Annotated in this window: 46 protein-coding genes and 2 tRNA genes; 22 read left to right on the top strand and 26 right to left on the bottom strand. The window is 66.7% G+C overall.

Going from position 1 to position 45,076, the window contains the following annotated elements:
• Positions 1-201: 201 nt before the first annotated feature.
• The 3 genes from gshA to AC1DIX_RS23150 are packed head-to-tail and all read left to right on the top strand — an operon-like array spanning position 202 to position 3,174.
• Positions 202-1,758, top strand: a complete 1,557-nt coding sequence (gene gshA, locus AC1DIX_RS23160) for a glutamate--cysteine ligase (RefSeq protein WP_477327732.1) — start codon at positions 202-204, stop codon at positions 1,756-1,758.
• The gene (locus AC1DIX_RS23155) at positions 1,665-2,681 is read left to right on the top strand and encodes a histone deacetylase family protein (RefSeq protein ID WP_477327730.1); all 1,017 of its coding nucleotides are present in this window, start codon (positions 1,665-1,667) and stop codon (positions 2,679-2,681) included. The genes gshA and AC1DIX_RS23155 overlap by 94 nt, the downstream gene beginning before the upstream one ends.
• A 31-nt stretch (positions 2,682-2,712) precedes the next feature.
• Positions 2,713-3,174 carry a GNAT family N-acetyltransferase gene (locus AC1DIX_RS23150; protein WP_477327728.1) on the top strand — a complete coding sequence of 154 codons (462 nt, stop codon included), beginning with the start codon at positions 2,713-2,715 and terminating at the stop codon, positions 3,172-3,174.
• Between the two features lie 16 nt (positions 3,175-3,190).
• Here the strand turns inward: AC1DIX_RS23150 and AC1DIX_RS23145 are convergent, their stop codons facing one another.
• The 3 genes from AC1DIX_RS23145 to AC1DIX_RS23135 form a co-directional block, all read right to left on the bottom strand.
• A complete protein-coding gene (locus tag AC1DIX_RS23145; RefSeq protein ID WP_477327726.1) occupies positions 3,191-4,495 on the bottom strand; it encodes an MFS family transporter in 1,305 nt (434 codons plus the stop codon).
• A 141-nt stretch (positions 4,496-4,636) separates the two neighbouring features.
• Positions 4,637-5,872, bottom strand: a complete 1,236-nt coding sequence (locus AC1DIX_RS23140) for a sensor histidine kinase (protein WP_477327724.1) — start codon at positions 5,870-5,872, stop codon at positions 4,637-4,639.
• Positions 5,862-7,232 (bottom strand): sigma-54-dependent transcriptional regulator, encoded by a 1,371-nt coding sequence (locus AC1DIX_RS23135; protein ID WP_477327722.1) that lies wholly within the window; start codon positions 7,230-7,232, stop codon positions 5,862-5,864. The genes AC1DIX_RS23140 and AC1DIX_RS23135 overlap by 11 nt, the downstream gene beginning before the upstream one ends.
• A 197-nt stretch (positions 7,233-7,429) precedes the next feature.
• Between AC1DIX_RS23135 and AC1DIX_RS23130 the strand changes: the two genes are divergently transcribed.
• The 5 genes from AC1DIX_RS23130 to AC1DIX_RS23110 are packed head-to-tail and all read left to right on the top strand — an operon-like array spanning position 7,430 to position 14,275.
• Positions 7,430-8,713, top strand: a complete 1,284-nt coding sequence (locus tag AC1DIX_RS23130; RefSeq protein WP_477327720.1) for an efflux RND transporter periplasmic adaptor subunit — start codon at positions 7,430-7,432, stop codon at positions 8,711-8,713.
• 37 nt (positions 8,714-8,750) lie between these two features.
• Positions 8,751-9,431, top strand: coding sequence for an ABC transporter ATP-binding protein (locus AC1DIX_RS23125; protein WP_477327717.1), 681 nt, complete (start codon positions 8,751-8,753; stop codon positions 9,429-9,431).
• A gap of 10 nt (positions 9,432-9,441) precedes the next feature.
• On the top strand, positions 9,442-11,853 hold the full coding sequence (locus AC1DIX_RS23120) for an ABC transporter permease (protein WP_477327715.1): 2,412 nt from the start codon (positions 9,442-9,444) through the stop codon (positions 11,851-11,853).
• A 7-nt stretch (positions 11,854-11,860) separates the two neighbouring features.
• Complete coding sequence (locus tag AC1DIX_RS23115; protein WP_477327713.1) at positions 11,861-12,955, top strand: ABC transporter permease; 1,095 nt, start codon at positions 11,861-11,863, stop codon at positions 12,953-12,955.
• A 3-nt stretch (positions 12,956-12,958) separates the two neighbouring features.
• Positions 12,959-14,275 carry an FtsX-like permease family protein gene (locus AC1DIX_RS23110; protein ID WP_477327711.1) on the top strand — a complete coding sequence of 439 codons (1,317 nt, stop codon included), beginning with the start codon at positions 12,959-12,961 and terminating at the stop codon, positions 14,273-14,275.
• Between the two features lie 15 nt (positions 14,276-14,290).
• Here AC1DIX_RS23110 and AC1DIX_RS23105 read toward each other — a convergent pair whose 3' ends face one another.
• Positions 14,291-14,749, bottom strand: coding sequence for an FKBP-type peptidyl-prolyl cis-trans isomerase (locus AC1DIX_RS23105; protein ID WP_477327709.1), 459 nt, complete (start codon positions 14,747-14,749; stop codon positions 14,291-14,293).
• Positions 14,750-14,909: 160 nt separating this feature from the next.
• Entirely contained in the window at positions 14,910-16,787 is a 1,878-nt protein-coding gene (locus tag AC1DIX_RS23100; RefSeq protein WP_477253750.1) for a potassium transporter Kup, read from the bottom strand.
• Positions 16,788-16,964: 177 nt separating this feature from the next.
• Here AC1DIX_RS23100 and rarD point away from each other — a divergent pair, with 177 nt between their 5' ends.
• The 3 genes from rarD to AC1DIX_RS23085 all read left to right on the top strand — a co-directional run bounded on the left by rarD (position 16,965) and on the right by AC1DIX_RS23085 (position 20,430).
• Positions 16,965-17,846, top strand: coding sequence for an EamA family transporter RarD (gene rarD / locus AC1DIX_RS23095; RefSeq protein ID WP_477327707.1), 882 nt, complete (start codon positions 16,965-16,967; stop codon positions 17,844-17,846).
• A 159-nt stretch (positions 17,847-18,005) separates the two neighbouring features.
• Positions 18,006-19,673, top strand: a complete 1,668-nt coding sequence (ettA, locus tag AC1DIX_RS23090) for an energy-dependent translational throttle protein EttA (protein WP_442123867.1) — start codon at positions 18,006-18,008, stop codon at positions 19,671-19,673.
• 217 nt (positions 19,674-19,890) lie between these two features.
• On the top strand, positions 19,891-20,430 hold the full coding sequence (locus tag AC1DIX_RS23085; RefSeq protein WP_477327705.1) for an REP-associated tyrosine transposase: 540 nt from the start codon (positions 19,891-19,893) through the stop codon (positions 20,428-20,430).
• Positions 20,431-20,496: 66 nt separating this feature from the next.
• Here AC1DIX_RS23085 and AC1DIX_RS23080 read toward each other — a convergent pair whose 3' ends face one another.
• Together AC1DIX_RS23080 and AC1DIX_RS23075 are read right to left on the bottom strand one after the other, a co-directional pair.
• Complete coding sequence (locus tag AC1DIX_RS23080; protein ID WP_477327703.1) at positions 20,497-21,018, bottom strand: porin family protein; 522 nt, start codon at positions 21,016-21,018, stop codon at positions 20,497-20,499.
• A 180-nt stretch (positions 21,019-21,198) separates the two neighbouring features.
• Positions 21,199-21,795 carry an alpha-ketoglutarate-dependent dioxygenase AlkB family protein gene (locus AC1DIX_RS23075; RefSeq protein WP_477327701.1) on the bottom strand — a complete coding sequence of 199 codons (597 nt, stop codon included), beginning with the start codon at positions 21,793-21,795 and terminating at the stop codon, positions 21,199-21,201.
• A gap of 61 nt (positions 21,796-21,856) precedes the next feature.
• Between AC1DIX_RS23075 and AC1DIX_RS23070 the strand changes: the two genes are divergently transcribed.
• On the top strand, positions 21,857-22,444 hold the full coding sequence (locus AC1DIX_RS23070) for a putative pterin-binding protein (RefSeq protein ID WP_477327699.1): 588 nt from the start codon (positions 21,857-21,859) through the stop codon (positions 22,442-22,444).
• A 31-nt stretch (positions 22,445-22,475) separates the two neighbouring features.
• Here AC1DIX_RS23070 and AC1DIX_RS23065 read toward each other — a convergent pair whose 3' ends face one another.
• The 7 genes from AC1DIX_RS23065 to AC1DIX_RS23035 all read right to left on the bottom strand — a co-directional run bounded on the left by AC1DIX_RS23065 (position 22,476) and on the right by AC1DIX_RS23035 (position 27,627).
• Positions 22,476-22,838, bottom strand: a complete 363-nt coding sequence (locus AC1DIX_RS23065) for a hypothetical protein (protein ID WP_442123872.1) — start codon at positions 22,836-22,838, stop codon at positions 22,476-22,478.
• Positions 22,839-22,917: 79 nt separating this feature from the next.
• The gene (locus AC1DIX_RS23060; RefSeq protein WP_442123873.1) at positions 22,918-23,295 is read right to left on the bottom strand and encodes an MAPEG family protein; all 378 of its coding nucleotides are present in this window, start codon (positions 23,293-23,295) and stop codon (positions 22,918-22,920) included.
• Between the two features lie 39 nt (positions 23,296-23,334).
• Entirely contained in the window at positions 23,335-24,168 is an 834-nt protein-coding gene (locus AC1DIX_RS23055; RefSeq protein ID WP_477327697.1) for a Rossmann-like and DUF2520 domain-containing protein, read from the bottom strand.
• The gene (locus tag AC1DIX_RS23050) at positions 24,168-24,746 is read right to left on the bottom strand and encodes a DUF924 family protein (RefSeq protein ID WP_442123875.1); all 579 of its coding nucleotides are present in this window, start codon (positions 24,744-24,746) and stop codon (positions 24,168-24,170) included. Before AC1DIX_RS23050 ends, AC1DIX_RS23055 begins: the two co-directional genes overlap by 1 nt.
• A 13-nt stretch (positions 24,747-24,759) precedes the next feature.
• On the bottom strand, positions 24,760-25,503 hold the full coding sequence (locus tag AC1DIX_RS23045; RefSeq protein WP_477327736.1) for an MgtC/SapB family protein: 744 nt from the start codon (positions 25,501-25,503) through the stop codon (positions 24,760-24,762).
• A gap of 26 nt (positions 25,504-25,529) precedes the next feature.
• Complete coding sequence (locus AC1DIX_RS23040; RefSeq protein WP_442123876.1) at positions 25,530-25,796, bottom strand: hypothetical protein; 267 nt, start codon at positions 25,794-25,796, stop codon at positions 25,530-25,532.
• Position 25,797: 1 nt separating this feature from the next.
• On the bottom strand, positions 25,798-27,627 hold the full coding sequence (locus AC1DIX_RS23035) for an aminopeptidase P family protein (protein WP_477327694.1): 1,830 nt from the start codon (positions 27,625-27,627) through the stop codon (positions 25,798-25,800).
• 170 nt (positions 27,628-27,797) lie between these two features.
• Between AC1DIX_RS23035 and AC1DIX_RS23030 the strand changes: the two genes are divergently transcribed.
• The gene (locus tag AC1DIX_RS23030) at positions 27,798-28,403 is read left to right on the top strand and encodes a hypoxanthine-guanine phosphoribosyltransferase (protein ID WP_442123878.1); all 606 of its coding nucleotides are present in this window, start codon (positions 27,798-27,800) and stop codon (positions 28,401-28,403) included.
• A gap of 33 nt (positions 28,404-28,436) precedes the next feature.
• Here AC1DIX_RS23030 and AC1DIX_RS23025 read toward each other — a convergent pair whose 3' ends face one another.
• From AC1DIX_RS23025 to AC1DIX_RS23010, 4 genes are all read right to left on the bottom strand, one after another.
• On the bottom strand, positions 28,437-29,393 hold the full coding sequence (locus tag AC1DIX_RS23025) for an NAD(P)H-dependent flavin oxidoreductase (protein WP_477327692.1): 957 nt from the start codon (positions 29,391-29,393) through the stop codon (positions 28,437-28,439).
• A 95-nt stretch (positions 29,394-29,488) separates the two neighbouring features.
• Positions 29,489-30,394 (bottom strand): MBL fold metallo-hydrolase, encoded by a 906-nt coding sequence (locus tag AC1DIX_RS23020; protein WP_477327734.1) that lies wholly within the window; start codon positions 30,392-30,394, stop codon positions 29,489-29,491.
• Positions 30,394-30,585 (bottom strand): DUF1289 domain-containing protein, encoded by a 192-nt coding sequence (locus AC1DIX_RS23015; protein ID WP_442123927.1) that lies wholly within the window; start codon positions 30,583-30,585, stop codon positions 30,394-30,396. Before AC1DIX_RS23015 ends, AC1DIX_RS23020 begins: the two co-directional genes overlap by 1 nt.
• A gap of 2 nt (positions 30,586-30,587) precedes the next feature.
• On the bottom strand, positions 30,588-31,016 hold the full coding sequence (locus AC1DIX_RS23010; protein ID WP_442123880.1) for a thioesterase family protein: 429 nt from the start codon (positions 31,014-31,016) through the stop codon (positions 30,588-30,590).
• Positions 31,017-31,165: 149 nt separating this feature from the next.
• Between AC1DIX_RS23010 and AC1DIX_RS23005 the strand changes: the two genes are divergently transcribed.
• On the top strand, positions 31,166-32,269 hold the full coding sequence (locus AC1DIX_RS23005) for an extracellular catalytic domain type 1 short-chain-length polyhydroxyalkanoate depolymerase (protein ID WP_442123881.1): 1,104 nt from the start codon (positions 31,166-31,168) through the stop codon (positions 32,267-32,269).
• Positions 32,270-32,280: 11 nt separating this feature from the next.
• Here the strand turns inward: AC1DIX_RS23005 and AC1DIX_RS23000 are convergent, their stop codons facing one another.
• Positions 32,281-32,490: a cysteine-rich CWC family protein gene (locus AC1DIX_RS23000; RefSeq protein ID WP_477327690.1), complete on the bottom strand. Its 210-nt coding sequence runs from the start codon at positions 32,488-32,490 to the stop codon at positions 32,281-32,283.
• Between the two features lie 108 nt (positions 32,491-32,598).
• Between AC1DIX_RS23000 and argB the strand changes: the two genes are divergently transcribed.
• From argB to AC1DIX_RS22965, 7 genes are all read left to right on the top strand, one after another.
• Positions 32,599-33,528, top strand: a complete 930-nt coding sequence (gene argB / locus AC1DIX_RS22995) for an acetylglutamate kinase (RefSeq protein WP_197416498.1) — start codon at positions 32,599-32,601, stop codon at positions 33,526-33,528.
• 42 nt (positions 33,529-33,570) lie between these two features.
• Positions 33,571-33,645 (top strand) — tRNA-Thr (locus tag AC1DIX_RS22990).
• A gap of 3 nt (positions 33,646-33,648) precedes the next feature.
• Positions 33,649-33,725, top strand: a tRNA-Asp gene (locus AC1DIX_RS22985).
• 286 nt (positions 33,726-34,011) lie between these two features.
• The gene (locus AC1DIX_RS22980; RefSeq protein WP_477327688.1) at positions 34,012-34,743 is read left to right on the top strand and encodes a pyrimidine 5'-nucleotidase; all 732 of its coding nucleotides are present in this window, start codon (positions 34,012-34,014) and stop codon (positions 34,741-34,743) included.
• A gap of 32 nt (positions 34,744-34,775) precedes the next feature.
• Positions 34,776-35,354, top strand: a complete 579-nt coding sequence (slmA, locus tag AC1DIX_RS22975; protein WP_442123886.1) for a nucleoid occlusion factor SlmA — start codon at positions 34,776-34,778, stop codon at positions 35,352-35,354.
• Between the two features lie 13 nt (positions 35,355-35,367).
• The gene (locus AC1DIX_RS22970; protein WP_477327686.1) at positions 35,368-37,218 is read left to right on the top strand and encodes a chorismate-binding protein; all 1,851 of its coding nucleotides are present in this window, start codon (positions 35,368-35,370) and stop codon (positions 37,216-37,218) included.
• Positions 37,219-37,258: 40 nt separating this feature from the next.
• The gene (locus tag AC1DIX_RS22965) at positions 37,259-37,891 is read left to right on the top strand and encodes a DUF6058 family natural product biosynthesis protein (RefSeq protein WP_477327684.1); all 633 of its coding nucleotides are present in this window, start codon (positions 37,259-37,261) and stop codon (positions 37,889-37,891) included.
• A 7-nt stretch (positions 37,892-37,898) separates the two neighbouring features.
• On the opposite strand, the gene AC1DIX_RS22960 is transcribed toward AC1DIX_RS22965, so the two are convergent.
• Genes AC1DIX_RS22960 through AC1DIX_RS22950 form a run of 3 tightly spaced genes read right to left on the bottom strand, consistent with a single transcriptional unit; the run spans position 37,899 to position 39,768 of the window.
• Entirely contained in the window at positions 37,899-38,489 is a 591-nt protein-coding gene (locus AC1DIX_RS22960) for a glutathione peroxidase (protein WP_477327682.1), read from the bottom strand.
• Between the two features lie 32 nt (positions 38,490-38,521).
• Entirely contained in the window at positions 38,522-39,343 is an 822-nt protein-coding gene (locus AC1DIX_RS22955) for a PPK2 family polyphosphate kinase (RefSeq protein ID WP_477327680.1), read from the bottom strand.
• On the bottom strand, positions 39,340-39,768 hold the full coding sequence (locus AC1DIX_RS22950) for a CoA-binding protein (protein ID WP_442123891.1): 429 nt from the start codon (positions 39,766-39,768) through the stop codon (positions 39,340-39,342). The genes AC1DIX_RS22955 and AC1DIX_RS22950 overlap by 4 nt, the downstream gene beginning before the upstream one ends.
• Before the next feature lie 70 nt (positions 39,769-39,838).
• Between AC1DIX_RS22950 and AC1DIX_RS22945 the strand changes: the two genes are divergently transcribed.
• On the top strand, positions 39,839-40,453 hold the full coding sequence (locus tag AC1DIX_RS22945; RefSeq protein WP_477327677.1) for a peptidoglycan recognition protein family protein: 615 nt from the start codon (positions 39,839-39,841) through the stop codon (positions 40,451-40,453).
• A 14-nt stretch (positions 40,454-40,467) separates the two neighbouring features.
• Here AC1DIX_RS22945 and AC1DIX_RS22940 read toward each other — a convergent pair whose 3' ends face one another.
• The 4 genes from AC1DIX_RS22940 to AC1DIX_RS22925 all read right to left on the bottom strand — a co-directional run bounded on the left by AC1DIX_RS22940 (position 40,468) and on the right by AC1DIX_RS22925 (position 44,918).
• Complete coding sequence (locus tag AC1DIX_RS22940; protein ID WP_477327675.1) at positions 40,468-41,403, bottom strand: DUF4189 domain-containing protein; 936 nt, start codon at positions 41,401-41,403, stop codon at positions 40,468-40,470.
• 130 nt (positions 41,404-41,533) lie between these two features.
• A complete protein-coding gene (locus AC1DIX_RS22935) occupies positions 41,534-42,280 on the bottom strand; it encodes a LytR/AlgR family response regulator transcription factor (RefSeq protein WP_477327673.1) in 747 nt (248 codons plus the stop codon).
• 3 nt (positions 42,281-42,283) lie between these two features.
• Entirely contained in the window at positions 42,284-43,792 is a 1,509-nt protein-coding gene (locus AC1DIX_RS22930) for a histidine kinase (RefSeq protein ID WP_477327671.1), read from the bottom strand.
• 100 nt (positions 43,793-43,892) lie between these two features.
• On the bottom strand, positions 43,893-44,918 hold the full coding sequence (locus AC1DIX_RS22925; RefSeq protein WP_477327669.1) for a serine hydrolase: 1,026 nt from the start codon (positions 44,916-44,918) through the stop codon (positions 43,893-43,895).
• Positions 44,919-45,076 lie beyond the last annotated feature (158 nt).

Here is a 45,076-nt window from a genome sequence, read left to right as displayed (position 1 = left end):
CCGGGAGCACCCTCGGCCGCACCCGCGGCGACACCCCCGGCAGYGCCTCCGGCCCCCCCGCCAGCCGCCGCTCCGGCCAAGCCCAGCGACACATTTCAGTAATAAAAACACCACATACTGCGGAATTGGGGGGTGCCCGGCGCGCTTGGCATTTTTCGGTTAATCTCTGCACCTCATCTGCAGTATAAGAAAGGAAACACCGTGTCGAATCAACTAACACGCCGCCTGGCCCTGCTGGACGACGATGCCCACCGCGGCCTGCTGTTGCAGGGCCTGCGCGGCATCGAGCGCGAAACCCTGCGCGTCGACAGCCGGGGCCATCTGGCACGCACGCCTCATCCGGTGCAACTCGGCTCGGCCCTGACGAATCCGCAGATCACCACCGATTACGCCGAAACCCTGCTCGAATTCATCACCCCGGCCGAGCACGACATCGGCCTGGCGATCAACCGCCTGGACGCCATCCACCGCTACGCCTACAGCAAGCTGGGCGACGAGATGCTGTGGAGCCAGTCGATGCCCTGCGACCTGCCGCCCGAGGAAGAGATCGAGATCGCCTGGTACGGCACCTCGAACATCGGCATGCTCAAGCACGTCTACCGCCGCGGCCTGGCGCTGCGCTACGGTAAGGCCATGCAATGCATCGCCGGCATCCACTACAACTACTCGCTGCCGGAACAGCTGTGGACCCTGATCGCCCAGAGTGAGGGCATCATGGAAGAGCGCCGCCATGCACTGCGCGACTTCCAGTCCGAGAGCTATATTGCGACGATCCGCAACTTCCGCCGCTACAGCTGGCTGCTGATGTACCTGTTCGGCGCCTCGCCGGCGCTGGCCAAGGGCTTCCTGCGCGGCCGTCCGCACCAGCTCGAAACGCTGTCCGACGACACCCTGTACCTGCCGTACGCGACCAGCCTGCGCATGAGCGACCTGGGCTACCAGAACGACGCCCAGTCCGGCCTGCGCCCGCACGAGAACAGCCTGGAAAGCTACGTCACTTCGCTGATGGACGCGGTCAACCGCCCCTACCCGCCCTACGCCGAGATCGGCACCAAGAAGGATGGCGAATGGGTGCAGTTGTCGACCAATATCCTGCAGATCGAGAACGAATACTATTCGACGATCCGTCCGAAGCGCGTGATCCGCACCGGCGAGCGCCCGGTACAGGCGCTGTGCAACCGCGGCGTGCAGTACATCGAAGTGCGCTGCCTGGACGTCGATCCCTTCGAGCCGGTCGGCATCGCGCTGGAAACCGGCCGCTTCCTGGACGCCTTCCTGCTGTTCTGCGCGCTCGAGGAAAGCCCGAAGATCAATGCGATGGAAGGACAGGTCCACGCGCGCAACTTCGCCCGCACCGTGAAGGAAGGCCGCCGCCCGGGCCTGACCCTGACCCGCGACGACCAGGAAATCCCGCTGCAGGACTGGGCGCTGGAGCTGATCGAGCGCATCCGCCCGCTGGCCGAACTGCTGGACAACGAGCACAATTACAAGGGCGCCCACCTCGATTCGCTCGAAGCCCAGAAGGCCAAGGTGCTGAACCCGGCGCTGACGCCCTCGCACAAGGTGCTGGAAGCGGTGCGCGACCTCGGCTCCTTCGCCAGATTCGGCCTGCAGTTCCGGGCAATGCCCGGAACGACGATGTCAGGCCACCGCACGGAGCCCCCTTGCTCACCTTTTACAACGAACACCACGCCCAACACGCCCCGCGTCATGAATCGGAAAAGCCCGAGCGGGCCGATCTCGTCGTTGCCGAGCTGAGCCGGCGTGGCCTGGGCCAGATCGTCACGCCGCACGGGGTGCCGCTGGTGTCGCTGGAGCGGGTGCACACGCCGCGCTACCTGCACTTCCTGCGCAGCGCCTGGAGCGAGTGGCTGCACCTCGATCCGCGCAATGCCGAGCGCGACGCCCTGCCCTCGGTATGGCCGATCCGCACCCTGCGCCACGACGTCGAGCCGGACAGTTTCGCGGCCCGCCTCGGCCTCTACTCGATGGATGCAAACACCCCGCTCACCGCCGGCACCTGGGTCGCGGCCAAGACCGGCGCCGATTGCGCCGTCAACGCGGCCCACGCGCTGCGCCTCGGCGAGCACGGCAGCTTTGCGCTGACCCGTCCGCCCGGCCACCATGCGGGCGCCGATTTTTTCGGCGGCTACTGCTTCCTGAACAATGCCGCGCTGGCGGCCCAGCACCTGCTGGACGACGGCCTGCAGCGCGTCGCCATCCTCGACCTCGACTACCACCACGGCAACGGCACCCAGAGCATCTTCTACCGCCGCAAGGACGTGCTGTTCGCCTCGATCCACGCCGATCCGCGCCAGGACTATCCCTACTACCTCGGCCACGCCGACGAGCTGGGAGAGGCGGAAGGCCTGGGCTACAACATGAACCTGCCGCTGCCGCGCGGCGCCGGCGCCGCCCAATGGTTCGCGGCGCTGGAGTCGGCCTGCCTGAAAATGTCGATGTTCGCGCCGCAGGCGCTGGTGGTGTCGCTGGGCGTCGACGGCTTCGGAGGTGATCCGCGCTCGCACTTCGCCCTCGGCAGTGCCGATTTTCTGCGCATCGGCGAGCGCATCGGCTACCTCGGCCTGCCCACCGTATTCGTGTTCGAAGGCGGTTCCGTGGTGCCCGAGCTCGGCATCAACGTCGTCAACGTCCTCGAAGGTTTCGAGACGGCGGCCTGAATCCGCAACAATTGTTTAAAGAAAAAAACAAATGATTACTTGGCAATGGAGCGGCTTCGACGGCCTGACGGTCGCGCAGCTGTATGCAATGCTGGCGCTGCGCCAGGAAGTGTTCGTGCTCGAGCAGTCCTGCCTGTACCCGGACATCGACGGCCTCGACCCAGGCGCCCATCACCTGCTCGGCTGGCGCGACGCCGGCGGCAAGCCGGAACTGGTGGCCCACCTGCGCTGCCTGGCGCCGGGCGCAAAGTATGAGGAGATGTCGATCGGCCGCGTGGTCACCAGCCCGGCTGCGCGCGGCGGCGGCCTCGGTCGCGAGCTGGTGGCGCAGGGCATCGCGCTGGCGCGGCAGCTGCACCCGGGCCACGCGATCCGCATCGGCGCCCAGGCCCACCTGGAGCGCTTTTATGCCGGCTTCGGCTTCGTCACCATCTCCGAACCGTATGACGAAGACGGCATCCTCCACGTCGACATGCTGCTGGCCGCAACCTGAGGCCGACTACTGCCGACTACTTGAGGTGGCCCGACTTGGCCGGGTCCGGCATCAGGAAGGCGACCAGGCAGGCAATCGCGCACATGATGCTGACGTACCAGTAGAAATACGGCTCGTGGCCGGCTTGCTTGAACCACAGGGCCACGAATTCGGCCGAGCCGCCGAAGATGGCGTTGGCGATCGCATACGACAGGCCGACCCCGAGCGCGCGCACCTCCATCGGGAACATCTCGGCCTTGACCAGTCCCGAGATCGAGGTGTACAGGCTGACGATCGCCAGCGCGCAGAGGATCAGGACCCCGGCCATCAGCGGGCTGCCGACGCCGCGCAGTCCGAACATGATGGGCGCGGTGAAGATCGTGGCCAGGCCGCCGAAGGCGATCATCGAGGTTTTCCGGCCGATGCGGTCCGACAGCGCGCCGAAGGCCGGCTGCATCAGCATGTAGACCAGCAGGCAGACCGTCATCACGCGGCTGGCCGTGAGGGTAGTCATGCCGACCGTGTTGACCAGGTACTTCTGCATGTAGGTSGTGAARGCGTAGAAGATCAGCGARCCGCCCGCCGTGWAGCCCAGCACGGTGACGAAGGCGCGCCCGTGGTGGCGCAGCAGCGAGCCGACACTGCCGGCCTGCTCGCTCTTGCGCTCCGATTCGGTGGTGGTCTCGTGCAGCGAGCGGCGCAGGTAGAGCGAGACCAGGGCCGCGGCGGCGCCGACCACGAAGGGAATCCGCCAGCCCCATGCAACCAGTTCGTCGTGCGACAGGAACAGTTGCAGGATGCCCAGCACCAGCAGGGCCGCCAGCTGGCCGCCGATCAGGGTCACGTACTGGAAGGAGGCGAAGAAGCCCTTCCGGCCCGGCTCGGCCACCTCGCTCATGTAGGTGGCGCTGGTGCCGTATTCGCCGCCCACCGACAGGCCCTGGAACAGGCGCGCCACCAGCAGCAGCGCCGGCGCCGCCGTGCCGATCGTCTTGTAGGTCGGCAGCATCGCGATCATGAGCGAGCCGCCGCACATCATCAGCACTGAAATCATCATCGAGTTACGGCGGCCGTAGCGGTCGGCGACGCGGCCGAACAGCCAGCCGCCCACCGGACGCATGAGGAAGCCGGCGGCGAAGATGCCGGCGGTGTTCAGCAACTGGGTGGTGGGATTATCTTTCGGAAAAAACGCCGACGAAAAATACAGCGCGCAGAAGGAATAGATGTAGAAGTCGAACCACTCGACCAGGTTACCCGACGAGGCGCCGACGATGGCGAAGACCCGCTGGCGTGAGGTCAGGTCGTGGATTGCATGCGCTTCTGATGTGTCCATTGTTGTCATTGCTTCCTCCGGGATGGTCCATCGAAACCTCGGCAGCAGCTGGACGACTTCCCGGATGGGTCCGCCAAGGCCAGCGCGGCCAGGCAAACTTAGCATAATAGCTATCCGCAAATCGTGGCGCGCAGGAGAGAGGCGGCCCGATCAGAAGGTGATCACGAAGCGCGCCCCGCGCCCCACCGAACGGGCGTGGCGCACCGTGCCGCCGTTCTCGTGCACCAGGTGGCGCACCATCGCCAGGCCGATGCCGCCGCCCTGTTTCTTGGTCGTAAAGAAGGGCGTGAAGATGTGCGCGGCCAGGCCGTCCGGCACGCCGGGACCGTCGTCGCTGACTTCGATGCGCAGGCGCGCGCCGCGCACCAGGCGCGCCGTGACCCAGGCATTGCCGGGCTCGCCCTGGCCGCCGGTGGCCTCGAAGGCATTCTTCAGCAGGTTGATCAGGGCCTGCTCGAGCTGGCCGGGGTCGGCCATCAGTTCCAGCGACGCTGGTTCGACCGAGAGGCGGACCTCGCCGCCGCGCGCGCGCCAGCCCGGGCCCACCAGCGCGGCGACGCGTTCGAACAGCGCATCCAGCCGCACCCGCTCGGGCCGCGCGGCCGGCACGTTGGACAGGCTGCGGTAACTGGCCACGAAGTCGACCAGGCTGTCGGCGCGGCGCCGGATCGCGTCCAGCGCGGTGCTCAGGTCCAGGCCCACGTCTTCCGGCAGCGCGCCGCGGAATTCGCCCAGCAGGCCATAGGCCGTGTGCGACAGCGAGGCCACCGGGGTCAGCGAATTCATGATCTCGTGGGTCAGCACGTGCACCAGCTGGCGCCAGGCGTGCAGGGCTTCGGCTTCGAGTTCGCTCTCGACCGGCATCAGGGCAGCCAGGCGCTGGGCCCTGCCCTGCAGCGTGATCGAGGACACCGCCAGCAGCGCACGCTCGGTACCGCGTTCGCTGTCGAAGTCGATCAGCGCGCGGCGCTCGCCCGGCTGCGCCGCCAGCTGGCGATACAGGTCGGCCGGATCGCTGGCGCGGCCCGGCGCCACCAGCTTGCGCGCATTGCCGTTCAGCGGCGCCACCTGGCCCTCGCCGCCGGCGCCGTCGATGCGGAACAGCGCCACCGGGGTATGTTCGAGGCGGGCTTCCAGCACCAGCGCGTTGTCGACCAGGGCCTGCTGCTCGATCGGCAGGCCGGGCGCGGGCTGCAGCAGGGTGCGCTGCAGGGCGGCCAGGCCTTCCATGCAGCGCCATAGCTGCAGCAGCAGCGGCAGCGCGGCCAGCGCGCACAGCACCGCCAGCCGCGGCGACTCGTGGATGATGCCGGCGCCGAAGGCCAGCAGGGCGATGCCGAAGGCGGACAGCAGCGCGCCGGCTTTCAGCCGGCCTTCAGATGCCATGCTTGCCCAGCTTGCGGTACAGCGCGGCGCGGCTCAGGCCCAGCATGCGCGCCGCCAGGCTGATATTGCCCTTGGCCTTGTCGAGGGCGGCGGCGATGGTCTCGCGTTCCAGCGCGCCGAGGCGGAATGCGCCTTCGTCGCCATCGCCCGCGGCGGCGGCGGTGGCGACTCGCGGGGGCTCCGCCGGCGCCGGCATCGCCAGGCCGAAATCCTCGTAGCGGTACTCTTCCCCGGCCGCCAGGATCACGGCGCGCTCGCAGGCATGGCGCAGGGCGCGCACATTGCCCGGCCAGTGCCATTCGCACAGGCGCTCCAGGGCGGTGGGCGCCAGCTCGCGCACCGGGCGCCGGTACTGGTTCTCGTACAGCGACAGGTAGTGGTGCAGCAGGCCGGGCACGTCGCCGCGCCGTTCGCGCAGCGGCGGCACCCGGATCACGATGGTGTTCAGGCGGAACAGCAAGTCGGGACGGAAGCTGCCCGGATCGAACAGGCGGCGTTCATCCAGGTTCGTCGCGCTGACGATGCGCACGTCGATCGCCTCCGGACGATCGGCGCCGATCGGCGTGACTTCGCGCCGCTCCAGCGCCGTCAGCAGCTTGGCCTGGCTTGCCAGCGGCATGTTGCCGATTTCGTCGAGGAACAGGGTGCCGCCGCGCGCCGCCTGGAAGCGTCCGGCGCGGTCGCTGCGGGCATCGGTGAAGGCGCCCTTGCGGTGGCCGAACAGTTCGCTCTCGAAGGTCGATTCCGGCAGCGCGCCCATGTCGACGGCCAGGAAAGTGGCGTCGGCGCGGCCGGATGCCGCATGGATCGCGCGCGCCACCAGTTCCTTGCCGGAGCCGTTCTCGCCCAGCACCATCACATTGGCTTCGGTGGGAGCCACGCTGGCGATCATCGCCTTCACGTCGCGCATCGCGCCCGAATCGCCCATCAGGCCACTGGTAGCGCCACCGCCGGCGGCCGCGGCGCGGCGCGCCAGCGCACTGTCGACGGCGGCGGCCAGGCGCGCATTGTCCCAGGGCTTGGTGATGAAGTCGCCGGCCCCGCGTTTCAGCGCCTCGACCGCCAGCGGCACGTCGGCATAGGCGGTCATGGCGATCACGGCGGGCGGATGCGCCAGCCCGCGCAGGCGGTCGAGCACCGCCAGGCCCTCGGCGCCGTCGATGCGGCCGGGGGTGAAGTTCAGGTCGAGCAGCACCACATCGGGCAACTGCGCCGGCACGCCGGCTTCGAGCAGACCGGCCAGGCGGGCGGGATCGTCGAGCGTCGTCACCCGGCCATGCCGGCGGCGCAGCAGCATCTGGGCGGCACAGGCGACGTCGATGTCGTCGTCGAGGATCAGGATGTGGGCGGTATCGGCCATTGTCTTGCCATTCTAGCAGCAGCCAACCCGGCCGGCGACCAGCCGCGGCCACCTGTCCGCAAGCGCACATGCATAGCTGTCCGAATCCGGACAGCCAGGCACCGGACAAGCGGACAATCGGCCGAAAACAGGCCGAAACAGGCCTGGCACGGCGCTTGCAAAAGGGATCACATCATCGTTCACAGAAGCGCATCGTCATGGATCACATTCCTCCTCCCGCCGTCACCGGCGCCGCCATGGACACCGTCGTTCCCAAACGGCGCGGCCGCCTGCTGGCACGCATCGGCATCGCCGTCGCCGTGATGGCGGCGCTGGCCTGGGCCGGCTGGCAATTCGTCCCGCACGGGCTGCAGGTGGCCACGCGCGACGTGCGCCTGGCCCGGGTCGAACAGGGCGTGTTCCGCGACGACATCGTGGTGCGCGCCACCGCCGAGCCGCTGAATTCGATCATCCTTGACTCGGTGGAAAGCGGCCGCGTGGAAGAGGTGTTCGCCAAGGACGGCCAGGCCGTCAAGAAGGGGGATCTGCTGTTCCGCCTGTCGAACCCGCAGCGCAACCTGGAGCTGCTGGCGCGCCAGACCGAGTACTCGCAGCAGATCTTCAACGCGGCCAACCTGCGGGTGGCCCAGGAAGCGGTGCGCACCGACCACCAGCGCCGCCTGTCCGACCTCGAATACGCGCTGAGCCAGGCCGACAAGCAGCATGCGCGCAACAGGCGGCTGGCGGCCAAGGGCTTCATTTCCGCGGTGGCGCTGGAAGAGTCGGCCGACAAGCTGGCGCAGCAGAAGCGCGCGCTGGACGAAGAGAAGCGCGCCGTCGCCACCGAGGAACAGGTGCGCGGCCGCGCGCTGAGCCAGATGGACACCGCCCTGCACGGCCTGCAGTCCGGCCTGCAGCTGGTCAGCGCCACCGTCGACGCGCTCGCCGTGCGCGCACCAAGCGACGGCGTGCTGACCGACTTCCGCATGCTGGTCGGCCAGACCGTGCGCACGGACCAGCACATCGGCCGCATCGACGACCCGCGGCACTTCAAGCTGAGCGCCCAGGTCGACGAGTTCTATCTCAGCCGCCTGACGGTCGGCCGGATCGGCAGCGTGACCCAGGACGGCAAGACCTATGCGTTGAAGGTCGCCACCGTCTACCCGCAAATCAAGGAAGGCCGCTTCACCGCCGAGATGGTGTTTACCGACGGCCAGCCCGAAGTGATCAGCCCGGGCCAGAGCATGGACACCCAGCTGACCCTGGGCGAGCCGGCCAAGGCCATGCTGCTGCCGAACGGCGCGTTCGCGAACGACACCGGCGGCAGCTGGGTGTTCGTGGTGGGCCGCGACGGCGAAAGCGTCGCGAAGCGCAGCGTGAAACTGGGACGCCGCAACAATGCCCAGGTCGAGGTGCTGTCCGGCCTGGCCCCGGGCGAGCAGGTCATCATTTCCAGCTATACGCCGTTCGGCAAGGCCGAGCGGCTGCAATTGACGAAGTAAACTCCAACCCAACACTGAACAGAACAGGGAATCCAAGATGCTCAAACTCTCAGGCGTCAGCAAGATCCACCACGCGGGCGAAGTCCAGACCACCGCCCTCGACCGCATCGACCTCGACATCGCGGCCGGCGAATACGTGGCCATCACCGGACCGTCCGGCTGCGGCAAGTCGACCCTGCTCAGCGTGCTCGGCCTGCTGGACGTGCCGTCCTCCGGCGAATACTGGTTCGAAGGCCAGAACGTGGCCGGCTGGAGCGAGGCGCGCCTGAATGCGCTGCGGCGCGGGAAGGTCGGCTTCATCTTCCAGAGCTTCAACCTGATCGAGGAACTGTCGGTGTACGAGAACGTCGAGCTGGCGCTCGAATACACCGGCACCCCGGCGGCCGAACGCAAGCGCCGCGTACAGGAGATGCTGCAGCGCCTGGGCGTGGCGCACCGCGCCGGCCACCGTCCCTCGCAGCTGTCGGGCGGCCAGCAGCAGCGCGTGGCGATCGCGCGCGCGCTGGTGGCCGGCCCCGCCATGCTGCTGGCCRACGAACCGACCGGTAACCTCGACACCGCGCACGGCGACGAAGTCATGCGCCTGCTGCGCCAGATTAACGCCGAAGGCACGACGGTGGTGATGGTGACCCACTCGCCGGCGCATGCGGCCCAGGCCTCGCGCACCCTGCACCTGCTGGACGGCCGCGTGGTGGTCGACGCCCTGCAGGCGGCGTAAGGAGCGAAACATGAAGATCAACCTGCGGGACTTCCGCATCGGCTGGCGCCTGCTGGTCAAGGAACCGGCCTTCTCGGCGGTCGTGATCCTGGGCCTGGCGGTGGGCTTCTGCGCCTGCTTCCTGCTGCTCGGCTATGTGAATCACTCGTTGTCCTACGACCGCCATGTGCCGCAGCGCGACAACGTCTACCGTTTGATGTCGCGCTGGAACATCAGCGCCGTCGGGGAAGGCTGGAGCAACGCCGTCAGCCTGCCGGCACGCGACGCCGCCATTGCCAGCGGCCTGCCGCTGCAGGCCAGCGCCTTCCTGCAGCGCGACATCAACGTCAGGATCGGCAACCACGTACAGACCATCACGATGGCCGCGGTCGACCCGGACTTCCGCACCATCTTCCAGCCGCGGATCCTGGCCGGCGACCTTGCCTCCGCGCTGGCGCGTCCGGACGCGCTGGCCGTGAGCCGCGAAACCGCAATCAAGCTGTTCGGCACACCCGACGCGGTCGGCAAGAGCGTGCAGGTGGGCGGCCGCCCCTACCTGATCCTGGCGGTGCTGGAAGACCAGCCGGCCGCAACCACCCTGCCCTACGATGCCCTGGCCAGCACCAGTACCACGATCTGGACCGAGGAATACCGGCAGCTGGTGACGAAGAACTGGGGGTCCTCGCACGGTCCCACCTACGTCAAGCTGGCGCCGGGCGCCGACCCGCAGGCGGTGACGGAGGCGGTGCGCCGCGCCATGCTGGCCTCGAACTTCTTCAAGCAGATGACGCCGGAACAGGTGGCCTCGCTGAACGGCCACGACCTGATCGAGTTCCGCCTGGGTTCCCTGCCCGACGCCTACCTCGACCCCGACGTCAGCGAGCGCTCCGACATCCACGGCGACCGCAAGACCATCTTCGGCCTGGCCGCGGTGGCGTTGCTGATCCTGGCGCTGGCCGCCACCAACTACGTCAACCTGGCCACCGTGCGCACCCTGCGCCGCCAGCGCGAGATCGCGGTGCGCAAGGTGCTGGGCGCCAGCGCCGGCGCCGTCAGCCGCCAGTTCCTGGCCGAATCCGTGCTGGTATGCCTGATCGCCACCGCCATCGGCCTGCTGCTGGCCTGGCTGCTGCTGCCGGTGTTTGCGGACCTGGTGCAGCGCAAGCTGGACCATATGTTCACTCCCGTCTCGCTGGGCCTGTCGCTGCTGCTGGGCGTGCTGCTGGGCGTGCTGGCCGGCGCCTACCCGACCTGGTCGGCGCTGAAGGTACGCCCGACCTCGGCCCTGTCCGGGCGCGGCAACGTCGAAACCGCCGGCGGCCTGTGGCTGCGCCGCACCTTGACCGTGCTGCAGTTCGCCACCGCGATGGGCCTGACCGGCATGACCCTGGCGGTGGCCTGGCAAACCCGCTACGCCAGCAGCCTCGACCCGGGCTTCGATCCCGCACCGCTGCTGATCGTGGAAGCCCCCGACGACATGCGCAACCCGAACGTGCACGCCTTCCGCGACGCGCTGGCGCGCCTGCCGGGCGTGAGCGGCGTGGCCGAAAGCGGCACGCGGGTCACGGTCAACATGAATGGCACCTCGCTGCAGCGCGAGGGCGGCGCCCCGACCCAGCTCAACTGGCTCAACGTCAGCCCCGAGTTCTTCGGCGTGTACGGACTGAAGCCGGTAGCCGGCCGCCTGTACGACGCGGCGCGCGACACCGTCAACGACCGCGACAAGGTGGTGATCAACGAAGAGGCTGCGCACAAGCTGGGCTTTTCCAGCGCCCGGGATGCGATCGGCAAGATCATCCGGGAACCCGACGGCCAGCGCGCCAAACAGGTGATCGGCGTGGCCCCCGACATCCGCCACCGCTCGGCGCACGAACCGATGCAGGCCTACGTCTATTACGTGTCGCCGCGCACCGGCACCTTCACCATCCGCAGCGACCGCGACCTGGAGACGGTACGCCACGCGATCGAGGACATGTGGCCGCGCTGGTTCCCGAACGACGTGCTGAACGCGGAGCGCATGGACAGCATCTACGCCGGCACCTATGCCGACGACCTGCGCCTGGCCAAGCTGCTGGCCGCTTCGAGCGTGATCGCGACCGCGATCGCCGCCTTCGGCATCTACGTGCTGGCGGCCTACAGCGTGCAGCGGCGCGCCCGCGAGATCGTGCTGCGCAAGCTGTACGGCGCCGGCAATACCGCGGTGGGCGGCCTGGTGATGCGCGAATTCCTGGTGCTGATAGGCGCCGGCGCCCTGCTCGGCCTGCCGCCGGCCTGGCTGGCGATGCAGCACTACCTGGCCGCCTTCACCGAGCGCGCGCCGATCGGCGCCTGGACCATCGTCGGCGCCCTGCTGGTGGCCGGCGCGGTGGCGCTCGGCTCGACCCTGCGGCATACGCTGGCGGCGGTGCGGATCCGACCGGCGCTGGCGCTGCGCGAAGGATAAGGGCGGCATGCACATGAAAATGAACCTGCGCGATTTCCGGATCGGCTGGCGGCAGCTGGTCAAGGAGCCGGCATATTCGGCGGTGGTGGTCCTCGGCCTGGCGGTCGGCATCGCCGTGTGCTTCCTGCTGCTCGGGTACGTAGCCCATTCGTTCTCCTATGACGAGAACGTGCCGGAACGGGAGCGCGTGATGCGGCTGATGCAGCGCTGGAACGTGGCCGCAGTCGGCAACGACTGGTCCGATTCCATCAGCCTGCCGGCGCGCGACGCGGCGCTCGCGAGCGGCCAGCCGCTGCTGGCCAGCGCTTTCATCGACTACAACCTCGATGTGCGCGCCGGCGATGTCGTCGGCACGGTCATGGTGGCCCTGGTCGACCCCGACTTCCCGAAGATTTTCGCGCCCAGGGTGCTCGCCGGCGACCTGCATGCCGCCCTCACCCGGCCCGACGCACTGGCGCTGACCAGGGAGGCCGCCATCAAACTGTTCGGACGCGCCGACGTGGTCGGCAAGACCGTGCAGAACGACCGCCGGACCTATGTCGTGGCGGCGGTGCTGGCCGACCAGCCGGCCGCCACCACCCTGCCCTACGATGGGCTGGCTTCGACGTCCGGCACGATCTGGCCGTCTCTGAAGAATTTCAGGAATGCCTGGGGCGGCGTGGCTGGCCGCGCCTACCTGAAGCTGCTGCCGGGCGCCGATCCGCAGGCCGTGCTCGACGCCGTGCGGCGCGGCCTGAACCAGTCGCCGCTGGTCAGGCGCGACTACGCCGACCAGGTGGCGGCGCTCGGTGGGCGCGACCTGATCGAGTACAAGCTCGGGCCGATCGCCGACGCCTATCTCGATCCCGACCTGAAGGAAAGCTCGCAGATCCACGGCGACCGCCGGGCGATGCTGGGGCTGGCCGCGGTGGCGCTGCTGATCCTGCTGCTGGCGGCGGTCAATTACGTCAACCTGGCCACCATCCGCACCCTGGCGCGCCAGCGCGAAATCGCGATGCGCAAGGTGCTGGGCGCGTCGGCGCAGGCGGTGGCGCGCCAGTTCCTGGCCGAATCCGTGCTGGTATGCCTGATCGCCACCCTGCTCGGGCTGCTGCTGGCCTAGCTGGTGCTGCCGCTGTTTTCCGACCTGGTACAGCGCCGCTTCGACACGATGTTCAGCCCCGGCGCACTGGCGGCGGCGCTGCTGTTCGGGGTGCTGCTGGGCGTCGCGGCCGGCGCCTGGCCGACCTGGTCGGCGCTGCGGGTGCGCGCCAGCGCCGCGCTGGCCGGCCGCGGCGGCAGCGAAACCGTGGGCGGCCTGTGGATGCGGCGCTCGCTCACCGCGCTGCAGTTCGCCGCCGCGATGGGCCTGACCGGCACCACGCTGGCGGTGGCCTGGCAGACGCATTACGCCAGCACCCTCAGCCCCGGCTTCGATCCGCGCCCGCTGCTGACGCTACCCGCCGGGAACGACATGCGCGACCCGCGCATGCGCGCCTTCCGCGACGAAGTCCTGCGCCTGCCCGGCGTGGCAGGGGTGGCGGAAGCGAACATCCCGGTCACCTCCAGCAACAACATCACTTCGCTGCGCCGCGAGGGCGGCCAGGCCATCGATCTCAATCTCTACGCGGTCAGCCCGGAGTTCTTCGATGTGTATGGCCTGAAGCCGCTGGCCGGCCGGCTGTACAGCCCTGCGCTGGACCGGATCAACGAAACGGACAGGGTGGTGATCAACGCCTCGGCGGCGCGCAAGTTCGGCTTCGCCAGCCCGCAGGAAGCGGTCGGCAAGATGCTGGGAGGGAGCGACAAGGACGACCAGCAGATGCAGATCGTGGGCGTGGCGCCGGATATCCGGCACCGTTCGGCGCGCGAAGGCGAGCAGCCGAGCGTGTTCTACCTGCGCGACCGGGTGCGGATCCTGACCATCCGCTGCAGCGGGGATCCGGTGGCGGTGCGGCACGCGGTCCAGGACCTCTGGCCGCGCCACTTCCCGAACGAGGCGGTCGACGTCGTGCACATGGACCGCTTCATCGTCGACCAGTTCTATGCCGACGACCTGCGCCTGGCCAAGCTCTTGGCCGCATCGAGCGTGATCGCGACCGCGATCGCCGCCTTCGGCATCTATGTGCTGGCGGCCTACAGCGTGCAGCGGCGCGAACGCGAGATCGTGCTGCGCAAGCTGTACGGGGCGAACGGTGCGGAAGTCGGCGGCCTGGTGCTGCGCGAGTTCGCGCTGCTGGTCGGCGCCGGTGCCCTGGTGGGCTTGCCGCCGGCCTGGATCGCCCTGCAGCGCTACCTGGCCGGTTTCACGGAGCGGGCGCCGGTCGGCGCCTGGACCATCCTCGCGGCGCTGCTGCTGGCCTTGCTGGTGACGCTGGGCTCGACCCTGCGCCACACGCTGGCCGCGGTGCGGATCCGGCCGGCGCGGGCGCTGCGCGAGTGAGACGGGAACGTGGCGTCAGCAGGTGACGCCGCAGACCTTGACCAGCTCGAGGTCGAATACCAGGTCGGCGTTCGGCGGGATGCTCGCGCCGAAGCCGGAGGAACCGTAGCCGATGACGGCCGGGATCACGATGGTGCGCTTGCCGCCCACCTTCATGCCCTGCACGCCCTGGCTGAAGCCTTCGATCACGTTGGCGCCGACGATGAATTCGAAGGCCCCCTTGCCGACGCTGCTGTCGAACTGGGTGCCCTTGTTGCCGGCGGCGGTGGCGCTGTACAGCCAGCCGGTGTAATTGACCAGCACGTGGCTGCCCTTGGCCGCTTCGGCGCCGGTACCGGCAGTCTYGGCGACGATCTTGATGGTGGCGGCCGGGTTGGTCGTGTTGCCGCTGCCGGAATCGCCACCGCCGCCGCCGCAGGCGGTCAGGCTCAACATGGCGGCGAAGGCGGCGGCCAGCGGGAAGGACAGTTTCATGGTGCTCCTTGCAGAATCGGTTGAAGTTTAACTAAGGAAACTTCGACCATACCAAGGAGTCGCCATGGATGTCTATGCGAAATTTGTACGGCTTTGTCGCCAGCTTTCGGCGTGCCGGGCACTGCCCGACCCGCCCGCCCGCGCAGGCGGGGGTCCAAGTTCAAATCTCCACCTGCGTACCCAGCTCGATCACGCGGTTGGCCGGGATCTGGTAGTAGTCGGCCGCCGTGCGCGCGTTGCGCTGCATGAGCACGAACAGGTGCTCGCGCCACGGCATCATGCCCGATCCCGGCACCGAGATCACGGTCTGGCGCGCGATGAAGAAGGAGGTTTCCATCATCTCGAATTCGAGGTGCTGGACGGCGCACAGGCGCAGGATGTCCGGGATGTCGGCTTCGTCCTTGAAGCCGTAGCTGACGTTCAGCTGGAAGCAGTTGTGGCCCAGCGCGATCACCTCGACCTGTTCGGATTCCGGCACGTAGGGCTCTTCGCGGATGTGCACCGTCAGGAACACCACGCGCTCGTGCAGCACCTTGTTGTGCAGCAGGTTGTGCAGCAGGGCGTGCGGCACGCCGTCGGTTTCGCCGCGCAGGAAAATCGCGGTGCCGCCCACGCGCGTGGGCGGGCCGACGAACAGCGACTGCAGGAAGTCGTCGAGCGGGATCGCGTGCTTTTCCAGGTTCTCGAACACCAGCTCGCGTCCGCGCTTCCAGGTCAGCATGATGGTCAGCAGGATCGCGCCCAGGAGCAGCGGGAACCAGCCGCCGTGCAGCAGCTTCAGGGTGCTGGCAGAGAACAGCATCACGTCCATGACCATGAAGAGGCCGGTCGCGCCCAGGCAGACCCACAGCGGCAGGTGCCAGCGGTAGCGGATCACGAAGAAGGTGAGGAAGGTGGTGGCGGCCATGGTCGCCGTCACCGCGATGCCGTAGGCGCCGGCCAGTTTGTCCGAGGAGCCGAAGCCGACCACCGCGGCCAGCACCACGGCCAGCTGCAGCCAGTTGACGGCCGGGATGTAGATCTGGCCGATCTCGCTTTCCGACGTGTGCAGCACGCGCATGCGCGGCAACAGCCCGAGGGCGATGGCCTGCTTGGTCATCGAGAAGGTGCCGGAGATGGTGGCCTGCGAGGCGATCACGGTGGCCATGGTCGACAGCAGCACCAGCGGCAGCACGCTCCAGCTGCCGAGCTGGCGGAAGAAGGGATTCTCGAGCGCTTCCGGATGGGTGATCAGGAGGCCGCCCTGGCCGAGGTAGTTCAGGGCCAGCGCCGGGAACACGACGATGAACCAGGCGAAGCGGATCGGCTTCTTGCCGAAGTGGCCCATGTCGGCATACAGGGCTTCGGCGCCGGTAAAGGCCAGCACCACCGCGCCCAGCGCGATGAAGGCGATCATCCGCTCGCGCAGCATGAATTCGAAGGCGTGCAGCGGGTTCAGGGCCTGCAGGATGACCGGAGCCGCGACGATGTTAATGATGCCCATGATGGCCAGGGCCACGAACCAGACGACCATCACCGGACCGAAGAAGCGGCCGATGCCGGCGGTGCCGTGGCGCTGCACGCTGTACAGGATCACCAGCACCACGATGGTCAGCGGCACCACCCATTGTTCGAGGCCCGGCGTGGCCACTTCCAGGCCTTCGATCGCGCCCAGCACGGAAATCGCCGGCGTGATCACGCTGTCGCCGTAGAACATGGTGGCGCCGAACACACCGAGCAGCATCAGCACGTAGTGCCAGCGCGATGTGCGTGCCACCGAATTCAGGGCCAGCGCCATCAGGGCCATGATGCCGCCCTCGCCGCGGTTGTCGGCGCGCAACACCAGGGTCACGTACTTGAGCGAGACGATCATCGTCAGGCCCCAGAAGATCAGGGACACGATGCCCAGCAGGTTCGGGGTCGTCAGGGCCAGGCCGTGGGTGGGGTCGAAGATGGTCTTCAGCGTGTACAGCGGGCTGGTGCCGATGTCGCCGTAGACGATGCCGACCGCAGACAGGGTCAGCGCCGCGAGGCTGCTTTTCTTGTGTTGCTCACTCAAGATTTCACCGTTGCTTGTTTTGGTGCGTTGCACAATAGAATAATGAACATGGAAAGACAAGCGAAATTCCGTCTTCCAAGGCCGCTATTGTCTCAGCGAATAGGAAAATGGCAAGTCGTCAGCAGGCTCCGACGAGTTCAAGGATAATGACTTCCCCGTAACCTGTCCGCACGATCCATGAGTACCGGCATCCTGTCCGCCGCCCTTGCCTTCCTGTGCTGGGGTCTGTTTCCCTTGTATTTCCACGCCATCGGCGACGTTCCGCCCGTGCAGATCCTGGCGCACCGCATGCTGTGGTCGCTGCTGTTCCTGGTCATCGTGCTGGCCATGCGCCGGCAATGGGCCTGGCTCGAGCTGGTGCGCAAGCCGCGCGTGTTCGGCAGCTTCGTCGCCTCGGCCCTGCTGCTGAGCGTGAACTGGCTGATCTATATCTGGGCGGTCAACAACGGCCACGTGATCGAAGCCAGCCTGGGCTATTTCATCAATCCGCTGGTCAATATCTCGCTGGGCTACCTGCTGCTGAAGGAACGCCTGCGGCGCACGCAGTGGATGGCCATCGGTGTCGCCGCGCTGGGCGTGGCCTGGCTGACCTGGCAGGCCGGCACCGTGCCCTGGATCGCGCTGGCGCTGGCGCTGTCCTTCGGCGGCTACGGCCTGATGCGCAAGACGGCGGCGCTGGGCGCGCTGGAAGGCCTGTCCTTCGAGACCATGGTGCTGTTTCCGCTGGCCGGCGCCTACGTCGTCTRGCTGACCATGCACGGCCAGAACGCCTTCATCAACACCGACTCGAACACCACCCGCCTGCTGCTGATGGCGGCCGGGCCGATCACCGCGATCCCGCTGCTGCTGTTCGCCTCGGGCGCGCGCCAGATCCCCTTGTCCGTGCTGGGCCTGCTGCAATACCTGTCGCCGACGCTGCAATTCCTGCTCGGCGTGTGGATCTTCCACGAAGCCTTCACGGCCGACCGCCTGGTCGGCTTCGCGCTGATCTGGCTGGCGCTGGCCCTGTTCGCAGCCGAAGGCCTGCTGCGCCGCCCGGCCGCCGCGGCAAAAGCCTGAATAATTCGGGGTCAGAGCACTTTTTCGAGCAATTTCCTGAATTCGGGGTCAGAGCACATTATCAGGCCGGCTTCCGAGTGACGCCCAGCCGAAAATGTGTTCTGACCCCGATTTTTTACAGTATCCTGTCGTCCTCTCAACGCATTACTCAATTACTACATGGCCAATTACGTCTACACCATGAACCGCGTGGGCAAGATCGTCCCACCGAAACGCCAGATTCTGAAGGACATCTCGCTGTCCTTCTTCCCGGGCGCGAAGATCGGCGTGCTGGGCCTGAACGGCTCCGGTAAATCGACGCTGCTGAAGATCATGGCCGGCATCGACACCGATATCCAGGGCGAAGCGCGCCCGATGCCGGGTCTGAACATCGGCTACCTGCCGCAGGAACCGCAGCTGGATCCGGAAAAGACCGTGCGCCAGGAAGTGGAAAGCGGCCTGGGCGAAGCCTTCGAAGCGCAGGCCAAGCTGGAAGCCGTGTACGCCGCCTATGCGGAAGAAGACGCCGATTTCGACGCCCTCGCCAAGGAGCAGGAGCGCCTGGAGTCGATCATCGCCGCGGCCGACGGCGGCAACCTGAACCTGCAGATGGAAATGGCCGCCGACGCGCTGCGCCTGCCGCCGTGGGACCAGAAGATCGGCGTGCTGTCGGGCGGTGAAAAGCGCCGCGTGGCGCTGTGCAAGCTGCTGCTCTCGAAGCCGGACATGCTGCTGCTGGACGAGCCGACCAACCACCTGGACGCCGAATCGGTCGAGTGGCTGGAGCAGTTCCTGCTGCGCTTCCCGGGCACCGTGGTCGGCATCACCCACGACCGCTACTTCCTCGACAATGCCGCCGAATGGATTCTGGAACTGGACCGCGGTTCGGGCATCCCATGGAAGGGCAATTACTCGTCCTGGTTGGACCAGAAGCAGGCGCGCCTGAAGCAGGAAGAAGCGACCGAATCGGCGCGCCAGAAGGCGCTACAGAAGGAACTCGAATGGTCGCGCCAGAACCCGAAGGCCCGCCAGGCCAAGTCGAAGGCCCGCCTGGCCCGCTTCAACGAGCTGAGCGAATACGAATACCAGAAGCGCAACGAGACCCAGGAGATCTTCATCCCGGTCGCGGAACGCCTGGGCAACGAAGTCATCGAGTTCAAGAACGTCAGCAAAGCCTTCGGCGACCGCCTGCTGATCGACAACCTGTCCTTCACCGTGCCGCCGGGCGCGATCGTCGGCATCATCGGCCCGAACGGCGCCGGTAAGTCGACCCTGTTCAAGATGATCGCTGGTAAGGAGCAGCCGGACAGCGGCGAAGTCGTGATCGGCCAGACCGCGAAGGTGTCGCTGGTCGACCAGCACCGCGACGAGCTGGCGAACAACAAGACCGTGTTCGAAGACGTCACCGGCGGCGCCGACATGCTGAGCGTCGGCCGCTTCGAAATGCCGTCGCGCGCCTACCTCGGCCGCTTCAACTTCAAGGGCGCGGACCAGCAGAAGGTGGTCGGCAACCTGTCGGGCGGCGAACGCGGCCGCCTGCACCTGGCCAAGACCCTGCTGCAAGGCGGCAACGTCCTGCTGCTGGACGAACCGTCGAACGACCTCGACGTCGAAACCCTGCGCGCGCTCGAAGATGCGCTGCTGGAATTCGCCGGCAGCGTGATGGTGATCTCGCACGACCGCTGGTTCCTGGACCGTATCGCAACCCACATCCTGGCCTTCGAGGGCAACTCGCAAGTCACCTTCTTCAACGGTAACTATCAGGAATACGAAGCCGACAAGAAGAAACGTCTGGGCGAGGAAGGCGCGAAGCCGAAGCGTATCCGCTACAAGCCGCTCAGCGCTTAAGCTAACTGCGTCGAATCAGTAGTATTTGCGCCACAAAAGCTCCCTACGGGGAGCTTTTTTTCGTCCGCAAACAGGTGCGGACGACGTTTTGGGCCATGCTGGCGCTTGATTGTCGCAGTGCGCGCGCCGCAATTTTCGCGCGGAAATGGATCGGCCCTATGCACATCTCATGTGTAGAATCGGGCGTCCTTGAGATCGGCTCACGCCACGATCATTCATGACACGTTACCGCGATAACCGCGTTCCCGGCATGACCTACTTTTTTACGGTACGGCTGCTGGACCGGAATAGCACTTTGCTGACAGACCATTTCTCGGCGTTTGGCGAAGCCATGCGCCAGGCACGGATCCGCAAGCCCTTCCACGTCGATGCCTGGGTAGTATTGCCCGATCACGCCCACGCGATCTGGACCCTGCCTCCCGGCGACCACGATTGCGCCACCCGCTGGCGCGCGGTCAAGATCGCCTTTTCGAAGGCCCTGCACAAGACCGGACTGGCACTGGCCGGCGCGGCCGACGCCACGATCTGGGAACGCCACTACCGCGACTACCGCGTCGGCGACGACGACGAGTACGCGGCCCTGGTCGACTACGTGCACAGCAACCCGATGCGGCACGGCTTCTGCCAGCAGGCGGCCGAGTGGCCGTGGTCTTCGCTGCACCGCTTCGTCGCCGCCGGCTTCGATGCGCCGCAGCCGCCGCTGGCGCCACCGCCCTGGATGCCGCCGCTGCATGCGCCGGCGCGGGCGCCGCTCTGAGCGGCGCACAATAAAAAAACGGAGCCCGAAGGCTCCGTTCTTACCCTGGGAACTGCAACTACAAGTTTAGAAGTTGTAGTGCGCGCCAACAGTCCACACGTTCGACTTGGCGCCGATATCCTTCTCCTTGCCATAACGCTCGTATTCGGCGGTCAGGGCAACTTGCTGGTTCAGCTTGTACTGCACGCCCAGGGCACCGTAGGCGCCGGTATCGTTGCTCGACAGGTTCAGGCCGGCGGTGTTCAGCTTGCGCTCGCTGTGTTCGACACCGACTTTGCCGTATGCCGAGAACTGCTCGTTGATCGGCATGGTCGCCTTGGCAGCCACGTAGTAGCTGCTGCCCTTGGTGTTGCCGTTAGCGAAGGTGTTGGTACCGAAATCGGTGTAGCCGGCTTCAGCAGCCCAGGTGCGGTTGAATTCGTAGCCGCCGTAGATCTTGCCGTTGGCCTTGTAGTCGTCCAGCTGCTTGTTCTTGGCGGAGCTGACACCGACGCCAACGTAGGCGTGCGGGTTGTCGGTGAAGTTCTGGGCTTGTGCTGCGGACATGGCGGCGGCGCCTGCGATCAGTGCAACGATGAGCTTTTTCATATTCGGCATCCTTTATCTGGTTCGTCTGATTCGCGATGTAAAGTGCATCGCGATGTAGCCAAGATAACAGTGCCAAATCCTCAAGTCAGTGCCCATTTCGTAAGAACTGTAATCAGATGTAACTTAATGACCCATTATTCAGTAATAAAATGGGCGATATTGACAGCAGTTGCCTAGAAATTAGGCGATGTAACGAAAAGTGAGGTTGAGCCTGGGTCCTGTCGGTTTTGCAGTCTTGTTGATGCCGTGCAGCCAGTGCTGCTGGAGAGCACCGGCCATCAGCAGCAGGTTGCCGTCCGCGAGATCGAATTTGACGGTGCATTTGCTGCGCTTGTGGCGCAGGATGAAGGTCCGGGCGGCGCCGTAGCTGAGCGAGGCGATGACAGGTTGCGGGCCCAGTTCCGGCTCGTCGTCGCTGTGCATGCCCATGCTGTCGCCGCCGTCGCGGTAATGGTTCAGCAGCACGCTGTTGTAACGGTGGCCGGTGGCGGCTTCGACTGCGCCGCGCAATTGCTCGAGCAGCGGCGTCATCGGCAGCGGTTCGAGGCGCAGGCCGGAATAGGTATAGCTGGCCTCGCCATACCAGGCCGTCAGGCGCGGCTGCAGGTGGCGCTTGCCGTACACGACGATGGTTTCGTGGCGCCAGGCGGTCTCGCGCAACAGGCGCGCGAAGACCTCGGCATTCGGGATCGGCAGGGGCAGCCGGGACAGCAGCGCCAGCTCGCCATCCTCGATCGGAATCGGCTGCAGGCCGGCATCAAGAGAAAACAGGTCCATCGAGACAATACGACAATGTGAAAGCTATGATGGCGGGATCCCATCGACAGGACATTTTCGCATGAACAAACGCCAGTTCCTCGGCGCGGCGGCAGCGGCCGGCGCCTTCCCGCTCGCCGGCCGGGCCGCCTCCACCTCCCTGCCGGCACTGCCGGACGGACCGGCCCTGCTGACGGTCACCGGCGCGCTCGCCCACAGCAACCGCGGCCCCTTCGACCCGGTGCTCGACCAGATGATGCACAAGCACGGGGTCGGCTTCCGCAAGGCCTGGGTGTTCGACGAGGCCGCCCTGCGCGCCCTGCCCGCGCTCACGATCCGCCCGACCCTGGAATACGACGGCAAGACGCATGCGCTGCGCGGTCCGCTGCTGACGGACGTGCTGGCGCGCGCCGGCGCCAGGCTGGAGGACAAGACGGTGCTGGTGCTGCGCGCGGTGGACGGCTACAACGTCGAGCTGCCGCTGGCGCAGGCGCGCGCACGGCGCTTCATCCTCGCCACGCACGTGGATGGGAAACCGATGCCGCTGGGGGGATTGGGACCGCTATGGGCGGTGTATGACGCCGACCGGGTGCCGGAGATGGCCGCGCTGCCGCTGCCGCAGCGCTTTGCGGCTTGCCCTTGGGCTTTGTATCACGTTGAAGTGCGCTGACGCGTCATTCCCGCTTTCGCGGGAAGGTCGGTCAGGCGTAGGCTTCCGCCAGGCTCATCACACGCGGCGTGACGGTAATGCCGAAGTTACCAAACAAAGTATCCAGCGCCGCCAGGTTGCCGGTGCATTCCTCCATCTTCCAGCCCTTGAACAGATCGGTGCCGTCTTTCTGGAAGTGCAGGTCGAGCACCTTGCCTTTGTCTTTATGGATATAGCTCTGCTGGAAGGTATTCTGGAAACCAAGTTCCTGCAGCGCAGCCAGCACGGCATTCGGCGGATTGTCGGGGTCGGTGGCCAGGAAGACGCCGAAGGTCTTGCCCGGCGGTTTGGCGGCGACATCGACTTCGTAAATGCCCGGCGCTTTGGTGACGCTGGTACTCTTCAAAAACAGCATGCGATCCTCCATGGTCGTAGGTTGCCCAGCTTATTGCACTATGGGAACTTTGTCGACGGAACGATGTTGAATTTTTGCTCTAGTGCAACAGCAGACCGACCGCGCTGCCCGCGACCAGGGCGCCGCAGGCCAGCATGCCGATGACGAAACCGGCTTCGCGCTTGCTCGGATCGCGGTAATAACCCAGCGCGTACAGGACGCGTCCCAGGCACCACAGCAGGCCGCCGGCCGCCGCCCAGGTATCGCCCAGATACGTCCCGCACAGCCACAGCGGCGCCAGCACCAGCGGCAGCTGCTCGAGGGTATTGGCCTGTACTCGTTGCGCGCTCTGGAAGGGCAAGGGGCCGTCCATGCCGGGCGCCGGCACTTTGTATTTTGCCCTTGCCACACCGGCCATCACGCCGGTCCAGAAATAGACGCCGAGCACGGCCAGCGTGGCCCACGCGGTCAGATGCATGTCACCTTCTCCATGAATAAGAAAAACTTATGCTTAATATCAGGCCCGGCCAGCGTGCTTGCGCCGCGCGAGGTCCCAGGTAGCGCCGGCCAGAGCTTCGTAGAGCACGCCGGTGGCCGGGTCCCAGTCCTCGACGGCGGCCTGCTGGCGCGCCACGGTGGCGGCGTCGCCACGCGCGATCGGTCCGGACAGCGCGGTCTCCGCTCCCAGCCGGAACACATTGGCCAGGGTCTCGGTGGCCAGCGGCCGCGCCAGTTCGCGCGCCACGTCCTCCGGAATCCCGGCCGCCTGCCAGGCGCGCAGGGCGGCGTCGAGCACCGTGGTGAGGTAGTTCGAGGCGAACACCGAAGCCGCGTGATACACGGTCTTGGCGCTGGCATCGATCGCCACCATGCGCGCGCCGATGCTCGCAAAGGCCGGGTTCAGCACTGCCAGCGCATCGGCGTCTCCTTCGACGCCGCAGAAGGTGCCGTCGAAAGCCTCGGCCACCTGGCGCGGATCGGCGAAGCTGCGCACCGGGTGCACGCTGGCGGCCACGGCGCCGGCGGCGCGCAGCGGCTCCAGTTCAGTGGAGGCCTTGGCGCCGCTGCAGTGGAACACCACCGCGCCCTCCCACCCGCCACGTGAAGCCAGCAGGCGCGCGACCTCGCCGATGCTGTCGTCGGATACGGCCAGCATCCACGCGGAAGCCGGACGCAGCGCCTCGGACGACGCGACGGCGCGACCGGCGCCGATGAAATCCACCGCCGCCTGCGCGCTGGCCTGGGAGCGGGCCAGCACATCCTGCACCTCGAATACGCCGCGTCGATAAAACAGGCGGCCCAGCGCGCGGCCGACGTGGCCGCCGCCGACGATGTTCAGGGTGGCTGTCATCAGAAGCGCGAGCCGGGCTGGCGCAGGAATTCGATCTCCTCCGGCGTCGATGCGCGGCCGAGGATCTCGTTACGGTGCGGGAAGCGGCCGAAGCGTGCGATCACGCCACGGTGGCGGTGCGCATAGTCGAGCATCTCGTCGAAGCCCGGGTGTTCGGCGGCCAGGTTGGTGAACAGCTCGACCGCGCGCTCCTGCATGTACGCATCCTCGGCATGCTCGAAGGGCATGTAGACGAAGGCGCGCTGCAGGGGCGGCAACTCCTTGTGCGCGCCGCTGTCGACCAGCTGGCGCGCGCAAGCCAGGGCCAGCGTATCGCCGGCGAAGGATTGCGGCGTATTGCGCCAGGCATTGCGCGTGAACTGGTCGAGCACCAGCAGGCGCGCGAGCACGCCTTGCGGTCCTTCTGCATCCCACTCGCGCAGGCCGCCGGCGATGGCCTGGTCGATGGCCGTGCCGAAGCGCTGCCTGATCCGGTCGTCGAAAGCGTCGCTCTTGACGAACCATTCGCGGCGCGGTCCGCAAGCAATCTCGCTGCCGGGGGGACCGAACCAGAAATCGAGTACTTCCTGGGCTTTCATCTTGTTTTCCATATCAGTTGCGGGCGTGCGAGAGCAGGAAGCCGTCCACGCCTTCGAAGTTCGACAGTTCCGTGGCCAGCGACGACAGCGGCGCGCCGGCGTGGTTGGCCAGCGCCAGCGCCACGAAGCGCCACTCCTGGCAGCCCTTGTCGCTGCCGATGGTGAGCGAGCCGCCGGCGATCTCGTAGCCGCGGTTCAGGGCCTGTTTGCGCAGCTCGTTTTCCTGCGGACGCACGCCGGGCTTGAAACGCAAGGTCACGGCCACCGCCTGGCGCGACGGCAGCGTACTCACCGCGCGGTTCAGGTAGATCATGATCATGGCCGAGAAAAAGGCCAGGCCCATCGCCGCCATGTAGAAGCCGACGCCGACCATGATGCCGATCACCGACGAGGCCCAGATCGAAGCGGCCGTCGTAAGGCCGCTGATGTTGAAGCCCGAGCGCATGATCACGCCGGCGCCGAGGAAGCCGATGCCGGTGACCACGCCCTGGATCACGCGGGTCGGATCGACCAGCGCCACCGCGGCGCCATGTCCGCCATACCAGGAGTTCGGATAACCGGCGATGACGGTCAGCGCGCACGAGGCCATGCACACCAGGCCATAGGTGCGCATGCCGGCCGCGCGCCCGTGATAGGAGCGCTCGTAGCCGACCATCAGGCCCAGCAGCAACGCGCCCAGCAGGTGCAGCAGCACCAGGGCGTTGGTCAGCAGCTCGGCATGCGACCAGTAGGCCCGGATCACCTCGGACACGGTCATCACCGGGTCGTGCACGACGGTTGGATTCAAGGCTGCTTCTTCCTCACCAGCTGCTTTTCGAAAGCGGCATCGTTCTTGGTGATGCGCTTTTCGGGCTGCGGTCCGAGGCCGTCGACGAATTTCACGAAGTCGTCCAGCTCCATCGGTGGGCACAGCGGCGGCGCGCCGGCCTTCTCGGACAGGAAGAAGTGGCCGTCACCGGTACGCGCCATCGAATAGGTGGTGGTGCCGGTGCGCCTTTTCAGGCGCTCGACGGCGGCGCTGGCGCGGGTGGAACGGACGCCGGCCGCCATCTCAGATCTCCTTCGTACGCAGTTCGAGCCAGTCGCGCGCGGCGCCGTCGACCAGCGGCAGCAGGCGCGCACGCACGCTGCGGTGGTAGTCGTTCAGCCACGCGACCTCGTCGCCGCGCATCAGGGTCATGTCGATGCAGCGGGTGTCGATCGGGCACAGGGTCAGCGTCTCGAAGCCGAGGAATTCGCCGAACTCGGTGTTCTCGACCACCTGGGCCAGCACCAGGTTCTCGATGCGGATGCCCCAGCGGCCCGGGCGGTAGATGCCCGGTTCGTTCGAGGTGATCATGCCCGGCTCCATCGCCGTGTGCGGCTCCGGCATGGCGGTCGGCGAGATCACCTGCGGGCCTTCGTGCACGTTCATGAAGTAGCCGACGCCGTGGCCGGTGCCGTGGCCGTAGTCGATGCCGGCGGCCCAGATCGGTGCGCGCGCCAGGGCGTCCAGCATCGGTCCCTTGGTACCGCGCGGGAAGCGCGCCACCGACAGGTTGATCATCCCCTTCAGCACCAGGGTGAAGTCGCGCTTCTGCGCGGCGGAGGGCGTGCCGACCGGGACCACGCGGGTGATGTCGGTGGTGCCGCCCAGGTACTGGCCGCCGGAGTCGATCAGCAGCAGGCCGTCGCCTTCGATGGTCGCGCAATTCTCCGGGGTGGCGCGGTAGTGCATGATGGCGCCGTTGGCGTTGAAGCCGGCGATGGTGCCGAAGCTGGGGCTGACGAAGCCCGGACGGCGCGCACGCGCGGCCGTGATCTGCTCGTCGATCATGACTTCGGTGAGCGGCGCGCGCTTCGGATCCGAAAGTTGCGCTTCGAGCTGAGCGAAGAAATCGCACAGGGCGGCACCGTCCTGCTCCATGGTGTCGCGCACGTGATCGGCTTCGGCCGGCAGCTTGCGCGATTTGGCGAAGGTGGTCGGATTGATCGCTTCCACCACGCGCACGTTCGCGGGCACGGCGGCGCGCATGCCGGCGGTGACGCGGCGCGGATCGAGCAGCAGGCTGGAGCCGGCCGGCAGCGCCTGCAGGGCCTGGACCGCCTGCTCGTAGGGGGCGACGCGCACGCCGTCCCGCTCGAGACGCTCGCCCAGCGCGGCCGGGACCTTGCCCTCGGCGACGAAGATGGTGGCGCCGGACGGTTCGACCAGCGCATGCGCGACGAATACCGGGTTGTAGCTGACATCTGCGCCGCGCAGGTTGAACAGGTAGCCGATGTCGTCCAGGGTCGAGATGAAGTGGCGCTCGGCGCCGAGTTTCGCCATCGCGTTGCGGACGGCGTGCAGCTTGTCGGCGCGCGCCATGGTGGCGTACGGCGCCTCGTGTTCGTAGAGCGGGGCCAAAGGCAGGCCCGGACGCTCGCTCCAGATCTCGTCCAGCAGGTCGAGGTCCGTGCGCAGATGGATGCCGCGCGCCTTCAGCGCGTCTTCCAGCAGGCGCGCCACGGCCAGGCCCAGCACGCGGGCGTCGACGGCGACGGTCTGGCCCGGCTGCATGGTCTCGGCCAGCCAGTCGATGTGCAGGAGGCTGGCGCCCGAAGGGATCTTCATCAGGCGGATCTCGGTGCCCGCCAGTTCCTGCTCCGCCTGGGTGTAGTAGCGGCCGTCGGTCCAGACGCCGGCGAAATCGCCGGTGGCGATGAAGGTGCCGACCGAGCCGGTGAAGCCCGACAGCCATTCGCGGCCCTTCCAGCGGCCTGGCAGATACTCGGACAGGTGGGGATCGGCGGAAGGAACGATGAAGGCGTCGACCTGGTGGCGCGCCATTGCGGCGCGCAGTTGGGCAAGGCGTTCGGCGCGCTGGCTGGTGGTGTCGTTTGCTGGCTGATTGGCTGGCATATTTGCTGGCATGTTGGGGATGCGGGTGTGTTGTGGATTCTCCAAGCTGCGTATGATACGCCCCTCCGTCAGGATGTGGCGCAGTCGGCAGCTGCGCCAAGCCAAGAGGAACACCGTCCGCGGCATTCTGACGGATAATCGAAGCTGCATTCTTTTTCTCACAATAAACCATGCAAGAACAGGACTTTCATTACACCCGCGCCCGCGAACTCCTCGCCCGCGCCGAGGAACTCGTCAGCGCCGATACGGTGCAAGCCGCCGTGCGGAACGTCGCCGAGGTGCTGAACCAGCGCTTCGACACCGACGCCACCGGCGAATTCCCGCTGGTGCTGGGCGTGATGGGCGGCGCGGTGGTCTTCACCGGCCACCTGCTGCCCCAGCTGAGCTTCCCGCTCGAATTCGACTACATCCACGTGACCCGCTACGGCGACCTGGACCGCGGCGGCGAAGTCGTGTGGAAGGTGATCCCGCGCCAGAACGTGGCCGGCCGCACCATCATCGTGGTCGACGACATCCTCGACGAAGGCGAGACCCTGGCCCACGTGAAGCAGCGCCTGCTCGACATGGGCGCGGCCGAAGTGATCCTGGCCGTATTCGCCGACAAGGAACTGGGCCGCGCCAAGCCGGTGCAGGCCGATATCGTCGGGCTGACCATCCCGAACAAGTTCGTGGTGGGCTTCGGGATGGATGCGCATGGTTACTGGCGTAACCTGCCGGGCTTGTGGGTAATCAAGGAAGAGGACAAGCAGGTGGAGGAAGAACCACCTGCGGCGTAATCAAGGTCATTCCCGCGAAAGCGGGAACGACGTTCATTTGATGCACAAGCGCTCCCGAGCCGCCTGATACTGCGCCTTCAGCCGCTCCACCATCTCCGCCACCGTCGGCACGTCATCCATCAGCCCCACACCCTGGCCCGCGCCCCAGATGTCGCRCCAGGCCTTGGCGCTGCCGGAACCAAAACTCATCTTGCTCTTGTCCGACACCGGCAGGTTCTCCGGATCCAGCCCGGCCGCCACGATCGATTTTTTCAGGTAGTTGCCGTGCACGCCGGTGAACAGGTTGGTGTACACGACGTCCGCCGCGGCGGAGCCCACGATCGCCTCGCGGTAGGCATCGCTGACGTTCGATTCCTTCGTCGCCAGCCAGCGCGAACCGATGTAGGCGAAGTCGGCGCCCATCGCCTGGGCCGCCAGGATGGCGTCGCCGGTGGCGATCGAGCCGGACAGCGCGATCGGGCCATCGAAGAATTTGCGCACCTCGCCCACCAGCGCGAACGGCGACAATGCGCCCGCATGGCCGCCGGCACCGGCCGCGACCAGGATCAGGCCGTCGACGCCCGCCTCCAGCGCCTTCTCGGCGTGGCGGATCGAGATCACGTCGTGCATCACGATGCCGCCGTAGGCGTGCACCGCGTCCATCATCTCCTGCGGCGGCGCGCGCAGCGAGGAGATGATGATCGGCACCTGGTGCTTCACGCAGACCTCGACGTCATGCGCCAGGCGGTCGTTCGACTGGTGGACGATCTGGTTGACGGCGATCGGCCCGACCTTCTTATCCGGATGCGCTTCCTGGTAATCGCCCAGCTCGCGCTGCAGGTCGGTCAGCCAGACGTCCAGCTGCTCGGCCGGGCGTGCGTTCAGCGCCGGGAAGGAGCCGACGATGCCGGCCTTGCATTGCGCGGCGACCAGCGCGGGGCCGCTGGCGATGAACATCGGCGACGCGATGACGGGTAAGGAAAGGTCTTGCAGGACGGTAGGCAGCGCCATGGATATTCTCGCGGATGGGGTTGATCGGACCAGTTTTCCGATTATAGGGTCAAAAAAGCACGATCGTGCTAGATCCTCGGCTCTAATTCCGGCACTCAACTGTCCAGCAGCAGGTCGCCCTGCAGCCGCGCCGCGCCGGCCTTTTCCAGCGCCTGCGCCGCCCAGCGCGCCAGTTCGGCGGCCGGACGCGGCAGGAAGCGGCCACGCGCCAGCACCAGCAGCGGCACGGTCCCGAACAGGGCTTCCACCTCGGCCAGCGGCATGCTGCGGCGCTCCAGCAGCAGGAATTTCAGCAGCACCTTGACGGCATTCTCGGCGTTGCGCACCGGATCGGCAGCCAAATAATCAAGGCGGCCGTAAGCCCGCTGCAAAGCGGCGTCGACATCGGCAAACGGCGCACCATGGCCGGGAATGACGAGACCTGGCCGCAACGAGGCGATCAGGTCGAGCGTGGCCCTCACCTCGTCGAAGCCAGGCTCGCCCGCCAGTTCAGGAAAAATCACCCCGAAGCCGTTCTGCCACAGGGCGTCGCCGGCGATCAGGATGCCCTCTTCTTCGCACCAGAACAGCAGCGCGTGCGGATCGTGGCCGGGCGCGGCCAGTGCCTGCCACTGCAAGTCTCCCATGATCAGCGCATCGCCGGGCGCGATGGTCTCGTCGACGCTGAAGCGCGTGCATTGCTGGCCGGTGGCGCGGTAGCTCAGCGCCTCCTCGTCCCAGGCCCGGACCTTGTCGGCTTCGGCGACCGGAATCGCGATGCGGCAAGCGAAGGCGTCCTTCAAGGCCGCGTTGCCGCCGCAGTGATCCGAATGCAGATGGGTGTTGACGACGCGGTCCAGCGGGCGGCCGTCCAATGCGTGCCGCACCAGCGCCAGGGTTTGATCGGCATGCGTGACGTAGCCGCTGTCGACCAGGGTCGTCCCGGCGCGACCGCTGAACAGGATGTTGTTGGCGGACAGCCAGCCGCGCTCGAACACCCGCATCGAGGCCGGCAGCCGCATCACTCGAAGAGCTGCGCTTCGCGGCGCCGGATTTCGGCCCACACGGCGCGCTTGTAATCGTCGTCGGCGCGGCCCCAGGCGACGATCTCGTCGATGGTGCGCATGCAGCCTTCGCACAGGCCGGTCGAGGGGACCATGCGGCAGATGTTGATGCAGGGGGATGGGACGGGGGTTTGCTGTTCCGGATTCATGGTCATGCTGAAGCTTTCTCGATCTTGCCTGCCAGTTTGGCATTGAAGCGCGCCGGATCGATCACGACGCGCTCGTGGATGCCTTCGCAGATGCGTTCGACGTCATCCCAGGCTTCGACCCTGAAGCGCACGCGGCGGCCGTCGACCTCGAGGACCTCGCCCTTCACGTGCAGGGTCATGCCGGGCGGGGTCGGCGCCACGTGCTGGAAGCTGACCATGGTGCCCAGGCTCTGTTCGTTCGGCCAGTCCATATAGGGCATCATGCCGTGCAAACAGGCAAGTTCCATCATCCCGACCATATAGCCGGTAGCGAGCACGTCCGGCATGTCGAGGCAGAATGGAGTATCGTGGTAGAGCTGAGGCACCGTGGCGCGTGCAGGTACCGTGTAGTACCACTCGAAGCGGATGCCGGGCTGAAATTCGGGACGCATGGTGGGCAGATTAACGTATCCGGACGAATCGCGCTTGACCAGAAAGCTCATGGGCGTAGAGTTCGACCCTTTGGCCCGCACAGTAAGGTTGATGCAAGTTTGCCGACCAAGACTGAGAACCCGGCCATGGCGCCGACAAAGGAGGGCTGATGTCCCTAAGTAATAAATTGCTGGCGCAAATGCGCGCCGCGACCCGTTCCCTGATGCGCCGCGGCCCGTCCGTGGCGCGCACCGTGATGCGCGAATCGATCAAGACCGCCTCCAGCATGCACCCGGCGGCAAAACAGAAAGCGGCCTCGAACCAGATGAGCTTTGATCCCGTCTCCGACATGTTGGCCGACCTGAGCCGGATCGGCCAGTCGGTCAATCCCTTCAATGTGCCGCCGCTGTCCACCGGCGCGGCCGCGATCGGCCTGCCCGGCCACTTCATCGACGGATCGTTCACCGCCGACGCCGGCACGCGCGACTACAAGCTCTACGTGCCGAGCACCTATGCCGGCCAGCCGTCTCCGCTGCTGGTGATGCTGCACGGCTGCACCCAGAATCCGGACGACTTCGCGCTCGGTACCGGCATGAACGTGCTGGCCGAGGAGTGGAATTGCCTGGTCCTGTATCCGGCCCAGTCGCAGCAGGCCAATGCCCACCGCTGCTGGAACTGGTTCAATGCGATCGACCAGAAGCGCGACCAGGGCGAGCCGTCCATCATCGCCGGAATGACGCGCGACATCATGGCGCGCTACGTCGTCGATCCGCAGCAGGTGTACGTGGCGGGGCTGTCGGCCGGCGGCGCGATGTCGGCCATCATGGGCACCCTGTATCCGGAGCTGTATGCGGCGGTGGGCGTGCATTCCGGCCTGCCTTTCGCGGCCGCGCACGACCTGCCGACGGCGATGGCCGCCATGAAGGGCGATTTCCGCCGTCCGAAAAGCGGCAAGGTGCGCGAGCTGCCGATCATCGTGTTCCACGGCGACCAGGACACGACCGTGCACCCGGCGAATGGCGAAGAATTGATCCGGCGCCGGCGGCGCCATGCGGCCGAACAGGTCGCGGTCGAGCCGGGCCAGGTGCCCGACGGCCACGCCTACACGCGCACGGTGCACCGTCATCCGGACGGGACGATTCATGCGGAACACTGGCTGGTGCACGGCTTCGGCCATGCCTGGTCGGGCGGCGATGCGCGCGGCAGCTATACCGACGGCAAAGGCCCGGACGCGAGCCGCGAAATGATGCGCTTCTTCCGCACCCGGCGCTGACGATGCAGGCCTTAAACCTTCCCGGACGACGCCTGTTGCTGTTGCGCGATATGCTGGCCCAGGCAGGCCGGACACCAGCAGCCGGGCAAGGGCTGTTCCGCGCCGGATTGCGCGACGGGAACCGGTACGACCGGCGGCAAGGCGGTGCACCAGCACGGGCCGTCGTCGCCGTCCACCATGGCGCAGCCGAAGGCGGCGCCGCAACGTGTACAAATGCTCATGCGCCCACCTTAGCCGCATGGGCCGGAAAATACAACAAGCTGCCTTTATAATGCGCACTGCGACGGGCCATTGCCTGTAAAATCTCGCAAATTCTTTTTGGACCCCCAATGAACGCTACGCTGAGCACAATGACGGGCGACGACCAGAAGAACGACCTGACTGCGGTCTCGCCGCAGATCAAGGCGCAGATCCTGGCCGAAGCACTTCCCTATATCCGCAACTTCCACGGAAAAACCATCGTCATCAAATACGGTGGCAACGCGATGACCGACGAACGCCTGAAACACGGGTTCGCGCGCGACGTCATCCTGCTGAAGCTGGTCGGCATGAACCCGGTGGTGGTGCATGGCGGCGGTCCGCAGATCGACAACGCCCTGAAAAAGATCGGCAAGCAGGGCACCTTCGTGCAAGGCATGCGCATCACCGACGAAGAAACCATGGAAGTGGTCGAGTGGGTGCTGGGCGGCGAAGTCCAGCAGGACATCGTCATGCTGATCAACCACTACGGCGGCCAGGCGGTCGGCCTGACCGGCAAGGACGGCGGCCTGATCCGCGCACGCCGCATGGCGATGCCGGACAAGGAAAAGCCGGGCGAATTCCTCGACATCGGCTTCGTCGGCGAAATCGAGGCGATCAATCCAGCCGTGGTCAAGGCCCTGCAGGACGACGCCTTCATTCCGATCATCTCACCGATCGGCTTCGGCCAGGATGGCCAGGCCTACAACATCAATGCCGACGTCGTCGCCGGCAAGATCGCGGAAATCCTGAAGGCCGAAAAGCTGATCATGATGACCAACATCGCCGGTGTGCAGGACAAGCAGGGCAATCTGGTCACCGACCTGTCGGCGCGCGAGATCGACGAGATGTTCGCGGACGGTACGATTTCCGGCGGCATGCTGCCGAAAATCTCGTCGGCACTGGACGCCGCCAAGTCCGGCGTCAATACCGTGCACATCATCGACGGGCGCATCGAACACAGTTTGTTGCTGGAAGTCTTGACCGAACAGGCCTTTGGCACTATGATCCGGTCTCACTGAAATTTTGCAGCGGTTCAAGTCGCTGCAAAATGGAAGAACGATGCCCTTGTAGCTCAGTGGTAGAGCACTCCCTTGGTAAGGGAGAGGCCACGTGTTCAATCCACGTCAAGGGCACCATCTGGAGCGGTAGTTCAGTTGGTTAGAATACCGGCCTGTCACGCCGGGGGTCGCGGGTTCGAGCCCCGTCCGCTCCGCCAGAATCGAAGAAAAAAGGTCCGACTTGTTCGGGCCTTTTTTCTTTTTAGCTACAGGAGGGTCTCCCCTGCGGGAGACCCGGTTTGGGGCTCGAAGGGAATCGCTTGCAAGCGATTCCGCGGCCCGCGGGACGTGGGCGAGCCCCGTCCGCTCCGCCAGAATCGAAGAGAAAAGGTCCGACTTGTCGGGCCTTTTTTCTTTTCAGGTACAGGAGGATCTCCCCTGAGGGAGATGCGACACGAGCGGTGTCGATATAATGCAAGGCTGCCTCCTCTTGCAAAGCTTGCCGTGCCTACTCCCTCCTCCCTCGTCTGGCTGTTTGACCTCGACAACACCCTGCACGACGCTTCCCACGCGATCTTTCCGGCAATCAGCGCCAACATGAACACCTATATCGCGCGCGTGCTCGGCGACGGCACCACGCCGGCCAGCCAGGAAGCGGTGAATGCGGCCCGGCTCGGCTACTGGAAGCGCTACGGCGCGACCCTGCTCGGCATGATCCGCCACCACCAGGTCGACGCCGCCGACTTCCTGCGCGAGACCCACGACTTGAAAGCCCTGCAGGACATGGTGCGCTGGGAACGCGGCCTGTCGCGCGTGCTGAAGCGCCTGCCCGGCCGCAAGATCCTGCTGACGAATGCGCCCACCGCGTATTCGACCGAGGTGCTGCGCCATATCGGCCTGCAGCGCCACTTTGCCCACCATATCGCGATCGAGGACATGCACGTGCACCGCCAGCTGCGGCCGAAGCCGTCGACCTTGATGCTGCGGCGCCTGCTGCGCAAGCACCGGCTGGCGCCGCAGCGCTGCGTGCTGGTCGAGGACACCCTCGTCAACCTGAAGCACGCCAAACGCGTCGGCATGCGCACCGCCTGGGTCACGCAATACCTGCGCTACGCCGATCCGAGCGGTAAAGCCCCCCTGCCGAAAATGCTAAAACGACCCGCCTATGTCGATGTCAAAGTAAAATCCGTAGTTCAGTTGCCGGCACACCTGCGCCGGCTGCGCTCATCGACATGAATTTCGACCTGAATACGGAGCACCACGAGAACATGGCAAGCACCAAGCCGGGACAACGAAAACTGCAGATCCTCCAGGCCTTGGCGGCCATGCTGGAGCACCCGAAGGGGGAGAAGATCACGACCGCGGCACTGGCCGCGAAACTGGCGGTATCGGAGGCGGCGCTGTACCGTCACTTCGCCAGCAAGGCGCAAATGTTCGAAGGCCTGATCGAGTTCATCGAGTCCAGCGTCTTCGGCGTGTGCAACCAGATCACGGAACGCGAAGACGACGGCGTGGCCCAGGCGCATGCGATGCTGCAGATGCTGCTCTTGTTCTCGGCGAATAATCCCGGCATGACCCGGGTACTGATCGGCGACGCCCTGGTGGGCGAGGACGAACGCCTGCAACTGCGCATGAACCAGTTCTACGACAAGGTCGAACTGGCGTTCAAGGGCGCGCTGCGGGTGGCCGTCACCCAGGGCCACGGCCGCGAGGAAGACGTGGGTGCGCGCGCCAGCCTGCTGGTGTCCTATGTGACCGGACGCTGGCACCGCTTTGCCAAGAGCGGCTTCCGCCAGCACCCGGCGGAAAACAGCGCCCTGCAACTGTCGCTGCTGCTGGCCGCCTGACCCGGGAGCCCGAATGGACGACGGCATCTTTGCCCTGCTCGACGACGCGAGCGCAGACGGTAATCCGCCTTCCCGCTCGCGCCTGTACCGCGACTACGCCGGTATGCTGGCCTGCCACACGGTGCAGGAATGGCCGGCGCTGCTGGCGCGCCTGCAGGAAGCGCTGGCGACCGGCCTGTACGCGGTGCCGGTGCTGAGCTATGAGCTCGGCGAACAGCTGCTCGGCATCGTGCCRCCGGCCGCGGTCCAGGATGCGCCGCTGGCCCAGGTGCTGCTGTTCCGCGGCGTCGAGCTGCTGTCGGCAGGAGAAGTGAAGAGCTGGCTGGACGAACGCGCCGGCGCCGGCGGCCCGGCCGGGATCGCCGATGTGCGCAGCAATGTCGACGAAGCCGCCTTCACCCGCGCCATCGGGCGCATCCGCGACTACATCGCCGCCGGCGACACCTACCAGGTCAACTACACCTACCGGATCCGCTTCGACGCCTTCGGTTCCATCTACGCCCTGTACGCGCGCCTGCGCGAGCGCCAGCCGGTGCCCTACGGCGCCCTGATCGCCCTGCCGGACGGCCGTGTGGTGCTGTCGCTGTCGCCGGAACTGTTCGTGCGCCACGACGCCGGCCGCCTGCTGGCGCGGCCGATGAAAGGTACCGCACCGGCCAGCGGCGACCAGGACATCGATGCCGTGCGTTCCTCGGCGCTGGCGGCCGATCCGAAGAACCGCGCCGAGAACCTGATGATCGTCGACCTGCTGCGCAACGACCTCGGACGGATCGCGCGCACCGGCAGCGTCGGCGTGCCGGCCCTGTTCGAGGTGCGCCGCTACAGCAGCGTGCTGCAGATGACCTCGACCGTCCAGGCCCAGCTGGCCGACTGCACCGGGCTGGACGCCATCTTCGACGCGCTCTACCCCTGCGGCTCGATCACCGGCGCACCGAAGCGCCGCACCATGGAGATCATCCACGAGCTGGAGCCGGCCCCGCGCGGCATCTATACGGGCGCGCTGGGCTGGATCGATCCGCCGGCCTTCGGCGCCCACTCGGCTGCCCTGGCCGGCGCGCGCTTCGGCGACTTCTGCCTGTCCGTGCCGATCCGCACCCTGGTGCTGCAGCCCGAGCACAACGGCGTGCGCCACGGCGAACTCGGGGTCGGCGCCGGCATCGTCTACGACAGCGATCCCGCCGCCGAATATGCCGAGTGCCGGCTGAAGGCGGGCTTCCTGACCGGGCTGCCGAACGGCTTCCAGATCTTCGAGACCATGTACGCCACCCGCGAGGAAGGCTGCCGCCACCTGGAACGCCACCTGGCGCGGCTGCGGGCTTCCAGCGCCTACTTCGGCTATCCCTTCGCCGAGGAACTGGCGCGCGCCGGCGCAATCGCCGCCTGCGCCGTGCTGCCCGAGCACACCCCGCACCGCCTGCGCCTGGCGCTGCAGCCGGACGGCGAGGTCGTCGTGCAGACGGCGCCGCTGACGCCGCTGGAAGGCCCGGTCGAGGTGCTGTTATCAAGCGAACCGGTCGACTCCAATGCCCTGTTCGCGCGCCACAAGACCACCATCCGCAGCCGCTACGACGCCGCCTGGAAGCAGGCCGAAAACGAAGGCGCCTTCGACACCCTGTTCTTCAACGAGCGCGGCGAACTGGCCGAGGGCGGCCGCAGCAGCGTGTTCGTGCGGGTCGGCGAACGCTGGTACACGCCGCCGCTGTCGTCCGGCGTGCTGCCCGGCGTGATGCGGGCCGTGCTGCTGGACGATCCTGCCTGGAATGCGATCGAATGCCCGATCTCGCGCGAGACCCTGGAGCGCGCCCAGGAGATCGTGGTCTGCAATGCCTTGCGCGGACCGTTGCGGGCGACGATTCGGCGCTGACCGAAGCATGGTCCTGCCCGCCTGCCCTAGCATGGCGGGCATGAAACTGATCGATTACCTGAACACCCATTTCCTGACCCGCGGGCAGCTGCTGGCGCGCTGCGGCATCGACGACGTCCGCCTGGGCGAGCTGCAGGAACGCGGCATGATGCCGCGGCCCGCCTACCGCCTGCGTGTCGAGCTCTCCTGCGATTCCTTTTTCGGCCCGCACGGCGAGCAGCACGCGATCGACTGGTACCCGCAAGGTGCGCCCGCCTGGGCCGGCCTGCTGGCAGCGCTGGACGGTCCGCGCGAGGCCTACGCGATCTTCGCCTCGCGCTACCGGCGCCGGCTGGCGCGGCTCGGCGACGACGGCCTGCCCGCGGCCGCTGACGGATTGGGCGGCGATGCCCACATCGCGTCGGAATGGCGGCACTTCCTGGACGGTAGCTATGGCCTGTGCACCCGCGCCGGGCTGCCGGAAGAGATCGCGGCCAAGGAGGCGGCCATCGTCCTGATCCGTGAACTGACGGCGTTGGGCGCGCAGCAGGGGCTGGATGAGGAACAGCGCCGGCAGCTGGCGGCCGCGGTCGACCTGCTYGACCGCGTCAGCGCGCCCTTCGCCCCGCACGAGGTGGCGCGCAGTTCGCGCCGGCGCTGCGTCGACGAGGTACGCGCCGCCTGGCTGCGCTAGCGCGGGCTCAGCCGCCCAGCGCCTGCTCGATCTTCGACACCAGCGCCGCATCCTGCGGCGTCACCTTGCTCGGGAAGTACTCGAGCACCTTGCCGTTACGGTCGATCAGGTACTTGTTGAAGTTCCATTTCGGCTGGTTGCCGGTTGCCTTGATGAGCTCGGCGTACAGCGGATTCGCGTTCGCGCCGGTCACCTGGGTGCTGGCGAACATCGGGAATTTCACGCCATAGGTGTTGTAGCAGAGGTCGGCGATCTTCTTGGCGTCTTCCGATTCCTGCTTGAAGTCGTTCGACGGGAAGCCCAGCACCACCAGGCCGCGCGCCGCGTACTTGGCGTACAGGGCTTCCAGGCCCTGGTATTGCGGGGTGAAACCGCAGTAGCTGGCCGTGTTCACCACCAGCACCACCTTGCCGGCGTACTGGCACAGGTCCTGCGGCGCCTCGTCCTGCAGGCGCTTGAAGGTGTGCTTCAGCACGGCCGGGCAGGATGCCGCGGCCGCCGCGGGCGCCGCCGCGGGGGCGGCGTTCTGGGCCTGGACAGGTGCGGTGGCGGCGACGGCGGCGCCGAGGGAGAGCAGCAGGGCGATGGTCTTGGACATGGCGGCGAGAAAAGGATTAATAAAATCCCATTCTATTCCACCTTGACCTTCGCGAGGTCGGCCTTCGGCGCCGGCCACGACAGATTCATGGCCTGCATGGTCTCCAACAACAAATGCGCGACGATCAGGTTGCGGTGGGTCTTGGAATCGGCCGGCACGATGTACCAGGGCGCATGGCCGAGGTCGGTCGCGGCGATCGCATCCTCGTAGGCGCGCTGGTAAGCGTCCCATTGCGAGCGCACGGCCAAGTCGGTCGGGTCGAACTTCCAGTGCTTTTCCGGGTCATCCAGGCGTTCCTGCAGCCGCTTCTTCTGCTCCTCCTTCGACAGATGCAGGAAGATCTTGATCACGGTGGTGCCGGATTCCGCCAGCATGCGCTCGAAGTCGCGTATGTGGGCGTAGCGGCGCTTGGTCTCCTTGCCATCGATGTCGCCCAGCACGCGCGGTACCAGCACATCCTCGTAGTGGCTACGGTTGAAGACCGCGATCAGACCGTTGCCGGGCACATGGGCGTGGATGCGCCACAGGAAATCGTGGGCCCGCTCGCGCTCGGTCGGTGCGTTGAAGCCGGTTGCCTGGATGCCCATGGGGCTGATCTGGGAGAACAGCGCGCGCGTGGTGCCGTCCTTGCCGGCGGTGTCCATGCCCTGCAGGACCAGCAGCAGTTTCTGCTTGCGGCTGGCGTACAGCATCTCCTGGAAGCGGGCCACCTGGCCGATCAGCTCATCAGTCAGCGTTCGCTCGCGTTGCTTGGCGCCGCCGTTGCCGTTCTTCTCGCGCAGCGGCGTCAGGCCGGCGTCCTCGTCGCGCAGCTCGACCTTCTTCGGCGCGCGGAAGCGCTCGCGGGCGTTCATGCCTGGGCGTCGAGCTTGCGGTGCTCGATCAGCATGCAGTGGTTCATGACGACCTCCAGGCCGGCGGCGCGCGCCAGGTCGGCCGCGGCCTGGTTCTCGATCCCGAGCTGCATCCACAGCACGCCAGCGCGCACGTCGATGGCGTCCTTGGCGACCGGCGGCACGTCCTCGGACTTGCGGAAGACGTCGACCACGTCGATGCGGCGGCCCTCCTTCGCCAGCGCATCGGCGGCTTCCTGCAGCGTGGCGTAGACCGGGCGGCCGAGGATTTGCTGGCCGGCGTAGGCCGGATTCACGGGCAGGATCTCGTAGCCCCGGGATTGCAGGTAGTCGGCCACCTCGTGGCTGGCGCGTTCGGGTTTGTTCGACATGCCGATCACGGCGACGGTCTTGGCGGATTTCAGGATCTGTTCGATGGTTCGCATGCTGGGCTCGCTATGTTATTGTCGCGCCTAGCTTATCAGCTTTATATCGCGCTCCGGCGCATGACCCGCAATGACGATCCGCCCTGCCCTCGCCCTCTCCCTGCTGCTCGCCGCCACCGCCGCCTTCGCCCAGACCTTGCCCGAGGTCGAGCGCAGCATCGTCCCCGTCGCCGCCTGGGGCGGCACCCCGGCCGACCCGGCGCTGGCGCATCGCCAGACCATCACCCACATCACCCTGCACCACCAGGGCGAGCCGTTCAGGCCGGGCACCGATCCGCGCCAGTACCTGCGCAAGCTGCAGACCTGGTCGCGCAACACCAAGCACTGGCTGGACATCCCCTACCACTACATCATCGACCTCGACGGCAATATCTACGAGGGCCGCAAGATCGACTACGCCGGCGACACCAACACGGAATACGATCCGACAGGCCATGCGCTGATCGAGGTGGTCGGCAACTTCGAGGAAGTGGAGCCGAACCGGCAGCAGCTCGATGCCGTGGTGCGGCTGATGGCGATGCTGGCGCATAAATACGATGTGCCGCTGGACCACATCGCCAGCCACCGGGATTTTTCAACACAGACCGTGTGCCCCGGCGCCAACCTGTACCGCTATGTGCAGGACGGCTACTTCAGGCACAAGGTGGCGCTGCGGCTGGCGCAGGAGCAGTCCGGCACGCGCTAGGACCGCGCCGCGCCTCAGCCTCCGCAGCTGCTGGTGTCCCACTTCCAGTCGTTGGTGAAGGGGTCGAACACGCGCGGCGCCTGCCATTTCTCGGTGCGGCCATTGGCGAAGGTGCGTACGCAGCTGCCGTTCACGCAGCGGTTGGTGCAGCTCAGGGCCTGGACGGCGCGGGTCGCGACCTGGCGCGCGGGCGCCTTGGCCTTGCGTGAGGCCTCGGTCTGGCTGGCCAGCTTGTCGAAGGAAGCGGGGGCATTGCTCGTGCCCCTGTTGAAGGCCTTGACGGTCAGCTTGCAGGATTCGCCGGGTTTCGCACCCTCCTTGCAATTCGCCATGGCAGCGGCAACCGCGGCTTCCATGCTGGCTTCCATGCGCACCGACGCGTAGCTTGCGGATTCGGCCACCGCATAGCCCCATTCACCGAAGTGGGTCTTTACTTCGCATTTGACCGGCTTGCCTTTCTGCTGTTTGGCGCACTCGTCGAGGGCATCGGCCCTGGCTTCGGCTTCGTTGCCGAAGTTGTAGCTGAACTGGGTCGCGACCAGCAGTCCTTTATCGTCCTTGGCATGAGCCCAGGCGCCCCAGCTGCCGCCCGATTCCCAGTACAGGGCCGAGAACTTGCAGTTCTTGTAGTTCTTGCGGCAATCGGCCATCGCCCGGGCGCGCGCTTTTTCGGGCGCATCGTCGGTGGCCGCGAACATGCCGTCGTCGCCCTTGGCCAGGGCGATCGCACCGGGGAGGACCCGGGTGCTCAGGATCCTGCAGTTGTTGACGCGTTTGCTGCACTCGTCGAGAGCCTCGGCCTTGGCCTCGTCGAGGCTGGCGGCGTTGGTCACGGTATAGGTGTAGTTGTCGTCGCCGACGGCCACGACTGCGGCGCCGAAGGCCGTGGAGGCCACGCCGCCCAGCAGGACGGCAAACAGGGAGGAACGGATAAGCTGCGGGAAGTTCATGGTGTGCTCTCGTCGGTTGGCAGTTGATGACATCTGCATATTGCCAACCGACAACTTCCTGCGCCAGTGGGCTTGCGACGAACACGGCATTCCCGGGAATGGATACGGCTTTTCCGGGAATTTGGCGGCGCTACATCTGGCGGAAAGCGTCCTGGCCCTGGTAGCCGGAACTCACGCTCAGCACCTCGGCACGGCCCTTCAGATGCACCTGCATCTGGCCTTCGCGGCGGTGCACGGCGTCGATCCGGCGCCGGTTGACGATGGCGCCACGGCTGACCTGGATGAATTCCTGCGGGTCGAGCTGCTCCACGAGGTCTTTCACCGGAATGCGGATCAGGGCCTCGGTCTGCGGCGTGACGACCTTGGTGTACTTGGCTTCGGACTGGAAGAAGATCACTTCGTCGGTGGTGATCACACGCAGGATGCTGCCGACCGAGGCCTGGATCCAGGACAGGTAGCGCGGCGCCGCTGCCGCCGCGGGCGCATCGGTGGTGGCGGCGGGCGCGGGCGCCACGGTTGGCTGCTGGCGCAGCTGCAGCCGCGCGATCGTCTCCAGCAGGCGGCCCCGGTTGAGCGGCTTGACCAGGTAGTCGACCGCGCCGACGTCGAAGGCGTCCAGGGCATGCTGGTGGTAGGCGGTCAGGAACACGATGACGGTGCCGGGCGGCCGCACGCGCGCCACGTCCAGGCCGCTGGCCTTGGGCATATTGATGTCGAGGAAGGCGAAGTCGGGCGCGTGGGTGCGCAGCGCCGCCAGGGCCGCGGCGCCGTCCGCGGTCTCGGCGACGATGTGCAGTTCCGGCCAGAGTTCGGCCAGCGCCTGTTTCAGTTCGGCGCGCAATAAAGGTTCGTCTTCGGCGATCAGGGCTGTGGGCATGGATTACGGAGGTGGTTCGAGGGGAATGACGATGGTGGCGGCAAAGCCGCCGGATGGCGGCGCGCCGACTTCCAGCCAGGCGCGGTTGCCATACATGGCTTCCAGGCGGCGGCGGATGTTCGACAGGCCGACGCCGGTGCCGCCGACGCTCGAGAAGCCGCGGCCGTCGTCGGCCACCGTCAGGCGCAGGCAGGCGTCGTCCGCGGCGGCCGCCAGCGAGATCGTGCCGCGCTCGGCATCGGCCAGGCCGTGCTTCATCGCGTTCTCCACCAGCGAGATCAGCATCGCCGGCGGGAATGGGTGCTCGAGCAGCGCGTCGGTGACGGTGAAGGTGTAGCCGAGGCGCTCGCCCATCCGGATCTGCATGATCGTCAGGTAGTGGCGCGCCAGCTCCATCTCCTTGCGCACGCTGGAATGCTCGGCCCGCAGGTCGTCCATCGCGCAGCGCAGGTAGGCGATCAGGTGATCCAGCATGTGCTCGCCCGCGCCGACATCCTCGCGGTACAGGTGGCGCACGTTGGCCAGGGAATTGAACAGGAAGTGGGGTTCGATCTGGGCCTGCAGGATGCGCAGCTGGGCTTCGACCGCCTGCTCGCGCAGGGCGTCGCGCTGGCGTTCGGCGGACCGCATCGAGAGCTCGGCGCGCAGGGGCTGCAGCAGGTGGGCTTCGATGTACTGCATCTGGGCCACGGCGTCGGCCGGCGGCGCGAAGAGGTAGAAGCGATAGATGCCGTCGCGCAGCCGGCACACCACCTCCACTTCCGGCACCGCGTCGTCGCCGGTGCGGAGCGAGACCATCAGCTTGTTCGGGCTGCAGTTCGGCCATATGAGCTCGTAACGCAGCGCGTTCGCTTCCCGCACCGCGACCAGGCGCGGAAGCCCTCCGGTCAGCGGGCGATCGAGGCCGGGGGTGCTGCTGTCCATCAGGCGCTCCAGCCGGCGTACCAGCGTATCGTGGACTTCGCTGGCGTCGCCGGCCAGGCGGACCGACTTGCGCAGCAGGCTGCCGTCGGCGACACCGGCCAGCGCGCCGGTGGTGTAGCCGAGATGATGCAGGCGCCATACGCCGGTCAGCAGCGCCAGCGCCGGCAGGGTCACGAGATAGCCCAGCATGCCTTGCAGGGCGTCGGGCGCGGTGACGGCCTGGCGTATCCGGGCCTCTGTCTCGACATCGCTGTTCATGAAGATGATCGCAAGCAGCGTCAGGATCGCCACCAGCCAGAAGGCCGTGTGCTCGATGAAGGCCTGCAGCTGCAGGGCAGCCGCATAACGGCAGACCGTCCGTGCGGGCGCCGGCCGCCCCAGACGCACGGCGAAGGCGAAATACGCGGCCTGCACCAGCACGAAGCCGAGTACGGCGACGATGGGAGACAGGCTGCGCAGGCTGAGAATGATCATGCCCCATACCACCACCACGATCAGCGACCATGCGGTGAGAAGGCCGACGTTGCGAAGGGTGACTGCGGTATTGCCGCGGAGCCGGAAGAGCGGAAGGGATTTGGAAGAGGACATGGAAGCTATATTTGCATGCAGCAACATTATCTTCCACTTCGATGCGACGTAGGGCACCCGTATGCCGACGGATGCCCGATTTCAGGGAATTCGGCCGGCGTTACGGCAGCTTCATCCCCTTGATCTCGCGTCCGCCCTGGGCCAGCACCAGCTGCCCGGGCGTCGCATCGTCGAAGCGCAGCTCGGCATCCACCTGATTCGAAAAGAAAGTCCGCTCGTTCAAGGCGAACACCTCGACCTTCGGCTGGCCGGTGGCCTGGGTCCAGTAGCGGTCGCCGTCGCGGCTGAGTTCGATCGCGAAGTTCGGCGCCAGCTGGTAGCGGCCGGCGTAGGCATCGAATTTCGTGTGATCGATCTTGACGGCCACCCGCGGCGGCGGCGCGTCGCCGGTGCGCGGGCTGACCTGGTCGGCGGTCGGATTGTGCACGACCAGCTGGGTCGCCCGGCCCTGGGCGTCGCGGGTGAACTCGATCGACTGCAGCGAACCGGGGATGAAGAAGCCGGTCTCGGAATAGGCTTGCAGGGTCACCGGCGGCCGGCCGGCGCGCTGCAGCACCAGGCGCTCGCCGTCGCGGCGCACGGTGCGGGTGTCGTTCCCCTCGACGCGATAGACGCCGGCATAGGCATCCAGGGTCTTCGCATCCAGTTTGACTTCCTTGTACTCGGGGAAGGGATTGCCGATCGCGATCGCGGCCGCCTTGTACGCCGCCTCCCCTGCCGGCGGCAGGCCGGAATCGACATTGCTCAGCACCGCCACATACAGCTTCTCGGCCGGCAGGCGCAGCGCATAAGTGTTGAAGCCGTTGATGCCGCCGCCATGGCCGATCATCGGGGCGCCGCGCAGCTTGCCGGTCTCCCAGCCGTAGCCGTAGCCGGTGCTGGCGCCGCCGCTCAGGGTATAGGGCGTGAAGGCGCGCTGCCAGCTGGCGGACTTCAGCAGCTTGCCGCTGCCGACGGCGGCGTCCCAGCGCGCCAGGTCGTCGACGGTGGAGACCAGGGAGCCGGCCGCATAGGGCTGCGTCATGCTGAGCGGCGGCGCCGGCTTGAAACCATCCGACGCCTTCGAATAGCCGAGCGCGCGCGCCGCCTTGTCGCGCTCGTGGCCTTCGTAGGCGGTGCGCTTCATCCCCAGCGGCCGGTGGCTGTCAAGCTAGTTGTCGCCTTAACTGTTAAGCTGCTCTTTGTATTTGACGCCGCGCTGCGGCGTCAGATTTTGCTGGATTGAGATGTACCACGTCGATCCGAGTCCAATCGCGGGTAGCTGCGCGCCAGCGGTTGGGGTTG

The organism is Massilia sp. 05N420, from assembly GCF_056397205.1.
The sequence above is the reverse complement of the archived record's forward strand: the minus strand, read 5'-3'. Positions and strand labels throughout refer to the sequence as shown.

What these genes read in the sequence shown, in the direction of transcription:
- AC1DIX_RS23150 (WP_477327728.1), top strand. Translation starts at nt 2,713, where the DNA reads ATGATTACTTGGCAATGGAGCGGCTTCGACGGCCTGACGGTCGCGCAG.
- AC1DIX_RS23140 (WP_477327724.1), bottom strand. Translation starts at nt 5,872, where the DNA reads ATGGCATCTGAAGGCCGGCTGAAAGCCGGCGCGCTGCTGTCCGCCTTC.
- AC1DIX_RS23135 (WP_477327722.1), bottom strand. Translation starts at nt 7,232, where the DNA reads ATGGCCGATACCGCCCACATCCTGATCCTCGACGACGACATCGACGTC.
- AC1DIX_RS23130 (WP_477327720.1), top strand. Translation starts at nt 7,430, where the DNA reads ATGGATCACATTCCTCCTCCCGCCGTCACCGGCGCCGCCATGGACACC.
- AC1DIX_RS23120 (WP_477327715.1), top strand. Translation starts at nt 9,442, where the DNA reads ATGAAGATCAACCTGCGGGACTTCCGCATCGGCTGGCGCCTGCTGGTC.
- AC1DIX_RS23115 (WP_477327713.1), top strand. Translation starts at nt 11,861, where the DNA reads ATGCACATGAAAATGAACCTGCGCGATTTCCGGATCGGCTGGCGGCAG.
- ettA (WP_442123867.1), top strand. Translation starts at nt 18,006, where the DNA reads ATGGCCAATTACGTCTACACCATGAACCGCGTGGGCAAGATCGTCCCA.
- AC1DIX_RS23085 (WP_477327705.1), top strand. Translation starts at nt 19,891, where the DNA reads ATGACACGTTACCGCGATAACCGCGTTCCCGGCATGACCTACTTTTTT.
- AC1DIX_RS23080 (WP_477327703.1), bottom strand. Translation starts at nt 21,018, where the DNA reads ATGAAAAAGCTCATCGTTGCACTGATCGCAGGCGCCGCCGCCATGTCC.
- AC1DIX_RS23075 (WP_477327701.1), bottom strand. Translation starts at nt 21,795, where the DNA reads ATGGACCTGTTTTCTCTTGATGCCGGCCTGCAGCCGATTCCGATCGAG.
- AC1DIX_RS23070 (WP_477327699.1), top strand. Translation starts at nt 21,857, where the DNA reads ATGAACAAACGCCAGTTCCTCGGCGCGGCGGCAGCGGCCGGCGCCTTC.
- AC1DIX_RS23065 (WP_442123872.1), bottom strand. Translation starts at nt 22,838, where the DNA reads ATGCTGTTTTTGAAGAGTACCAGCGTCACCAAAGCGCCGGGCATTTAC.
- AC1DIX_RS23060 (WP_442123873.1), bottom strand. Translation starts at nt 23,295, where the DNA reads ATGCATCTGACCGCGTGGGCCACGCTGGCCGTGCTCGGCGTCTATTTC.
- AC1DIX_RS23055 (WP_477327697.1), bottom strand. Translation starts at nt 24,168, where the DNA reads ATGACAGCCACCCTGAACATCGTCGGCGGCGGCCACGTCGGCCGCGCG.
- AC1DIX_RS23050 (WP_442123875.1), bottom strand. Translation starts at nt 24,746, where the DNA reads ATGAAAGCCCAGGAAGTACTCGATTTCTGGTTCGGTCCCCCCGGCAGC.
- AC1DIX_RS23045 (WP_477327736.1), bottom strand. Translation starts at nt 25,503, where the DNA reads ATGACCGTGTCCGAGGTGATCCGGGCCTACTGGTCGCATGCCGAGCTG.
- AC1DIX_RS23040 (WP_442123876.1), bottom strand. Translation starts at nt 25,796, where the DNA reads ATGGCGGCCGGCGTCCGTTCCACCCGCGCCAGCGCCGCCGTCGAGCGC.
- AC1DIX_RS23035 (WP_477327694.1), bottom strand. Translation starts at nt 27,627, where the DNA reads ATGCCAGCCAATCAGCCAGCAAACGACACCACCAGCCAGCGCGCCGAA.
- AC1DIX_RS23030 (WP_442123878.1), top strand. Translation starts at nt 27,798, where the DNA reads ATGCAAGAACAGGACTTTCATTACACCCGCGCCCGCGAACTCCTCGCC.
- AC1DIX_RS23020 (WP_477327734.1), bottom strand. Translation starts at nt 30,394, where the DNA reads ATGCGGCTGCCGGCCTCGATGCGGGTGTTCGAGCGCGGCTGGCTGTCC.
- AC1DIX_RS23015 (WP_442123927.1), bottom strand. Translation starts at nt 30,585, where the DNA reads ATGAATCCGGAACAGCAAACCCCCGTCCCATCCCCCTGCATCAACATC.
- AC1DIX_RS23010 (WP_442123880.1), bottom strand. Translation starts at nt 31,016, where the DNA reads ATGCGTCCCGAATTTCAGCCCGGCATCCGCTTCGAGTGGTACTACACG.
- AC1DIX_RS23005 (WP_442123881.1), top strand. Translation starts at nt 31,166, where the DNA reads ATGTCCCTAAGTAATAAATTGCTGGCGCAAATGCGCGCCGCGACCCGT.
- AC1DIX_RS23000 (WP_477327690.1), bottom strand. Translation starts at nt 32,490, where the DNA reads ATGAGCATTTGTACACGTTGCGGCGCCGCCTTCGGCTGCGCCATGGTG.
- argB (WP_197416498.1), top strand. Translation starts at nt 32,599, where the DNA reads ATGAACGCTACGCTGAGCACAATGACGGGCGACGACCAGAAGAACGAC.
- slmA (WP_442123886.1), top strand. Translation starts at nt 34,776, where the DNA reads ATGGCAAGCACCAAGCCGGGACAACGAAAACTGCAGATCCTCCAGGCC.
- AC1DIX_RS22960 (WP_477327682.1), bottom strand. Translation starts at nt 38,489, where the DNA reads ATGTCCAAGACCATCGCCCTGCTGCTCTCCCTCGGCGCCGCCGTCGCC.
- AC1DIX_RS22955 (WP_477327680.1), bottom strand. Translation starts at nt 39,343, where the DNA reads ATGAACGCCCGCGAGCGCTTCCGCGCGCCGAAGAAGGTCGAGCTGCGC.
- AC1DIX_RS22950 (WP_442123891.1), bottom strand. Translation starts at nt 39,768, where the DNA reads ATGCGAACCATCGAACAGATCCTGAAATCCGCCAAGACCGTCGCCGTG.
- AC1DIX_RS22945 (WP_477327677.1), top strand. Translation starts at nt 39,839, where the DNA reads ATGACGATCCGCCCTGCCCTCGCCCTCTCCCTGCTGCTCGCCGCCACC.
- AC1DIX_RS22940 (WP_477327675.1), bottom strand. Translation starts at nt 41,403, where the DNA reads ATGAACTTCCCGCAGCTTATCCGTTCCTCCCTGTTTGCCGTCCTGCTG.
- AC1DIX_RS22935 (WP_477327673.1), bottom strand. Translation starts at nt 42,280, where the DNA reads ATGCCCACAGCCCTGATCGCCGAAGACGAACCTTTATTGCGCGCCGAA.
- AC1DIX_RS22930 (WP_477327671.1), bottom strand. Translation starts at nt 43,792, where the DNA reads ATGTCCTCTTCCAAATCCCTTCCGCTCTTCCGGCTCCGCGGCAATACC.
- AC1DIX_RS22925 (WP_477327669.1), bottom strand. Translation starts at nt 44,918, where the DNA reads ATGAAGCGCACCGCCTACGAAGGCCACGAGCGCGACAAGGCGGCGCGC.